47 protein-coding genes and 1 pseudogene (1 of these 48 running past the window's edge) are annotated in these 57,671 nt (G+C 62.2%); 29 read left to right on the top strand and 19 right to left on the bottom strand.

The window, feature by feature from the left end; translation table 11 throughout:
* From M5J06_RS10665 to M5J06_RS10600, 14 genes are all read left to right on the top strand, one after another.
* Positions 1–938 carry the 3' portion of an ABC transporter substrate-binding protein gene (locus M5J06_RS10665; protein ID WP_070597163.1) on the top strand. 352 nt of this gene lie to the left of the window's left edge, so only the last 938 of its 1,290 coding nucleotides appear in the window; the start codon falls outside the window, past its left edge; it ends in the stop codon at positions 936–938.
* 174 nt (positions 939–1,112) lie between these two features.
* Positions 1,113–2,090 carry a carbohydrate ABC transporter permease gene (locus M5J06_RS10660; RefSeq protein ID WP_250224631.1) on the top strand — a complete coding sequence of 326 codons (978 nt, stop codon included), beginning with the start codon at positions 1,113–1,115 and terminating at the stop codon, positions 2,088–2,090.
* A complete protein-coding gene (locus tag M5J06_RS10655; RefSeq protein WP_070531054.1) occupies positions 2,087–2,908 on the top strand; it encodes a carbohydrate ABC transporter permease in 822 nt (273 codons plus the stop codon). Before M5J06_RS10660 ends, M5J06_RS10655 begins: the two co-directional genes overlap by 4 nt.
* The gene (locus tag M5J06_RS10650; RefSeq protein ID WP_070564885.1) at positions 2,908–3,093 is read left to right on the top strand and encodes a hypothetical protein; all 186 of its coding nucleotides are present in this window, start codon (positions 2,908–2,910) and stop codon (positions 3,091–3,093) included. Before M5J06_RS10655 ends, M5J06_RS10650 begins: the two co-directional genes overlap by 1 nt.
* Positions 3,090–4,592, top strand: a complete 1,503-nt coding sequence (treS, locus tag M5J06_RS10645; protein ID WP_250224630.1) for a maltose alpha-D-glucosyltransferase — start codon at positions 3,090–3,092, stop codon at positions 4,590–4,592. Before M5J06_RS10650 ends, treS begins: the two co-directional genes overlap by 4 nt.
* 267 nt (positions 4,593–4,859) lie before the next feature.
* The gene (locus M5J06_RS10640) at positions 4,860–6,149 is read left to right on the top strand and encodes an inorganic phosphate transporter (protein WP_083303822.1); all 1,290 of its coding nucleotides are present in this window, start codon (positions 4,860–4,862) and stop codon (positions 6,147–6,149) included.
* Between the two features lie 11 nt (positions 6,150–6,160).
* Positions 6,161–6,463: a hypothetical protein gene (locus tag M5J06_RS10635; protein ID WP_070531060.1), complete on the top strand. Its 303-nt coding sequence runs from the start codon at positions 6,161–6,163 to the stop codon at positions 6,461–6,463.
* Positions 6,464–6,721: 258 nt separating this feature from the next.
* Complete coding sequence (locus tag M5J06_RS10630) at positions 6,722–6,973, top strand: hypothetical protein (protein ID WP_070531063.1); 252 nt, start codon at positions 6,722–6,724, stop codon at positions 6,971–6,973.
* 227 nt (positions 6,974–7,200) lie between these two features.
* Positions 7,201–8,814: an acyl-CoA carboxylase subunit beta gene (locus M5J06_RS10625; RefSeq protein ID WP_070685103.1), complete on the top strand. Its 1,614-nt coding sequence runs from the start codon at positions 7,201–7,203 to the stop codon at positions 8,812–8,814.
* Positions 8,815–8,874: 60 nt separating this feature from the next.
* Positions 8,875–10,206, top strand: a complete 1,332-nt coding sequence (locus M5J06_RS10620; RefSeq protein ID WP_250224629.1) for a carboxyl transferase domain-containing protein — start codon at positions 8,875–8,877, stop codon at positions 10,204–10,206.
* 10 nt (positions 10,207–10,216) lie between these two features.
* Positions 10,217–10,411: an acyl-CoA carboxylase subunit epsilon gene (locus M5J06_RS10615; protein WP_070528100.1), complete on the top strand. Its 195-nt coding sequence runs from the start codon at positions 10,217–10,219 to the stop codon at positions 10,409–10,411.
* A 4-nt stretch (positions 10,412–10,415) separates the two neighbouring features.
* A complete protein-coding gene (locus M5J06_RS10610) occupies positions 10,416–11,006 on the top strand; it encodes a Maf family protein (RefSeq protein WP_154736322.1) in 591 nt (196 codons plus the stop codon).
* A 261-nt stretch (positions 11,007–11,267) separates the two neighbouring features.
* The gene (locus tag M5J06_RS10605; protein ID WP_230310841.1) at positions 11,268–12,593 is read left to right on the top strand and encodes an MFS transporter; all 1,326 of its coding nucleotides are present in this window, start codon (positions 11,268–11,270) and stop codon (positions 12,591–12,593) included.
* Between the two features lie 130 nt (positions 12,594–12,723).
* Positions 12,724–13,140, top strand: coding sequence for a DUF3151 domain-containing protein (locus tag M5J06_RS10600; RefSeq protein WP_154736321.1), 417 nt, complete (start codon positions 12,724–12,726; stop codon positions 13,138–13,140).
* Positions 13,141–13,441: 301 nt separating this feature from the next.
* Here the strand turns inward: M5J06_RS10600 and M5J06_RS10595 are convergent, their stop codons facing one another.
* Together M5J06_RS10595 and M5J06_RS10590 are read right to left on the bottom strand one after the other, a co-directional pair.
* Entirely contained in the window at positions 13,442–14,593 is a 1,152-nt protein-coding gene (locus tag M5J06_RS10595; protein WP_250224628.1) for a DUF4282 domain-containing protein, read from the bottom strand.
* Positions 14,594–14,789: 196 nt separating this feature from the next.
* Positions 14,790–15,848: a Cj0069 family protein gene (locus M5J06_RS10590; RefSeq protein WP_250224627.1), complete on the bottom strand. Its 1,059-nt coding sequence runs from the start codon at positions 15,846–15,848 to the stop codon at positions 14,790–14,792.
* A gap of 289 nt (positions 15,849–16,137) precedes the next feature.
* Here M5J06_RS10590 and M5J06_RS10585 point away from each other — a divergent pair, with 289 nt between their 5' ends.
* The 3 genes from M5J06_RS10585 (at position 16,138) to M5J06_RS10575 (ending at position 19,722) form a co-directional block, all read left to right on the top strand.
* On the top strand, positions 16,138–16,998 hold the full coding sequence (locus M5J06_RS10585; protein WP_250224626.1) for a sulfurtransferase: 861 nt from the start codon (positions 16,138–16,140) through the stop codon (positions 16,996–16,998).
* 141 nt (positions 16,999–17,139) lie between these two features.
* Positions 17,140–18,912, top strand: a complete 1,773-nt coding sequence (locus tag M5J06_RS10580; RefSeq protein WP_070563904.1) for an ATP-binding protein — start codon at positions 17,140–17,142, stop codon at positions 18,910–18,912.
* A 252-nt stretch (positions 18,913–19,164) separates the two neighbouring features.
* On the top strand, positions 19,165–19,722 hold the full coding sequence (locus M5J06_RS10575; protein ID WP_193629277.1) for a GNAT family N-acetyltransferase: 558 nt from the start codon (positions 19,165–19,167) through the stop codon (positions 19,720–19,722).
* Positions 19,723–20,220: 498 nt separating this feature from the next.
* Here M5J06_RS10575 and M5J06_RS10570 read toward each other — a convergent pair whose 3' ends face one another.
* The 4 genes from M5J06_RS10570 to prpD all read right to left on the bottom strand — a co-directional run bounded on the left by M5J06_RS10570 (position 20,221) and on the right by prpD (position 27,504).
* On the bottom strand, positions 20,221–23,652 hold the full coding sequence (locus tag M5J06_RS10570; RefSeq protein ID WP_250224625.1) for a pyruvate carboxylase: 3,432 nt from the start codon (positions 23,650–23,652) through the stop codon (positions 20,221–20,223).
* Between the two features lie 210 nt (positions 23,653–23,862).
* Positions 23,863–25,011, bottom strand: coding sequence for a bifunctional 2-methylcitrate synthase/citrate synthase (locus tag M5J06_RS10565; RefSeq protein ID WP_070446391.1), 1,149 nt, complete (start codon positions 25,009–25,011; stop codon positions 23,863–23,865).
* Between the two features lie 48 nt (positions 25,012–25,059).
* Positions 25,060–25,992, bottom strand: coding sequence for a methylisocitrate lyase (gene prpB, locus M5J06_RS10560; RefSeq protein ID WP_250224624.1), 933 nt, complete (start codon positions 25,990–25,992; stop codon positions 25,060–25,062).
* Positions 25,993–27,504, bottom strand: a complete 1,512-nt coding sequence (prpD, locus tag M5J06_RS10555) for a 2-methylcitrate dehydratase PrpD (protein WP_250224623.1) — start codon at positions 27,502–27,504, stop codon at positions 25,993–25,995.
* A gap of 166 nt (positions 27,505–27,670) precedes the next feature.
* Here prpD and M5J06_RS10550 point away from each other — a divergent pair, with 166 nt between their 5' ends.
* Complete coding sequence (locus M5J06_RS10550; RefSeq protein ID WP_070530634.1) at positions 27,671–28,978, top strand: short-chain fatty acyl-CoA regulator family protein; 1,308 nt, start codon at positions 27,671–27,673, stop codon at positions 28,976–28,978.
* Between the two features lie 133 nt (positions 28,979–29,111).
* Positions 29,112–29,189, top strand: coding sequence for an Ltp family lipoprotein (locus M5J06_RS10545; RefSeq protein WP_250224659.1), 78 nt, complete (start codon positions 29,112–29,114; stop codon positions 29,187–29,189).
* Between the two features lie 35 nt (positions 29,190–29,224).
* Here M5J06_RS10545 and M5J06_RS10540 read toward each other — a convergent pair whose 3' ends face one another.
* The 3 genes from M5J06_RS10540 to upp all read right to left on the bottom strand — a co-directional run bounded on the left by M5J06_RS10540 (position 29,225) and on the right by upp (position 32,645).
* Positions 29,225–30,649, bottom strand: coding sequence for an NAD(P)H-quinone dehydrogenase (locus M5J06_RS10540; RefSeq protein ID WP_070530636.1), 1,425 nt, complete (start codon positions 30,647–30,649; stop codon positions 29,225–29,227).
* Between the two features lie 72 nt (positions 30,650–30,721).
* A complete protein-coding gene (locus tag M5J06_RS10535; protein WP_070563889.1) occupies positions 30,722–31,903 on the bottom strand; it encodes a M20 family metallopeptidase in 1,182 nt (393 codons plus the stop codon).
* Between the two features lie 106 nt (positions 31,904–32,009).
* On the bottom strand, positions 32,010–32,645 hold the full coding sequence (gene upp, locus M5J06_RS10530; RefSeq protein ID WP_070530640.1) for a uracil phosphoribosyltransferase: 636 nt from the start codon (positions 32,643–32,645) through the stop codon (positions 32,010–32,012).
* Positions 32,646–32,706: 61 nt separating this feature from the next.
* On the opposite strand from upp, the gene M5J06_RS10525 reads away from it, so the two are divergent.
* Genes M5J06_RS10525 through M5J06_RS10515 form a run of 3 tightly spaced genes read left to right on the top strand, consistent with a single transcriptional unit; the run spans position 32,707 to position 35,104 of the window.
* Positions 32,707–32,991, top strand: coding sequence for a hypothetical protein (locus tag M5J06_RS10525; protein ID WP_070685112.1), 285 nt, complete (start codon positions 32,707–32,709; stop codon positions 32,989–32,991).
* Positions 32,991–33,854: a C40 family peptidase gene (locus M5J06_RS10520; RefSeq protein WP_250224622.1), complete on the top strand. Its 864-nt coding sequence runs from the start codon at positions 32,991–32,993 to the stop codon at positions 33,852–33,854. Before M5J06_RS10525 ends, M5J06_RS10520 begins: the two co-directional genes overlap by 1 nt.
* Before the next feature lie 11 nt (positions 33,855–33,865).
* On the top strand, positions 33,866–35,104 hold the full coding sequence (locus M5J06_RS10515; protein ID WP_070530645.1) for a SatS C-terminal domain-containing protein: 1,239 nt from the start codon (positions 33,866–33,868) through the stop codon (positions 35,102–35,104).
* A gap of 3 nt (positions 35,105–35,107) precedes the next feature.
* On the opposite strand, the gene M5J06_RS10510 is transcribed toward M5J06_RS10515, so the two are convergent.
* A complete protein-coding gene (locus M5J06_RS10510; RefSeq protein WP_250224621.1) occupies positions 35,108–35,992 on the bottom strand; it encodes an amidohydrolase family protein in 885 nt (294 codons plus the stop codon).
* A gap of 39 nt (positions 35,993–36,031) precedes the next feature.
* Here M5J06_RS10510 and M5J06_RS10505 point away from each other — a divergent pair, with 39 nt between their 5' ends.
* The gene (locus M5J06_RS10505; RefSeq protein WP_070563877.1) at positions 36,032–37,252 is read left to right on the top strand and encodes a D-alanyl-D-alanine carboxypeptidase family protein; all 1,221 of its coding nucleotides are present in this window, start codon (positions 36,032–36,034) and stop codon (positions 37,250–37,252) included.
* Here M5J06_RS10505 and M5J06_RS10500 read toward each other — a convergent pair.
* The 6 genes from M5J06_RS10500 to M5J06_RS10475 all read right to left on the bottom strand — a co-directional run bounded on the left by M5J06_RS10500 (position 37,227) and on the right by M5J06_RS10475 (position 42,608).
* On the bottom strand, positions 37,227–37,958 hold the full coding sequence (locus M5J06_RS10500; RefSeq protein ID WP_070563874.1) for an RDD family protein: 732 nt from the start codon (positions 37,956–37,958) through the stop codon (positions 37,227–37,229). The genes M5J06_RS10505 and M5J06_RS10500 overlap by 26 nt on opposite strands.
* A 4-nt stretch (positions 37,959–37,962) precedes the next feature.
* Entirely contained in the window at positions 37,963–39,045 is a 1,083-nt protein-coding gene (locus M5J06_RS10495; protein WP_250224620.1) for a YhjD/YihY/BrkB family envelope integrity protein, read from the bottom strand.
* Between the two features lie 62 nt (positions 39,046–39,107).
* Positions 39,108–40,142: a tryptophan--tRNA ligase gene (gene trpS, locus M5J06_RS10490; RefSeq protein WP_250224619.1), complete on the bottom strand. Its 1,035-nt coding sequence runs from the start codon at positions 40,140–40,142 to the stop codon at positions 39,108–39,110.
* Between the two features lie 48 nt (positions 40,143–40,190).
* The gene (locus M5J06_RS10485) at positions 40,191–40,382 is read right to left on the bottom strand and encodes a hypothetical protein (RefSeq protein ID WP_049157254.1); all 192 of its coding nucleotides are present in this window, start codon (positions 40,380–40,382) and stop codon (positions 40,191–40,193) included.
* A 65-nt stretch (positions 40,383–40,447) separates the two neighbouring features.
* On the bottom strand, positions 40,448–41,347 hold the full coding sequence (locus M5J06_RS10480) for an exodeoxyribonuclease III (protein WP_250224618.1): 900 nt from the start codon (positions 41,345–41,347) through the stop codon (positions 40,448–40,450).
* 10 nt (positions 41,348–41,357) lie between these two features.
* Positions 41,358–42,608 (bottom strand): MFS transporter, encoded by a 1,251-nt coding sequence (locus tag M5J06_RS10475; RefSeq protein ID WP_250224617.1) that lies wholly within the window; start codon positions 42,606–42,608, stop codon positions 41,358–41,360.
* 162 nt (positions 42,609–42,770) lie between these two features.
* Here M5J06_RS10475 and M5J06_RS10470 point away from each other — a divergent pair, with 162 nt between their 5' ends.
* The 5 genes from M5J06_RS10470 to M5J06_RS10450 all read left to right on the top strand — a co-directional run bounded on the left by M5J06_RS10470 (position 42,771) and on the right by M5J06_RS10450 (position 51,499).
* A complete protein-coding gene (locus tag M5J06_RS10470) occupies positions 42,771–44,954 on the top strand; it encodes an NADP-dependent isocitrate dehydrogenase (RefSeq protein WP_250224616.1) in 2,184 nt (727 codons plus the stop codon).
* A 180-nt stretch (positions 44,955–45,134) separates the two neighbouring features.
* Entirely contained in the window at positions 45,135–46,613 is a 1,479-nt protein-coding gene (locus M5J06_RS10465; protein WP_070521413.1) for an RNA/DNA-binding domain-containing protein, read from the top strand.
* 312 nt (positions 46,614–46,925) lie between these two features.
* Positions 46,926–48,284, top strand: coding sequence for a PepSY-associated TM helix domain-containing protein (locus tag M5J06_RS10460; protein WP_250224615.1), 1,359 nt, complete (start codon positions 46,926–46,928; stop codon positions 48,282–48,284).
* 52 nt (positions 48,285–48,336) lie between these two features.
* Positions 48,337–50,388, top strand: coding sequence for a M3 family metallopeptidase (locus M5J06_RS10455; protein WP_250224614.1), 2,052 nt, complete (start codon positions 48,337–48,339; stop codon positions 50,386–50,388).
* 82 nt (positions 50,389–50,470) lie between these two features.
* Positions 50,471–51,499, top strand: a complete 1,029-nt coding sequence (locus M5J06_RS10450; protein WP_250224613.1) for an HNH endonuclease signature motif containing protein — start codon at positions 50,471–50,473, stop codon at positions 51,497–51,499.
* Between the two features lie 206 nt (positions 51,500–51,705).
* Here M5J06_RS10450 and ppc read toward each other — a convergent pair.
* From ppc to pdxS, 3 genes and pseudogenes are all read right to left on the bottom strand, one after another.
* Positions 51,706–54,448: pseudogene (ppc, locus tag M5J06_RS10445) on the bottom strand (phosphoenolpyruvate carboxylase).
* A 91-nt stretch (positions 54,449–54,539) separates the two neighbouring features.
* Complete coding sequence (pdxT, locus tag M5J06_RS10440; protein WP_250224658.1) at positions 54,540–55,232, bottom strand: pyridoxal 5'-phosphate synthase glutaminase subunit PdxT; 693 nt, start codon at positions 55,230–55,232, stop codon at positions 54,540–54,542.
* 14 nt (positions 55,233–55,246) lie between these two features.
* Positions 55,247–56,149 carry a pyridoxal 5'-phosphate synthase lyase subunit PdxS gene (pdxS, locus tag M5J06_RS10435; protein ID WP_250224612.1) on the bottom strand — a complete coding sequence of 301 codons (903 nt, stop codon included), beginning with the start codon at positions 56,147–56,149 and terminating at the stop codon, positions 55,247–55,249.
* 81 nt (positions 56,150–56,230) lie between these two features.
* Here pdxS and pdxR point away from each other — a divergent pair, with 81 nt between their 5' ends.
* Positions 56,231–57,532, top strand: a complete 1,302-nt coding sequence (gene pdxR / locus M5J06_RS10430; RefSeq protein ID WP_250224611.1) for a MocR-like pyridoxine biosynthesis transcription factor PdxR — start codon at positions 56,231–56,233, stop codon at positions 57,530–57,532.
* Positions 57,533–57,671 lie beyond the last annotated feature (139 nt).

Below are 57,671 nucleotides of genomic sequence, written 5' to 3'. Positions count from 1 at the left end.
ACGTGGTCTGGACCGCGGACTTTGCTGCAAACCAGTGGCTGGCACCGCTGACCGGTGACCTGGAGGTTGACACCTCTGGCCTGCTGGAGCCCACCGTGGAATCCGCGACCTACAACGACACCCTCTACGCGCTGCCGCAGAACACCAACGGCCAGCTGCTCTTCCGCAACACCGAGTTGGCGGACAAGGCTCCGGAGAAGTTCGAGGACATCGCGTCTGCCTGCGAGGCCATCAAGGACGATAGCTCCTGCCTGACCACCCAGCTCAAGCAGTACGAGGGCCTCACCGTCAACACCGCCGGCTTCATCGAGGGCTGGGGCGGCTCCATCTTGGATGACGAGGGCAACGTGACCGTTGACTCGGACAAGTCCAAGGAAGGCCTGCAGGCGCTTGTCGACGCCTACGAAGACGGCACCATCTCCAAGGACTCCACCGCCACGACGGAGGAGGAGACCAACTTGGCCTTCACCGAGGGCAAGACCGCATTCGCCATCAACTGGCCGTACATGTACACCAACGCTGAGGAAAAGGGCGTCAAGTTCGAGGTCCAGCCGCTGGTGGGCAAGGACGGCGTCGGTGTCTCCACGCTCGGCGGCTACAACAACGGCATCAACATCAACTCCGAGCACAAGGCTACGGCCCTGGACTTCATGAAGTTCATCATCAACGAGGAGAACCAGAAGTCCTTCGCTGAGGCTTCCTTCCCGCCGGTACTGGCTTCCATCTACGACGATGAGTCCCTGGTGGAGGAGTTCCCGTACCTTCCGGCTCTGAAGGAATCCCTGGAGAACGCCGCACCGCGTCCGGTTTCCCCGTTCTACACCGCCATCTCCAAGGCCGTGCAGGATAACGCTTACGCGGCATTGACCGCGGGCAAGTCCGTCGATGACGCAACGAAGGACATGAAGGCCGCCATCGAGGCAGCCGCGCAGGGTTAATCTTCCCAGCGTGAATGGGGCGCGAGTAAGTCCACGAGACTTGCCCGCGCCTCTTTCTTTGATCTGGCTTTGATCTGGGTGCTCGTGCACAGAGGATGTCTCAGCCACCCGCTATGATTTTCCCCAACCCCCGATAAACCCCTCCCCCCTATTAATCAGAAAGGCAGGCACCGCATGGCTGGAGCACCGGCTACCGCGCAGCCCCGCAGACAGTATCTGCGCGTCGCTGCGCTCATCGCACCGGCGCTGATAGCGCTGGCCGTGGTCATCGGCTATCCCATCGTGCGCGCTGTGATGTTGTCCTTCCAGGGCAACAAGCGGCTTAACCCGACCACGGGTGTATTCGAGGAAGGCTCATTCGCAGGCCTCGAAAACTACCTGTACTGGCTCACCAATAAATGCATGTCTGCCACCGGCCAAGCCACCACATGCCCAGACGGCGTCATCGCCACCGATTTCTGGCCAGCGCTCAAGATCACACTCTTCTTCACCGTGGTCACGGTGGCACTGGAGACGATCTTGGGCATGTTCATGGCGCTGGTGATGAACGGCGAATACCGCGGGCGCGGCCTCGTGCGCGCGGCTGTGCTGGTGCCTTGGGCCATTCCCACCGCGGTGACTGCGAAGCTGTGGCAGTTCATGTTCGCGCCGGACGGCATCATCAACGCGCTCATCGGCTCGAACATCGCGTGGACCACGGACCCGTTTTATGCCCGCCTCGCGGTCGTCATCGCCGATGTGTGGAAGACCGCCCCGTTCATGGCGCTGCTCATCCTGGCCGGCCTGCAGATGATCCCGCGCGATGTCTATGACGCGGCCCGCGTGGACGGCGCCTCGCGCATCCAAACCTTCTTCACCATTACCCTGCCGCTGGTACGCCCAGCGCTCATGGTGGCCATCCTCTTCCGCACGCTGGACGCGCTGCGCATGTACGACCTGCCGGTCATCATGATCTCCGCTTCCTCCAACTCCCCGACGGCCACCATTTCCCAGTTGGTGGTGGAGGACATGCGCCAGGGCCACTTCAACTCTGCCTCCGCGCTATCCACCCTCATCTTCCTGCTCATCTTCACCGTCGCGTTCATCCTCGTGCGTTTCCTCGGCGCTGATGTGTCCGGTACTGCTCGCCAGAAGAAGGAGAAGAAGTCATGAAAAAGATCGGACACTACCTTGGCATCCTCTTCATCATGTTCTGGGGGCTCGCTCCCTTCTACTGGATGGTCGTCACCGCCCTGCGGCACAAGTCCCATACTTTCGACACCACCCCGTGGCCCACGCACGTAACCCTGGATAACTTCCGGGACGCGCTAGCCACGGACAAGGGCAATGACTTCCTCAATGCGCTGGGGAACTCTTTGATCATTTCCTTGGTCACGACCGCGGTGGCGGTCCTTATCGGTGTGTTTACCGCCTATGCCTTGGCACGCTACGACTTCCCGGGCAAAGGTATTGTCACCGGCATCATTCTGGCTGCCTCGATGTTCCCGGCCATCGCGTTGGTGACCCCGCTGTTCCAGCTCTTTGGCAACCTCGAATGGATCGGCACCTACCGCGCGATGATCATCCCGAACATCTCCTTCGCGCTACCGCTGACGGTCTATACGCTGCTGAGCTTCTTCCGCCAGCTTCCCTGGGAGTTGGAGGAGGCCGCCCGCGTGGACGGTGCTTCCCGCGGCCAGGCCTTCCGCCTCGTGCTCCTGCCCTTGGCCGCGCCGGCGCTGTTTACCACGGCTATCATCGCCTTCATCACGACGTGGAACGAATTCATGTTGGCCAAGCAGCTATCCACCACCGCTACTGAGCCGGTGACCGTGGCCATCGCGCGCTTCTCGGGCCCCTCGGCCTTCGAGTACCCCTACGCCGCCACCATGGCCGCGGGCGCGCTGGTGACGATTCCGCTGATCATCATGGTGCTCATCTTCCAGCACCGCATCGTTGCCGGCCTCACCGCCGGCGGTGTTAAGGCCTAATGCGCCGCGCTCTGCTGTGGGACACCGCGCTGGGATTCGTTGGTTTCTTTGCGTTCCTGGCGCTGGTGCAGGCAGTCCTCAATCTTTTTCACCCCTCCCCCGCTATCTGGCCGGGGCTCCTCGCGGGCGCGCTGTGCCTGGCGGAGTTTCTGCTGTGGCGGGCTAAACGGAAGGATCTCCGATGACCTGGCACGATAACGCCATTTTCTACCAGGCCCTCGTGGGCTCGTACAAGGACACCCGCGGCGAAGGCGTCGGCACGCTGCGCGGCGTTATTGAGAAGTTGGATTACCTCAAGTGGCTCGGCGTGGACTGCCTCTGGCTCTCCCCGTTTTATGCCTCCCCGCTGCGCGATGATGGCTATGACATTGCCGATTACTACTCCATCCACCCTGATTACGGCACGATGGAGGACTTCGAGGAGCTCGTCACCGAGCTCCACGCGCGCGGCATGCGGCTGATGACGGACCTGGCTTTCAACCACACCTCCACTGATCACCCATGGTTCCAGGCCTCGCGCACCGATCCGGAAGGGCCGTACGGCGACTACTACGTGTGGGGCGATGATCCCCTGCGCTACCCAGAGATCCGCATCATCTTCACCGATACGGAAACCTCGAATTGGGCGTGGGATCCGGAGCGCAAGCAGTACTACTTCCACCGCTTCTACTCGCACCAGCCGGACTTGAACTATGACAACCCGAAGGTCCACGAGGAAGTGTTCAAGATCCTCTCCTTCTGGCTGGATAAGGGCGTGGACGGCTTCCGCCTCGATGCCATTGCATACCTCTACGAGCGCGATGGGCTGGGCGGCGAGTCCCTGCCGGAAACAGTCGAGTTTGTGGAGAAGGTCCGCGCCTTCATCGACGAAAACTACCCTGAGGCCATCATGATCGCGGAGGCCAACCAGCCGCCGCAAGACACCATGGAGTTCTACGGCACGGGCAATCGCTTCCACATGGTGTTCAACTTCCCCGTCATGCCGCGGCTCTACCAGGCCCTCGCCCTGGGTGACGCCACACCGGTCTACGAGATCATGGCGAAGCTTCCGGAGCTGCCCCAGGGCTGCCAGTGGGGCACCTTCCTGCGCAATCACGACGAGCTGACGCTCGAGATGGTTGGCGAAGACCAGCGCGCCATCATGTACGAGCACTTTCTGCCGGATGATCAGATGCGCGCTCACGTGGGTATCGCGCGGCGGCTCGCCCCGCTGTTGGGCAACGACTACCGCAAGATTGAGCTCTTCTATTCCCTCCTCATGACGCTGCCGGGCGCGCCTTTCTTGTATTACGGCGATGAGATTGGCTTGAACGACGCCCCCGAGCTGCCCGACCGCGATGCTGTCCGCACCCCTATGCAGTGGGAGCCGGGCGAGGGCGCAGGTTTCAGTACATCCGCTCAGACGCGCCGCCCCATCGTTGGCGGGATTGGTATTTCGGTGGAAGAGCAGCTTGCCGACGACTCCTCGATCCTCCACCGCGTTCGCAGCCTCATCCAGCAACGCAAGGCGCATCCGGAACTCGGCACCGCGCCTTTCGAGGCGGTGGAGACCGGCCACGCGGGCGTTCTGGGATTCCAGCGCGGTGAATTATTGTGCTTGCACAACTTCACCGAAAAAGCCGTGGACTTAGGACCAGTCGAACTGGGACCCTTCGGTTATGCCTGGCTTCCGGTGGAGGCTTAGCGGCCTTTTAGCGAAACGGTAAACAGAACATGAACAGTCGATGTATTGTGCTGTAATTTTTGAGGTTTTTTAGCGTTTTATGACCAATTAAAGATACATAATGCCTATTTGCCGAGGTCACCGGCCTTTAGCGCACAATTGGCACCATTACCTTTCGGGACTATCGTCAACCGCGGTTAGCTCGCAGTCGTCGCGCCACCCCTTTGGCCCCGACACGCTGACCCCTCTTTGTAGATTATTGCCCTAGTCCTGAAAGGGATCACGCTCGTGTCAGCGACTCTTATCATCTTGGCCATCGTGGTCATCACGGCACTGGCCTTCGACTTCACTAACGGTTTCCACGACACAGCCAACGCTATGGCAACGTCAATTGCTACCGGCGCACTGAAGCCGTTCACCGCGGTCGCCATTTCCGCCCTCCTCAACCTCATCGGCGCATTCCTCTCCGTCAACGTGGCCGCCACCGTGGCCAAGGGAATCGTCAACCTTGACCAGTACGATGTCTCCGTCCCCGCCGACGGCGACGCTTTGCTCATGGTCGTCTTCACCGGCCTCATCGGCGGCATCACCTGGAACCTATTTACCTGGCTCCTTGGCATGCCGTCTTCATCCTCCCACGCCCTCTTTGGTGGCCTCATCGGCGCTGCCTTCGCAGCCCTGGGCACCGGCGGCGTGGCATGGTCCTCCATCGCCGGCAAGATCATCATCCCGGCTATTGCCTCCCCGCTCATCGCCGCTCTGGTTTCCGCCTGCGGTACCGCCCTGGTGTACTGGGTGACCAACACCATCCCGAGCAAGGTCAAAAACGAGCACTTCCGCCACGGCCAGATCGTAACCGCCTGCCTCGTATCCCTGGCCCACGGCACCGGTGACGCACAGAAGACGATGGGCGTTATCTTCCTTGCCCTCGTTGCCGCTGGCGAGGCCAACTCCGATTCCCGCATCCCAACCTGGGTCATCGTGGCCTGTGCCGTCGCGATTGCCGCCGGCACCATGTCGGGCGGCTGGCGCGTCATCCGCACCCTGGGCAAGGGGCTCGTGGAGATTGAATCCCCGCAGGGCATGGCCGCTGAGGCCACCTCCGCCGCCATCATCCTGACCTCCGCCACCGGCGGTATGGCACTGTCCACCACCCACGTGTCCACCGGTTCCATCCTGGGTACCGGCCTGGGCCGCAAGGGCGCGAAGGTTCGCTGGGGCGTCGCCATGCGCATGGTGGCCGCGTGGCTCATCACCCTTCCGTGCGCCGCCTTCGTCGGCTTCGTTACGTGGTGGATTGCCAACGGCGTGGGCGCAGCCACCAACACCATGGTGGGTGCCATCGTTGACCTAATCATCCTGCTGGGAATGGTCGCCCTCATCCTCCTGCGCGCTCGCCGCAACCCGGTTGACGCTAATAACGTCAACGACGACTGGGACGAGGACTCCGAGTCCGTCGACTCCTCGATGTCTCACCGCGAAAAGGTCGCCGCCGGCGTTTCGACCGGCAACGCCCCTGGCGCCGCAAACGCCGTCAATGATGTGGTCAAGTCCCACACCGCTCACAAGGACAACTAAGGATTCCAATCATGACCGCAATGGAAATCGTCACCGCCCTCATTCGCGTGGCCGCACTCGCGCTCGCCTTCGGCGCCGGCATCCCACTCCTCTTCGCTTTGGGCATGCGCTGCATGACGGGCGACCCCATCCGCAACGCCGAAGGCGTTGTCGTTGATGACACCGAAGCTTCACCCCAGATGAAGATGCTTGGCTGGACGGTATACGCCGTTCTCGCCCTCCTCATCCTTGTCGCTATCACATGGATTGCAAAGGACTCCATCGCCCACTACTTCGGCTGGGAGCCATTTGCCGGAATCGCTAGCGGGCACTAAGCCTTCCCCCCTCCCACCGACAACACCAACAGCCCCGTCGCCCTACACGGCGGGGCTGTCCTTTTTGCCCTTATTCATTTTCCTCCGCCGCAGGAAGCACATGTGTGCCCCTGGTCACACATCAGCCAAGGTAAACAACAAGTTAACTTAACTTGAAATCTATGTAGCGTTTTGGACGTTTACACGATATAGTTGGTGAATACCAACGGTACGGTACCCCGTACCTTTACTACGAGAGACAAAAAGGGGCGAGCACGAATGAATACCATTTCCGGCTTTATTTCCGCCATTACTAACACATTCAAGACCGCCACCGGTACCGGTCTTGACACCATTACCGCTGCGCCCATCGCAGCGCAGGTGGCAGAAGATCTTGTCAAGCACGATCTCATTCCGGCAACCCATACCGACATCGAGGAAAGCTTCGCCGCCCTCACGGGCGACTTCCCCCGGGAAGGCGACCTTGCCGAGGTAGAGCTATTCCTCGACAGCTTCGGATGGCTTGCATAAAATCCTTCACCAAACCCCGCCCCCACCGGGCGGGGTTTTCTCATGCGGCCACCCTTCAAACGGTACATTTCGCGCCCACTACACTGTCAGCCATGCACCCAACACGCCGTTTCCGAGGATTCCCTCATCTTTTTCACCGCCCCTCACCTGCCCGAACGTAAATTGTGAGCGGAATCACCCGTGCGCTGCTATACATTCCTATACAAAACTTCTCTACACTGCCAAACATGACTATTTCCTCACATTTGTCGGAGCTTGACTCCCTGAGCGCCGACACCACCGCAGGCAAGATCGCTGAACTGAAGAGGCGTCGCGAAGCAGCGGCGCAGCCCATGGGAGAGAAAGCCCACGAAAAGGTCCACGCCCAAGGCCGCCTCACCGCACGTGAGCGCTTGGACTATCTCCTCGACGAGGGCTCCTTCGTCGAGACCGATATGCTCGCCGTGCACCGCACCACGGACTTCGGCATGGGCAAGAAGCGCCCGCTGACCGATGGCATCGTCACCGGCTGGGGCACCATCGACGGCCGCGAGGTTTGCATTTTCTCCCAGGACGGAACCGTCTTTGGTGGCGCACTCGGTGAGGTCTACGGCGAGAAGATGATCAAGATCATGGAGCTTTCCATCACCACCGGCCGCCCGCTCATCGGCCTATACGAGGGTGCTGGCGCCCGCATCCAGGACGGCGCCGTGTCCCTGGATTGGATTGCTAAGACCTTTTACCAGAACGTCAAGGCCTCCGGCGTCGTCCCGCAGATCTCCGTCATCATGGGCGCGTGCGCCGGCGGCAACGCCTACTCCCCTGCCCTGACTGATTTCGTGGTGATGGTGGACAAGAAGTCCAAGATGTTCGTCACCGGACCAGACGTCATCAAGACCGTCACCGGCGAAGAAGTCAGCCAAGAAGAACTCGGCGGCGCGGGCGTCCACATGCACAAGGCGGGAACCTCGCACTACACCGCCGCCAGCGACGAAGAAGCCCTGGATTGGGTTCACGATTTGCTGACCTACCTTCCCTCCAATAACCGCCAGCTGACCCCGGTTGAGCCCTACGAAGACCTGGGCGAAGAAACCGCCGACGACCTCATGCTGGATGAGATCATCCCGGATTCCCCGAACCAACCCTATGACGTCAAGGAGGTCATTGAGGCCCTCACCGATGACGGTGACTTCCTAGAGATTCAGGCCGACCGCGCCGATAACGTGGTCACCGCCTTCGGACGCATCGAAGGCCGCACTGTTGGTTTCGTTGCCAACCAGCCCCAGGTCTTTGCCGGCTGCCTCGACATCGATTCTTCCGAGAAGGCCGCCCGCTTCGTGCGCACCTGCGATGCCTTCAACATCCCTATCATCATGCTTGTCGACGTCCCCGGCTTCCTCCCCGGCGCCGACCAAGAGCACGACGGCATCCTGCGCCGCGGCGCTAAGCTGCTCTACGCCTATGCCGAAGCCACCGTTCCCAAGATCACCGTCACCCTGCGCAAGGCTTACGGCGGCGCCTATTGCGTGATGGGCTCCAAGGGGCTGGGCGCGGACATCAACCTGGCATGGCCCACCGCCCAGATCGCGGTCATGGGTGCAGCAGGTGCCGTCGGTTTTATCTATCGCAAGGAGATTAAGGCCGCCCATGAGAAGGGCCTCGACGTGACGGAACTGACCAAATCCTTCGAGCGCGAATACGAAGATCACATGCTCAACCCGTATAAGGCAGCAGAGCGCGGGCTTATCGACGCCGTCATTCTCCCCTCCGAAACCCGCAGTGCAATCGCTAAAAACCTGCGCTTCTTCACAGACAAGAATGTCGCGCGCCCATCGCGCAAGCACGGAAACATCCCGCTCTAGGCCGTGCTCGGATCGAGCACAGATTAGTGCAGCAGAAGCACTGTATTACACTAGTGTTCCATGACTGACTTGAAGACGACCGCTGGCAAGATCGAGGACCTGAGCGCCAAGCTCACCGAGTCCCGGGCGCCGCAGGGAGAAGTCCCGGCAGCCCGCAGCGCCATCGAGGCGCTCTTTGACGCCGGCTCCTTCGTGGAGACCGACGCCCTTGCTCGCCACCGCTCCACCGAGTTCGGCCGCGAGCACATCCGCCCCTACACCGATGGTGTCGTCACCGGCTTCGGCACCGTGGATGGCCGCAAGGTCTGCGCCTATGCGCAGGACGCCTCATTGTTCGACGGCACCATGGGCGAGGTCTATGGCGAAAAGGTCACCAAGCTCTACGACCTGGCCATTAAGACCGGCGTGCCCATCGTCGCGCTCGTTGCCAGCGATAAGCCCCGCGCCCAGGAGGGCATCGTCTCCTCCGCCATGCAGGCCCGCATCCTCGCCCGCGCCACCACCGCCTCCGGCCTCATCCCGCAGATCACGGCGGTTTACGCGGAGTCCAAGGAGGCCTCGCTCGTGGCCGCGTTGTCCGATGTGGTCATCGCTCCCGACGGCGACGTGCAGGCGGACGGGGAGCACGAGGTGAGCGTCGCCAAGCGCGTGCTCTCCTATCTGCCCTCCAATAACCGTGCCGCAGCTCCCCGCACCGAGGCCACCATCGTTGCGGGATCGGTGGAAGACAACATCAGCGAGGCCGACCACGCGCTCGATACCCTCGTCGGCGATGACGGCACCGTGGATCTCGCCGACGTAGTCACCGCTACCTGTGAGGATGTTTTCGAGCTCGGCGCCCGGGTGCGCGGTGTCTTCACCGGCTTCGGCCGCGTGGAGGGACGCACGGTGGGCATCATCGCCAACCGCGACTCCCTCGATGCGGAAGCAGCCGCCAAGGCCGCGCGTTTCATCCGCCTGTGTGATGCCTTCAACACCCCCATCGTCGAGTTCGTCGACTCCCCGGCACTGGATGTGGAGAAGGCAGCACTGGCCAAGCTCGTGCATGCTTATGCTGCGGCGAGCGTGGGCAAGATCAGCGTGATCGTGCGCCGCGCGCACGGCACCGGCTACATCGCTTTCGGTTCCAAGGAGCTCGGCGCGGACCTGTCCTATGCGTGGCCGACGGCCGAGATCGCCGTGGCCGATGCCCCTGAACTGGCCGCTGAGCTGGAGCTGAGCGAGGACGAGGCCGCCGCCTACCTCACCCCGTACCAAGCCGCTGAGCGTGGGCTCGTCGATTCCGTTATCACCCCGGCAGCCACACGCGGCTCTCTCATTGAGGGCCTGCGCCTGCTGGATCGCAAGATTATTCCGACCCTGCCGAAGAAACACGGCAATATCGTTTTGTAGAGGTTTCCCTATGACCGCTTCCCTGTTTACCGTTCTCAACGGCAACCCCACCGACGCTGAGGTGGCGGCCCTGACCACGGTGCTCAGCCAGCTCGACTCTGAAGCGCGCGCCAAGGCCGCCGATACCCGCTCCGAGCGCGACCTGTGGGGCCAGCCGGGTGACGTGTTTAACCCGTCCGCCTTCCGCAACGTCCGCTACTACTAAGCACATGCGCCTGGTTCTGGCTTCTCAGTCCCCGTCCCGCCTGTCCATCCTGCGGGGTGCGGGCGTGGAACCCGTCATCGCCCCGGCCCACGTGGATGAGCGGGCCATCGAGGAGCGCCTGGCGGGTGCTGAGCCCGCCGAGATCGTCTGCGCCCTCGCTACGGCCAAGGCGGAAGCCATCGCCCCGGACTATCCCGAGGACGTCGTGGTGGGCGGGGATTCCATGCTGCTTCTCGACGGTTCCCTCCAAGGCAAACCCCATACCCCCGAGGCCACCGTAGAGCGCTGGCACGCGCAGGCCGGTCGCGCCGCGGAGCTCATCACCGGCCACTGCATACTGCGCGGCGACGAGCGCTTCGTGGAGGCCTCGCGCACGACGGTGCACTTTGCGGAAGCTACTGCCGCCGATATCGAGGCCTATGCCCGCACGGGCGAGCCGCTGGAATGCGCCGGCGCCTTTACTCTGGAGGCCCTCGGCGGCTGGTTCATCGACCGCATTGAGGGCGATCCCTCTTCCGTCATCGGGCTCTCCCTGCCGGTGCTGCGCCGCGCTCTGTATTCCTTTGGACTCAACGTTTCCGACTTCTGGGCTTAATCAAACCTATTGACTGGGTTTTTAATCACCGATATTATGTGACTCACATTTCACTGCATGCGAGAGAAGGCGGTATCAGATCCCGCAATCTTCGGATTTTAATCGCTTCAGGAATTCACACAGAGCTTAAGTAAGGAACTTGGAGCACACCATGTCCTCATTGCTGCATCAGTAGTTTCTATTTGACACACCGCTACTTTCGACGGGTCAATATATCGCCGCCGAGAGAATTACCCACCTCGAAAATCCGACACTGGGCTCATGCTGCGCGCATCAGTTCCCAGTCGCGGTTGTCAAAAATTGAGAGAAGCGATGCAGGATCACAATACTTCTGATGGAAATTTTTGGACTACTGTACGCAAGAGTCACCCCGATTACTTACGGTGGTTCTTCGCTGACACAACAAGCGCTTTGGGGTCATCCCTCATCGCCATCCCCGTTTTACTTGCAAGCTTCCACCTCACTGGAAGCTTAAGCCAAGCAGGTCTCATCGGAGCAGCAAGCTCAGCTGGCTCCATGATCATGACCATCCCCGCCGGCATGATCATCGATCGATTCGACAAGAAGAATCTGCTTTTCCTTTACGGCCTAAGCCAGATTGCTATCTGGTCTTCCTTTTCCCTCCTCCTCTGCCTGGGTAAATTCACCTTCATCTCCTTATTCTTCTTCAGCATTTTTGCTGGGATGATTACAGGCACCTTCGGAGGGTTAACCAATGCCATTCTGAGATTCATCATCCCAGAGAATCTACTTGTCCAAGCACAGGGCCGTAACCAAACTCGAGACAACATTATCTGGATGGTCGGATTACCCTTGGGAGGCCTCCTTTACGGACTCGCCCCGGTTATTCCTTTTATTACGCAAGCCCTGTCAGGGCTTGGTCCCGTATATGCTTCAAGGAGCATCAATGCGAACCTAGGAGAAACAATCAGTGACCAGAAGTATTCATTTACAGAGTTCTGGTCCGATGCAAAATATTCTTTGGCATGGATTTGGAAATATCCGGTGCTCCGGGCAATTTTCAGCATCGATTTATGCTCGAATTTTGCCAATTTTTTCCTGATCGCGTCCATAGACCTATGGTTGGCCTATCTTAAAGTTGATGGCTGGATAATCGGCTTAACTTCCACCATGTTCACCCTAGGCATGATTGTTGGAGGATTCTTTCAGGACCACCTCATCAAGCGATTACCCGGAAGAAACATAATACGAGCAACCATGCTCTGGGAATTAATGTGGTACATATTTCTTTTCGCCTTCTCCCATTATTGGCCACTGATTGCGGTCGCAGCATTTTTCATCGTCATTCCCTCGATCGCATGTAACTCATACTCTGGTGGCCTACTTGCGCTATCTGCGCCTCCTGAGAAAATAGGTAAGTGCTCGGCAGGGGCGCGCCTGATGATGGGACTACTTCCAATTATCGCCTCCACCAGCGCAGGCGTTCTTCTTTCTGCATTTGGTTTTCAAGCAAGCATGGCACTATGTGTTCTGTGCTCGGTTATCTCTTGTTTGATAGTGGCAGCTTCAGTCCTACGCGTGCTACCTAAAGCATCCGAGTTCACTTCCCTCCCAATTCTCGAATAATCCTTATGCCCCATGCCAACGGCTCAAAGTCTTCGCAGCCCCAGTCAGAGCTCAGCCTTAGCCTCGAGTGGTCGTACCCAAGCTCGTCCCCTCTGGTGACCTCGCTGCCACATGGCTAGAGTGGGACGGCATGGAAATGAAAGATATGCTCGCTCCCCCGCCCATCAAGCTGCCGGCCGATCCGGGTGCTGACAGCACCTCCGATCTCACCGCAGGAATTGTCGCCCACCCGGATTCCCCGCTGCTGTGGGCACTGCTGGCGGAGCAGGAACTAGACAAGCACAAGGGCGCTGAGCCCACCGCTTTCATCACCGCCTACGCCTATGCGCGCACCGGCTACCACCGCAGCCTCGACCGCCTGCGCGGTAATGGATGGAAGGGCTGGGGCCCTGTCCCCTTCTCCCATGAGCCTAACCAGGGCGTGCTGCGCGCGATTGCCGCACTGGGCCATGCCGCGAAGGCCATCGGTGAGGACACGGAGTATGACCGCATCCGTCAGATGCTTTCCGACGCCGACCCCGAGTCCGTCGCCACGCTGCTGGACTAAGCAGCCAGTAGCGCCGTTGCGCGCTATCCCGCCTACCCCGGTCCGCCACATGGTTCTGGTCACCTGGTTCTACTCAAAAGGTTTAGCTGGGGGCAGGTGAACCATCCAGGTGCCCAAAGAAGGTTTGTTTGGGGGCACATAAACCTTCTGACCCGAACCATATGACTGGAACCATCCGTGGCAGCTAGCGGACCTCCCCGACGGGCACGGCGCTTTACGTACAAAATCCCGCCGGCCTCAAATAATGAGGCCGGCGGGATTAGTCTGCCTGCCCTAAAGCAGCGCAGGGATTGGTATGCGATTAAGCCTTGTCGCCGTCTGCCTTAGCAACAAGATCACCGGTGTTCTGCGCGGTGCGGATGTTTGCCACGAAGAACTCCAAGATCAAGCGGAACTGGATGACATAGAAAAAGAACGCGATTCCGCCAAAAATGACAGCGCCCAGGAACGCCAAGATTCCGCTGACAAAGCTGTCAGCAAAAGCCACGAAAGAGAAGAGGATCAATCCTGCCCAGGAGAGTCCTGCCAAAATGACGAGCAGAATGTAGATGAAGGAGGAGAACTTCAGGGTGACAAAGCTGCTGAAGGAGAAGTCAAACAGCGCCTTGAAGAAGCCTGTGCTCTTAGAAGAACCGCCGTTCTGTGAGGCCTGCTGCGGGTACTGATTGTTCTGCGGAGAGGCAGCAAAGGGCGAGTTCTGCTGGCCGAATCCCTGCTGCTCCTGTGCCCCGAAGCCCTGCTGGCCCTGGGAGCCGAAACCTTGCTGCTCCTGCGCACCGAAGCCCTGGTTCTGCTGCTGGTAGCTACCAAAGCCGGACGTGGAGTTGGAATGAGAAGCCTGGGCGCCGAAGCCATCACCAGGCTGCTGCCCAAAACCCTGGCTCTGGTTGGATTCTGCCTGCGCAGTGCCGCCAAAGCCGCTGTTGCCGTAACCGTGGTTGCCGTAGCCCTGATTCGAGTTCGTCGACTCAGCGGAGTGCTCGGCACCAGCACTGCTATCGGAGTTGTAGGAAGCGTAAGAGGCGCCAAAAGAGGCATGGTTAGCGCGGGTGTCATGGCTTTCAGACTTGCGGTCAGCTGACTCCGTGTTGGCAGAACCAGAGGCGGACTCAGACGCAGCAAAGCTGGAGCCAAGAGTGCTGTCCTTGGCCTCACCTTCAGACTCCGGCTGCGAATTCTGGGAAGACGCACTTCCGAACGAGGAGGTCTCAGCGGAGCTCTCGGAGTAATCGCCGTAGCCAGCCTGGCCGCCCCAGCCGAAGTTGGAGTTCTGTCCCTGGCTGTTCCACCCAGAAGCAGAATTATCGCTGCCGGACTGAGAGCTACCGTAGCCGCCAAAGCTACCGAAGCTGTTGTTCCCAGCGTTGTCGCTGTGGGAACCGTGAGCGTTGTAGTCGCCAGCGTTGTTATCGTTCTTGTCGCCGTTCTCACCAAACTGGTTGGGGTTCGTCATAGTTTTTAGACCTTTCGGAGAATCATTGATTTTCGCAGTGCGCTACAGCACGATACTGTCATAAATTTTTTACCCCACCGAACGTACCTGAGATCTTGCTCACCGGCAGCGCGAGTTAGGCAAATACACCCCAGAAAACGACAGTTTCCCCGCCACGGCAGGGGAAACTCAACAGGATTAGTGCGAAATAAATCGCTTAAGCGTGCTTGGCCTCCACGCGCTTGATGGCCTCAGCAGCCACCTTCTCCTGGATGCCCATGTCCAGCTCAGAGGTGAAGCCCACGCAGGAGCAGTTGATCTCACCAAGGACGTAGGTGTCTTCGCCGTTTTCGCCGTCAGCCAGCATGAAGTCCGCGGTCCAGATCAGCGGGATGTTGTCACCGCCGAGCTTCTCTGCGATGACCGGGCGAACGTCAGCGAACATATCGACGAGCTCCTGCCACTCCTCCGGCTTTTGGTAGGTGTACTTGGCGCCGGAGAACAGGGTGGCGGAGAAGGCGTCGCCGCCCTCGGCCGGCTTCTTGTGCACCACGAAGACCGGGTCCGGGCCCACGAGAAGAATACGAATCTCGCCCTCGACGATGCGCGGCATGAAGCGCATGTCCACGAGCATGCCGTTGTCACCCACGATGTACTGATCGCAGAAGTCCATGAACTCGCCCAGCTCGCGCTCCTCGGTGTGGTTGTCCACAGCCTCGGTGCACTTGATCTTGGTGTCGAGCGGCAGAGCCGTGCCCGGCTCGACGGACTCGGCCAGCTTCTCGTCGGCAAGGCGCACGCGCCAGATACCGGAGCCGGTGGATCCGCGGTTCTGCTTAAGCACGCGCTCGCCGTAGGACAGGGAGGTCGGGAAGGTGTTGTGGAAAGACTCGACGTCGTAGTAGGCGGCGGTATCGGACGGGACCAGGTCGGTGTCGTTGAGCTTGACCAGGGCATCCTTGGCGCCGTAGGCCATCATCTCGTACGGGGTGGACATGCCGACCAGGCCAGCGTCGGACAGCTTGGAGAGCAGGTCAAAGTAGCCCTTTTCACCGCCCGGGATGTTGCCCGGGTTCACGCGGGAGATGTAGGCATCAAAATTCTCGGATACATACTCGAAGAGCTTCTCGGACCACTCAGGGCGGTAGAACACGACCTCTGCATGCCAGCCTGCATTCTTGATGCAGTCGACGATTGGCATGGTGTCCTTACGATGTCCGTTGATCTGCTTGTCTGATCCGCCCTCAACCTCGAAGACGACGATTGCCTTGTGCACAGTAATTCCCTTTCGCTAGGGGGTTGATGAGTGTCACTACTTAAAATAACCCAGGTTTGGCCCGCGCGCTCCCCTACAGAATCGGCCCAACAGAAGGTTAAAAAGCGAGCTTAGCGCACTTTTCAGCCCCTGACCTGCACACTTGTTATAACCAGTAAGTGCGAAGCAGCACCACCCTCTCAAGAAATGTATCCAACACCACAAAAGGCTCTCCCCCGTGACCACTAGTTGGCCAAGCACGCTAGAGTTGAAGCGAACGTTCCCCCTTAACGAGAAAGGCAGGTGGACCGTGGCCGAATTCGACCCGAATCCCCCTTTCCAGGAATACGCGCACCCCGAGCGTCTCGTGTCCGCACCGTGGCTATCCGCGCGACTGGGCATTAACGGCCTCCACGTGATCGAGGTCGATGAGGATTCACTCCTCTACGATATCGGCCACATCCCCACCGCTATCCGTATCAACGTCCAGACGGAATTGCTCGATAGCACAACAAGGGACATCATCAGCGCCGAAGACTTCACAGCCCTCCTTCGCTCGAAGGGCATCGAGCGCGATGACACCGTCATCCTGTACGGAGACAAGTCCAACTGGTGGGCCGCATTCGCCCTGTGGATCTTTGAGCTGTACGGCCACGAGGACGTGCGGCTTCTCGACGGTGGCCGGGACGCCTGGATGTCCGAGGAACGCGATACGTCTTTCATGGTCCCCGAACCATCCGCATCCTCTTACCCGGAGGTTTCCCGCGAAGAATCCTCTCGCATCTTCGTCGACGAGCTGCGCGGCTCCACCGCCACCGTTGTCGACACCCGCAGCCCAGACGAGTTCTGCGGCGAAGCCGCCTTCAAGAACGGAACCGGCGAGTCTGCCTACGGCACCACCTTGACACACGGCCATATCCCCGGGGCCATCAACTTGGAATGGGATCGCGCGATCTACCCCAACGGTTGCTTCCGCGCGCTCAGCGAGCTCAAGGTCAACTACGGCGAGCTCGAGCCCGCGACCGAGACCATCCTTTACTCCCACGTTGGCGCCCAGGCAGCCCACACGTGGTTTGTCCTTAAATACCTGCTTGGCTTCGATAACCCGCGCGTCTACGACGGTTCCTGGGCCGAATGGGGCAACATGGTGCGTATGCCGGTTGAGCGCTAACAACACGCCGAAATGAACCCGCATCTTTACCGGTGCGGGTTTATTTTTTGACACGAAACCAAGACGTGACGGTATCCTCATGTTTTGGTGTGCAAGAATAGTACGCAGTCCTATCAGAAAAATTGGAGGAGGGTTCCTGCCGTGGCAGTTGAAACCAAGAACATCACCAAGGTCCTCGTGGCCAACCGCGGTGAGATTGCGGTCCGCGTCATCCGTGCGGCTCGCGATGCCGGCATCGCATCCGTAGCGGTTTATGCCGAGCCCGATGCTGACGCCCCATTCGTCACGCTTGCCGACGAAGCCTTTGCACTCGGCGGCCAAAACTCCGCTGAGTCCTACCTCGATATCAGCAAGATTCTCGACGCCGCCTCCAAATCCGGCGCCGACGCCATCCACCCCGGCTATGGCTTCCTCTCCGAGAACGCCGACTTTGCCCAGGCCGTCATCGACGCCGGCCTGATCTGGATCGGCCCCTCGCCGCAGTCGATTGCGGACTTGGGTGACAAGGTCACCGCCCGCCACATCGCCGAGCGTGCCGACGCGCCCATGGCACCGGGTACCAAGGATCCCGTCGCCAGCGCCGAAGAGGTCGAGGCCTTCGCCGACGAGCACGGCCTGCCCGTTGCCATCAAGGCTGCCTTCGGCGGCGGTGGCCGCGGCATGAAGGTCGCTCACACCCGCGAGGAGATCAAGGACCTCTACGAGTCCGCCACCCGCGAGGCCACCGCAGCCTTCGGCCGCGGCGAGTGCTTCGTCGAGCGCTACCTGGATAAGGCCCGCCACGTCGAGGCGCAGGTCCTGGCTGACCAGCACGGCAACGTCGTCGTCATGGGCACCCGCGACTGCTCCCTACAGCGCCGCTTCCAGAAGCTCGTCGAAGAGGCCCCTGCCCCCTTCCTCACCGATGAGCAGCGCGCCTCCATCCATGAATCCGCAAAGCGCATCTGCCGCGAGGCCGGATACTACGGCGCCGGTACGGTGGAGTACCTTGTGGGTGCGGATGGACTCATCTCCTTCCTCGAGGTCAACACGCGCCTCCAGGTGGAGCACCCCGTTACCGAAGAGACCACCGGCTACGACCTCGTTCGCGAGCAGTTCCGCATCGCCGAGGGCCGCGAGCTTTCCATCTCCGAGGATCCGACCCCGCACGGCCACGCCTTCGAGTTCCGCATCAACGGCGAGGACGCCGCTGCGGGCTTCATGCCGGCTCCTGGAACCATCGTCTCCTACTCCGAGCCTTCCGGCCCGGGCGTGCGTATGGATTCCGGCGTGCGCGAAGGTTCCGTCATCGGCGGCCAGTTCGATTCCATGCTGGCCAAGCTCATCGTCTGGGGCCCGGACCGCGAGACCGCCCTCGCGCGCGCACGCCGCGCGCTGTCCGAGTACCGCATCGAAGGCCTGCCCACGGTTATCCCCTTCCACCAGGCAATCCTCACCGATCCTGCCTTCACCGCCGAGGACGGCAACTTCACGGTCTACACCAAGTGGATCGAGGAAGAGTGGGTCAACGAGCTGCCCGAATACACCGACACCGCCGAAGCACCTGAGGATGAGGACCAGGAAGCATCCCAGAAGTTCGTCGTCGAGGTTGGCGGCCGCCGCATCGAGGTGGCCCTGCCGGGCAACTTGCTCTTGGGTGGCGGCACCAAGCGCAAGAAGTCGAAGAAGCGCCGTGGTAAAGGCGCAGCAGCCAACGTGTCCGGTGACGCCGTGACCGCACCGATGCAGGGCAGCGTCATCAAGGTCGCCGTCGAAGAAGGCCAGGAAGTAGAAGAGGGTGAGGTCGTCGTCGTCCTCGAGGCCATGAAGATGGAAAACCCCGTCAAGGCCCACAAGTCCGGCACCGTGACCGACCTCAAGGTGTCCACCGGCACGCAGATCAACAAGGGCGAGCCGATTCTGGAGATCAAGTAATTTGCCGATGCTTCCTTACGGCCAGGGAGCACTGCAATAACCTTGCTTCAGTCAGCAACGTTACATACTCTTTGTACGTGATACCCCGGTGGAGCTCTGCTCCGGGTCACTGACTCGCTGAGTACAACTTACCGGGGTGCTGACTTGTCGCTCTGAGGGGATGCAACAGTGGCGCATCAGGATAGCGCCACCAACTCCACTCGAACCACTCAGTGAGTAGCTAGATTCAGAGATCAAGTAGCCTCGAAAGGCATGAGCGTTAACGATTCTGAGTTCGGCGTACGGTTGGCCAAGGAGCACGACCGTACCTACCTCTCCCGCCTCCTTTTCCTCGCCGATGTCCTCGGTGACGAGGACGCCCATATCGGGGATTTTCACACGCCTGACGTGGGATTGTACATCGACGAATGGTCCCCGCACGTCGACGGCGGCGTCATCGCAGTCTCCAGCCACCGCGTTCCCGTCGGTGGTGCGTGGCTGCGCTACTACACCACTGAAGCGAAGGGTGCCGCCTACACCGGCAACCCCGAGGCCGATCCTTTTGATGAGTCCCAGTGGGCCACCGACCTAGATCCGGAGGAAATCCCCGAGCTCTTCATTGCTGTGGAGTCCCGCTACAGGGGCCTCGGCGCTGGACGACGCCTCCTGCGCAACACCTGCGACCTCGCCGAGGCGCAGCAGGCTCCCGCCGTATCGCTGTGGATTGAGCCAGAGAATACCGGCGCCCGCAAGCTGTATGAATCCGAAGGCTTCGTCGACATCGACGTGCCCGGCCGCCCGGATGCTCACGTGATGCTCAAGCGCTTCTAGTACGCAAACCGACAAAAGGTGTCGACTATACTCGACACTTCCTCGGTTTCTTGTAAAAGTGTCGACTATACTCGACGCCTTCGGCGGCGCGCCGACGACAGCGCCAAGAGCGACGTTGCTCACCCACCCATGACCCAAGTCGGGTGACAACGACCGTTTCCGTAGAACGCTGCACGTATCTTCGCGAAACGGATTACCTTCTTCGCACCCCTCGCAACGCACAGCATCTGCATGCCTCCATCGAGATGCTGGAGGCATCTGACAAAGGGCGCCTGGCAAAAGGCATCAGTCAAAAGGCGTTTTCACGGCTAAAAACGCCTTTTACTCAGTGCAGATGGCGTTTTTAGACCCAAAGATGCCTTCTGCCAGATGCCTTTTGTGAGACGCCCTCCTGACTTAGGACAATGCAGTGCGGAAAAATCCCACCCCACCGCCAAAACCGCCAGGGAGCAGCGCCAAGAATGACGCTGCTCACCCATCCATGACCTAAGTCGACTTTTAGCTGATAACGGCGATGAGGTCGCCGCCCTCCACCTTGGTGGCGGCGCCAATGGCGACGCGCTCAATGGTGCCATCCTTGGTGGCGGAAATGGAGGCTTCCATCTTCATGGCCTCGATGACGGCGATTTGGTCGCCGGCCTTGACCTCGTCGCCAGGCTTGGCGGTCGGGTTGACCACGCCAGCGAACGGTGCGGCCACGTGGCCCTCGTTGGACGGGTCAGCCTTCTCCACGGTGGCGACGGTGGACTCGACGTTGTTGTCGCGCACCTTGAGCGGGCGGATCTGGCCGTTGACGTTGAGCACGACGTTGCGGATGCCCTTCTCGTCCGGCTCACCCATTGCGTCAAGACGCAAGGTGATGGGCTTGAGGTCCGCGCGGTCGTTGGAGCCCTCCGGGAAGTGGTGAACAATGTAGTCCTTACCTTCTTCCAGACCGTAGAAGAAGACCGTGTCCGTCAGCGCCTCGGTGTTGCCGTAGGTGCGGCGGAACTCGTTGAACTCCTCGAACTGCTTCGGGAAGAGCAGGCGGTTGAGGGAAGCGCGGCGCTCGGTGGAATCATCCGAAGCCAGGTGCTTCTTCTCATCCTCCGGCACGGGCTTGACGGTGACGTCGCCAGGCGCGCGGCCCTCCAGGACCTTATCGCGCAGCGGCGGCCAGCCACCCGGAGGCGTACCGAGCTCACCGCGCAGGAAGGCGATGACGGAATCCGGGATATCGTACTTGGTCGGGTCGGCCTCAAAGTCAGCCGGGTCTACGCCAGCGCCCACAAGGTGCAGGGCGAGGTCACCGACCACCTTGGAGGACGGAGTCACCTTGGTCGGACGGCCGAGCATCTCATTCACCGCAGCGTAGGTGTCCTCGATGATCTCGAAGCGATCCTCCAAGCCCAGAGCGGTAGCCTGCGCGCGAAGGTTGGACAGCTGGCCACCTGGAATCTCGTGGCGGTAGACGCGGCCGGTCGGTCCGGGAATACCCTTCTCGAAGGGCTGGTAGAGCTGGCGGACGGCCTCCCAGTACGGCTCAAGGTCGGAGACGGCCTTGAGGGAGATGCCGGTATCACGAGAGGAGTTCGAGAATGCCGCGATGATGGCGGACAGCGAAGGCTGGGAGGTGGTGCCCGCCAGCGGTGCGGAAGCACCGTCGACGATGTCGGCACCAGAAAGCGCTGCCGCGTAGTAGGTAGCCAACTGGCCACCGGCGGTGTCGTGCGTGTGCACGTGAACCGGCAGGTCGAACTCCTTGCGCAGAGCCATAACCAGCTTGGATGCGGACTCCGGGCGCAGCAGGCCCGCCATGTCCTTGATAGCCAGGACGTGAGCGCCGGTGTTCACGATCTCCTCGGCCAGCTTGAGGTAGTAGTCCAGCGTGTAGAGCTTCTCATCCGGGGAGCACATGTCGCCGGAGTAGGCCATGGCGACCTCAGCCACGGTGGTGTTGGTCTCCAGGACGGCGTCGATTGCCGGGCGCATCTGGGTGACGTCGTTCAGCGCGTCGAAGATGCGGAAGACGTCCACACCAGACTTGGCAGCCTCCTGCACGAAACCGGTGCACACATCGTTGGAGTACGGAGAGTAGCCCACGGTGTTGCGGCCGCGCAGCAGCATCTGGATGTTCTGGTTCGGCATTGCCTCACGCAGCAAATCCAGGCGCACCCACGGGTCCTCCTTGAGGAAGCGCATGGCGACGTCGTAGGTCGCACCGCCCCATGCCTCCACCGAGTACAGCTCCGGGGTCATGCGGGCGACGGCCTCAGCAGCCGTAACCAGCGCGGTACCGCGCACGCGGGTAGCCAGCAGGGACTGGTGGGCGTCACGGAAGGTGGTATCAGTGACGGCCAGAGCGTCCTGCTTGCGGATCTTCTCCGCCCACTTCTTCGGGCCCAGCTCCAACAGTTCATCGCGGGAACCGCGGGGCAGCTCAGAGTTAAAGTCCAGATCCGGCAGCTTGTCGAAGGGGCGCAGGGTGGTCGGGCGCTCGCCGTTCGGCTTGTTGACGGTCACATCAGCGATGTAATCAATGATGCGTCCAGACTCATCCACGGCCGGCGGGGCCTTGAGCAGGTCCGGGTGCTCCGGAATGAAGCTGGTGTCCACGCGGGTGTTGACGAAGTCCGGCTCGCGCAGCAGTGCGCGCAGGAAGCCGATGTTGGTGGCCACGCCGGCCACCGTGAACTCGTTGAGCGCGCGCTGTGCACGTGCCACGGCCTGCTCAAAGTTGACTCCACGGCAGGTCATCTTCACCAGCAGGGAGTCGAAGTTCGGGGAGACCTCAGCGCCGACGGCCGTTGCGCCGTCGAGACGCACGCCTGCGCCGCCCGGCGAGCGGTACTGGGTCAGCGTGCCGGTATCCGGGCGGAAGCCGTTGGAGGGATCCTCGGTGGTGATGCGGCACTGGAGCGCCGCGCCGGTGATGTGGATATCCTCCTGCTTCAGGCCCAACTCCTCGAGGGAGAAGCCCGCCGCAATCTGCATCTGGGACTTCACGATGTCCACGCCCGTAACCTCCTCGGTCACGGTGTGCTCCACCTGCACGCGGGGGTTCATCTCGATGAAGACGTGGTTGCCCTTCTCATCGACGAGGAACTCGACGGTGCCCGCACCTTCGTAGTTGATGTGCTCGCAGAATTTCACGGCGTCTGCACAGATGCGGTCACGCAGCTCCGGGTCCAGCGTGGGTGCCGGGGCGATCTCGACGACCTTCTGGTGACGGCGCTGCACGGAGCAGTCACGCTCAAACAGGTGCAAGACGTTGCCGTGGGAGTCAGCCAGAATCTGCACCTCGATGTGCTGCGGGCGAATCACCGCGGTCTCGAGGTAAACGTTGCCATCGCCGAAGGCTGCCTCAGCCTCGCGGGAGGCCTCAGCACACTTGGTCTTCAGCTCCGCCTCGTTCTCGATGAAGCGCATACCGCGGCCGCCACCGCCGGCCACTGCCTTCACGAAGACGGGGAAGTTAAAGTCCTTGGCATATTCCGCCAGCTTGTCGACGTCCGTCGAAGGCTTCGAGTCCTTCAGAGTCGGCAGCCCCGCCTCCTGGGCAGCGGCTACCGCGGCGGCCTTATCACCGGTCAGGTCCAAGGTCTCCGGGGTGGGACCGATGAACTTAATGCCGTTGTCACGGCAAGCACGCGCCAAATCGGCACGCTCCGACAGGAAGCCGTAACCAGGGTAAATGGCATCCGCGCCGGACTTCTTGGCGGCGCGAATGACCTCATCGATGTCGAGGTAAGCCTTGACCGGCTGGCCCTCGTTACCAATGCGCACTGCCTCATTGGCAAAGGCGCGGTGGAAGGAGTTGCGGTCTTCCTTTGGATAAATTGCAACGGTCTTGGAGCCGACCTCAAAGGCAGCGCGGAAGGCGCGCACGGCAATCTCACCGCGGTTGGCCACCAAGATCTTAGAGAAGGACTTGTGGGCGGTATCAGACACTGGGAGTGATCCTTTCAGATAAGCACAATACGAACTTAAGGATAGTGTCCGAGGCGACAACGCGGGCGGAAATCGGTATACCAAACAACAGAAATTCACGCGCTGCAGGGGACTCGGACAAAGAATTAAAACCAGCGCACGAAGAGAATGGTTCGTGCGCTGGTTTTATGTTCTCCGTTAGCTAATGCTGCATTAGCTAACTTTGCTTTTCTAGATCTGCTTCGGCGGAACGGAGCGCTGCTCCTTGCCGTTGTAGGCAGACAGCGGGCGGATCAGGGAGTTGTTCTCGTTCTGCTCCACGATGTGTGCGGTCCAGCCGGTGATGCGGGCCATCACGAAGATCGGGGTGAAGAACTCAATGTCGAAGCCCAGGATGTGGTACGCGGGGCCAGCCGGGAAGTCCAGGTTCGGCTGAATCTTGATGGAGGTGTTCTCGTACATGGTCTTCGCCATCTTCTCGTACATCTCCACCCACTGCTCCTGGCCGTGGTCCTTGGCCAGCTCGCGGAAAGCGGCCTCCATGGTCGGAACACGGGAGTCACCGTTCTTGTACACGCGGTGACCGAAGCCCATGACGAGCTCCTTGTTCTTGAGCTTGTTGAGCGTCCACTCCTCCGCCTTGGCCGGGTCACCGACCTCCAGGAAATTCTTCATCACAGCCTCGTTAGCACCACCGTGCAGCGGGCCCTTCAGCGCGCCGATGGCGGCGGTGACAGCGGAGTAGGTATCCGACATCGTGGAGGTCACCACGCGAGCGGCGAAGGTGGAGGCGTTGAAGGAGTGCTCGGCGTAGAGGATGAGGGACTTATCAAAGGCCTCAATATCGGAGCGAGACAGGGCCGGCGAGCCTTCCTCCTCACCGAAGACCATCCACAGGAAGTTCTCCGCAAAGCCCTTCTTGCGGGAAGGCTCGAGGTAGCCCTCGCCGCGGCGACGGCGGATGTCGAGTGCGACGATGGTCGGCAGCTTCGCCATGAGCTCCAGCGCGGTGCGGCGGATGTGCTCGGAGTCCTTGGTGTACTCCTCCGGGTCCTGAGAACCAATGAAGGAGACTGCGGTGCGCAGCACGTCCATCGGGTGGCAGGACTTCGGCATGGAGGTGATCAGGTCAATGAGGTGGCGGTCCAGGTGGCGCAGCGCCTTCTCGCGGGCGGAGAAACGGACCAGCTCATCCTGAGTGGGCAGCTCGCCGTTCCACAGCAGGTAAGCAACCTCTTCGAAGGAGCAGTAGCGCGCCAGCTCCTGGACTGGGTAGCCGCGGTAGGTCAGGGAGTTGGTTTCCGGGACAACCTTAGACACGGCGGTCTCGTCGACGACAACGCCGTACAGACCCTTGCGAATCTCTGGGGTTTCAGACATGATGTTTTTCTCCTTTAGGGGTGTGGTGTGAGTTCTGGGACGTGGGGTTTAGTCAAAGGTGGGCTTGTAGCTGTCCTTGGAGTAGGTGAATACGCTCTGGTCGAAGGCGTTGTACTCGTCGTAGCGCACCAGCTCATACAGGCGGGAGCGGTGCTGCATGCGGTCGAGCCATTCCTGGGATTGCAGGCCGGTTTCCTGCATGTCACGGAGGAATTCTTCGGTCGCGCCCATAGCCACGCGCAGGGTGGATACCGGCCAGATAACGGCGTTATAGCCCAAGTCCTCAATGCGCTTGGCAGACAGCAGCTCGGTCTTGCCGAACTCCGTCATGTTGGCCAGCAGCGGGGTGTCCACGGCGGCGCGGAACTTTTCGAAGTCTGCCGGCGAATACAGGGCCTCGGTAAAGATGAGGTCCGCGCCGGCGTCGGCGTAGGCCTTGGCGCGCTCGATGGCTTCATCGATGCCGTGGATGCCGGCGGCATCGGTGCGGGCGCAAATGATGAAGTTCTCATCGCGGCGCTCGTTGACCGCGGCGGTGATGCGGCGAACCATAAGATCCGTCGGCACCACTTCCTTGCCATCGAGGTGGCCGCAGCGCTTCGGGTTGACCTGGTCTTCCAGGTGGCAACCAGCCAGGCCGGCGTCCTCCAGCGCGGCAACCGTGCGGGCGGCGGACATGGGTTCGCCGAAGCCCGTGTCGGCGTCGACAAGCACGGGCAAGTCCGTGGCGCGGGCGATGTGTCCGGCGCGCTGCGCCACCTCAGTGAGGGTGGTGAGACCAATGTCCGGCAGGCCCAGATCATTAGCCAGCACCGCGCCGGAGACGTAGACGCCGCCGAAGCCGCCGATGTCCTGGATGAGCCGCGCGGTCAACGGGTTGAAGGCGCCCGGCAGCGTGGTGATTCCCGGTGCGTTCAGCGCCTCGCGGAAGCTCTTGCGCTTGTCTGCATTGCTGATAGTAGAGCCAAATAGGCCAGCCATTTAGAACAGTCCCTTCGGGGTCTCGGGTGCGGTGGCGATAGCCTCGTCGGTGAGGCGAACGTTGAGCTCGCTCAGGTCGGTGAGGTTTTCCAGGTTCTGGGCGGCAGCGAGGAAGCGCTCCTGCTCCTCCTCCGAAACCTTGCCGGCGGCGAGCTTCTTGAACTTGTTGATGTACTCCTCGCGGCCGAAGGGGCGGGCGCCGAGCGGGTGGGCGTCGGCCACCGCGCGCTCGTCCTCGATCACGGTGCCATCCTTGAAGGTGATGACGGCCTTGCCGCCGAAGGCCTTCTCGCTGAGGTCGTTGGAGTGGTAGCGGCGGGTCCACTCCGGGTCCTCAACGGTGGAAATCTTGTGCCACAGGTCGATGGTGTCCTGGCGGTGCTTGCGCTCGTCAGAGTAGGAGGTCTCGTAGTCCCACTCGCCGTCCTGCAGGGCCACGGCGAAGATGTACATGATGGAGTGATCCAGAGTCTCGCGGGAGGAGTTCGGGTCCATCTTCTGCGGGTCGTTGGCGCCGGTGCCGATGACGTAGTGAGTGTGGTGCGAGGTGTGCAGGACGATGGACTCGATGTCCTCCACCTTCAGGCCCTTCTCAGCCAAGGTCTTCTTGAGGGCAAAGGCCATATCAATCGGGGCCTGTGCCTGGTACTCCGCGGAGTGCTCTTTGGTGTAGGTGTCCAGGATGGCGCGCTTTTCCTCGCCCTCAGCCGGGAGGGGGACGGTGTAGGTTCGCTCCGGGGAGTGGAGCATCCAGGCAATGAAGCCGTCCTCGCCTTCCCAAATCGGGGCCGGGGCACCCTCGCCGCGCATGGAGCGGTCTACTGCTTCGATGCCCATCTTGCCGGCAAACGCCGGTGCATAGGCCTTCCAGGAGGAGATGAGGCCCTTGCGGGACTGGCGGGTGGCGGTGGTGGTGTGTAGCGCCTGGCCGATGGCCTGGTAGATGGTGTCGACGTCGAGGCCGAGCATGGTGCCGATACCCGCGGCGACGGAGGGGCCGAGGTGCGCCACGTGGTCGATCTTCCACTCGTGAAGGCAGATGCCCTTGACCAGGTTGACCTGGACTTCGTAGCCGGTGGCGATACCGCGGATGAGCTCCTTGCCGGTCAGCCCCTTGTGCTGTGCCACGGCCAGGATTGGCGGGATGTTATCGCCCGGGTGGGAGTATTCGGCGGCGAGGAAGGTGTCGTGGTAGTCCAGCTCGCGCACGGCAGTGCCGTTGGCCAGGGCTGCCCACTCGGCGGAGTAGGTGCCGTCAACGCCGAAGATGGTGGCGCCGCCTTCTTGAGCCGGGTGGGCCTGCGCGATGACGCGGGCGGAGGTCACCGGGCGGCGGGTGGCTGAGGCCACGGCCACGGAGGCGTTATCGATGATGCGGTTGATGATCATCTCGGTGGTCTCGGCCGGAACCTCAACGGGATCTGCTGCGACCTTGGCAATCTTGTACGCCAGGTGCTCTTCGATGGGGAAGTTCTCGGCGGACTTGTGGGTACGTACTTCGTGGTTAATCAACGGGGTTTTCCTCCTAGACAACAACGGCTGCGATAGCCATCACACTATCCCCCGCCCGTGTGGCCTGCCACATGTGTAAACTGTGTTTATCTGTTGCAGGGTTTTGCGTTGTTTGCAAACCTTGTGTAATTACCAGTTGGGGCGGCTTTTTGGGAGGACGTACACAATGAGCAAGCACTACGCGGGGGCAAGAATCCACGCACTACGCAAAGAACGCAAACTCACCCAAGCGGCCATGGCACAACAACTGGGGATGTCCACCAGCTATCTCAACCAGCTGGAAAATGACCAGCGCCCCCTCACCGTCACCGTCCTCATGCAGCTGACGCAACGCTTTGGCGTTGACGCCACCTACTTCGCGGGGGATCGCGACCTGCGCGCGCTCGCCGAGCTGCGTCAGCTCTTCCCCGAGGCCTCCGACACCACACTCACCGACTTAAGCGGGCGCTTCCCCGAGCTACTCCCCCGGCTTGTCGCCGCCGCCGCGCACACCCCCGCGGAAACCGGCCCTTTCGAAGCGGTCCGCGACTTCTTCTACGACGCCCACAACTACATTCACAGCCTGGACGTAGCTGCCGAGGAGCTGTCCGATTCCCTCGGTGACCGCGTCCTGCGCCGTGGGCGCTTGGCCTCAGTCCTCCAGGACGAGTTCGGTGTTACGACACGTTTCTCCTCGGCCTCCCCGCGCCGACGGACCTTCCACGACCGCGAGCTGCACCTGCGCGCAGGACTCACGGAAGCCCAGCTCGTCTTCGAGATGGCGCTCCAGTACTGTCTTCTGGCCTATCCAGAGCACTGCGCGGAACTCGTGGCTGAACTCCCCAGCGCCGAAGCCCGCTCCATCGGCACCTACGGACTGGCCCAATACTTCGCGGCGGCCGTCACCATGCCCTATACGCAGCTCCTCACCACCGCGGAGGAGACGCGCTACGACATTGATGTGATCGCGGCATCCTTTGGCACTGGTTTCGAGACCACCGCGCAGCGCTTGTCGACGCTTCAGCGGCCCCACCACCAAGGTGTCCCTTTCTCCTTCATCCGAACCGACCGCGCGGGCAATATTTCCAAGCGCCAGTCCTCCACCGCTTTCCACTTTGCACGCAGCGGCGGCTCGTGCCCGTTGTGGGTGGTCCACCGTGCTTTTGAAACACCAAACCGCATCACGCGCCAGGTGGCCTCGATGCCCGATGACCACACCTACCTGTGGATCGCGCGCTTCGTCCAAGGCCAAGCTCAGGCCTGGGGTACACCGCGCAAGGAATTCGTCGTGGGGCTGGGCTGCGATATCGCGCAGGCGGATCGCGTGGTTTACGCCGATGCGCTCAACCTCTCCCCTTCCGAGGCAACCCCCATCGGCCCCGGTTGCGCCGCCTGCCCACGCCCGGCCTGTCCGCAGCGCGCCTTCCCACAGGCGGGGCGCTCCGTCAGCCTCGACCTCAATGCCACTCCGGTTTCGGCCTACGCGACCTCGTAGTTTCCACAGTCCGCCCAAGCTTTCGAACTTCCTGCGGCAATGTCCAGGCCGCTTGCCAAGATAAGACTCGTTCGGCACCACGCCGGGCTCTCGTCTCTCACCTACGCAGGAGGTTCTCTCATGTCCAACCCCTATGCAGCTCCCCAGCGACTACGGCGAGCAGTTCACCATGGAAGAAGCCCAGCATGCGGTGAGCACACTGGGCTTATAAAAGCGAGCCGAAGCTAAAGCGGAGCTGGAGCCTGCCTACTCGAGGTCGTCGTGGGCAACGAGGCGGCGGGCTGCCTCGGTGATGGTGCCGGACAGCGACGGGTAGACCGCGAAGGAATCCGCCAGCTGGTTCACGGTGAGCTGGTTGGTCACCGCCACGGCGATGGGCAGGATGAGCTCAGAAGCGGTCGGGGCGACGATGACGCCGCCGATAACACGGCCGGAAGTGGCGCGGCAGAAGAGCTTGACAAAACCGTGCTGCAGGGAACGCATCTTGGCGCGCGGGTTGGTGTTCAACGGCATCGTGATGGTACGCGCGGCGACCTCACCGGCCTCAATCTCCGCCTGGGTAAAGCCCACGGCAGCGATCTCCGGGCGGGTAAACACGGCGGTGGCGACCGTCTTCAAGCGCAGCGGAGACACGCCCTCACCCAGGGAGTGGTACATGGCGATACGCCCCTGCATCGCGGCAACGGAGGCCAGTGGGAAGAGGTCGGAGCAGTCACCCGCGGCGTAGATGCCGGCAACGTTGGTGCGGGAAACGCGGTCAACCTCGATGTGACCGGACTTCGTGGTAGCCACGCCAACGTGCTCGAGGCCCAGGTTCTTCGTATTCGGGATGGAACCGATGGACATGATGACGTGGGAGCCGTGGATCTCGCGACCATCCTGGGTCTTGACCACCACGTTGCCGTCCTCGGTGCGGGAGACCGTTTCGACGCGGCAGTTCTTTTCCAGCTCCACGCCGCGCTCAGCCAGGACGGTCTCGAGGACGTCGGCAGCATCGGCGTCATCATGCGGCAGAATGCGGTCGCGAGAAGCCACCATGGTCACGCGCACACCCATCTCCGCGAAGGCGGAAACGAACTCGGCACCGGTCACGCCGGAGCCGACGACGATGAGGTGCTCCGGCTCCTCCTTGAGGTCATAAACCTGCTGCCAGGTCAGGATGCGCTCGCCGTCCGGCTGAGCGCCCGGCAAGATGCGCGGGGTGGCACCGGTGGCAACGAGGACCAGGTCCGCGTCGAGGGTCTCGGTGGTGCCATCAGTGTGGGTGACATCAACCTTGTGCGCGGCACCCTTCACGCCGTGCTGGTCCTCGGAGAATGCGGCGCGGCCATCGATGACCTTGACGCCGATCTTCTCCAGGCCCGCGCGCACGTCGCGGGACTGGTTGCCGGCCAGCGCCTGCACGCGGCCGTTAAGCGCCTCCAGGCTCAGCTTCAGCGAGCCGAGCTGGTGGTTCAGGCCCATATCATCCGCGCGGCGGAAGTCGGTGCGAATGTTGGCGCCGGCAATAAAGGACTTCGACGGGACGCAGTCCAAAAGAACGGAGGAGCCACCGGGGCCCTGTTCCTCAACCAACGTAATGTGCGCGCCGTACTTGGCGCCGGCAGTCGCAGCCTCGTAGCCTGCGGGGCCGCCGCCGATAATTACGATGCGGGGGGCTTCCTGTGACACTGTCGCTCCTTTTTTAAAAATCTGCCTATAAGAACTCTGGGAAATCCTTGTCACAGTGTAGTAGTTAGAAAACTAATCCTCCACGTTGGCAAACTGTTCCGCCACGGAGCCGAAGAGTTTGACGCCCACGCCGATAGCCCTCTCATCGGGGGCCAAATCACCCATATGCAGATCGTGCTGCTCGCCTTCGCCGGACCAACAACCCAGGCGGGCCATGGAACCGGGGACCTTCTCCAAGTACCAGGAGAAGTCCTCGCCGCCCGAGGACTGCGGCGCTTGGACCACGGCTTGCGGGTCGATGGCCTGGGCAGCGCTGGCGAGGAGGGCGGTGGAGACGTCGTCGTTCAGCACCGGCGGAACCCCACGGTGATAGACCAGCTCATGTTCCACGCCCAGGGGCGCCAGGACCTGCTCCACAAGCTCAGAGAACAGCGTTTGCATCTCGCGCCAGATCCCGATATCCGCCGTGCGCATGGTGCCAGACACCGAGCCGGTCTCGGGAATCGCGTTCGGTGCATAGCCGGAATTCACCTGACCAAAGACCAAGACGGTGCCGGTGCGTGGATCGACGCGGCGCGAGAGCAAACCCGGCAGGTCCGTCAGCAGCTTGCCCAGCGCATAAACGACGTCCGCCGACAAGTGCGGGCGTGACGTGTGCCCGCCCGGACCGGAGACGTTGATTTCCACGACGTCAGTCGCGGAGGTAATCGCCCCGGCGCGGACGCCGATGCGCCCGACGCGCAGCTTCGGCTCGACGTGGACCGCAAAGATGGAATTCACGCCCTCGAGCGCACCCCACTCGATGACATCGGTGGCGCCGCCTACCCAGACCTCTTCGGCGGGTTGGAAGATGACGCGGACACCGAAGTCCAGCGGGTGCTCGCGGTTGAGATCCGCCAAGGCACAGGCCGTGGCCAGCGCAATGGTGGTGTGCATGTCATGCCCGCAGGCATGCATGACGCCGGGGACCTCGGAGGTGTACTCGAGGCCCGTGACCTCCGTGACCGGGAGCGCGTCGATGTCGGCGCGGAAGGCCAGGCGCCCGAGTTCCGTGTCGGGGCCGATGTCCACCATGAGGCCGGTTTCGGGGAAAAGCTGCGGCTCCAGACCATACTCACGCAGGGTGCGAGACAGGAAGCGAGTGGTTTCTACTTCCTTATTGGAGGTCTCCGGGTGGCGGTGAATATGGCGGCGCCACGCGATGACCTCCGCGCGGTGGTTGCTGAACCACTCACTGACGTAGTCCGAGATCACTGCTTCCTCCTCCGTGGTGTCCTATTGGGAAGAGTCTACAACTAGACCATGCGGTTCAGTTAGCCGGGCAGGTCACACGCCGGATATACTGAGCGGTCTACCTTCGCTACAGGTCGATATTGCGGGGACCGTAGAGGCGGTCGCCGGCGTCGCCAAGCCCCGGCACGATGTAGGCGTCCTCGTTGAGGGCCGGATCAATCGCCGCGGTAACCAAGCGAACCGGCAGCCCGGAGTTGGCCAGCGCATCGACGCCCGGCTGCGCGGACACCATGCAGATCGCGGTGATATCGGTGGCGCCGCGGTCCGCGAGGAGCTTCAGGGAATGCAGGAGGGAACCGCCCGTGGCGAGCATCGGATCGACGACAAAGACGCTACGCCCGCTGAGATCCTCCGGCAGGGCCTCCAGGTAAGGCACCGGCTCATGGGTTTCTTCATCGCGCGCCATGCCGATGAAGCCAACTTGGGCATCAGGGATCATCGACAGCGCCGGGTCAATCATGCCCAGCCCAGCACGGATGATGGGCACGATAATTGGCGGGTCCTGCAGGCGGGTGCCCTCCGCCGTGGCGACGGGAGTAACGCAATCAAAGTGCTCGACGGGCAGGTCGCGCGCTGCCTCATAGACGAGCATGGTGCCAAGATCCCGCAGGGCTGCACGGAAGGCGGCATTATCGCTGCGAGCATCGCGCATAAGTGTCAGCCGGGAGGCGGCGAGGGGGTGGTCTACTACGTGGATATCCATGCCCTTCACTGTATAAGAATCGGCCGGGAACCGATCAGCGGGCGGCACAGTCTAATAAGCCATGACTAGCTTCCATACGTTTAATATCGACACCGAACACACCCGCAGGCTGGCGCACGAGCTTGCCGCCATCTCCCAGGCCTCCTCCACTCCCCCTCCTGAGCTACCGGTCGATACCGTTCTGGGCGGTTTCACTGGAACCTTTAACACCGCCATGGAGAACCTTTCCGCCCGCCTTGCCCAGGTCAGGGCGGATGCCGGTGCCGTGGCGGACTCCAGCTTCCGCATGGCCCGCGAAGCGGAAGACGCCGATGGTGCTCTCGCGAACGCGTGCGGGGGTCTGTGATGTTGGAGTCAGCACTCGCCCACATTGCCCGGATTCAGCCGGCGCAGCTTCCCGACGTCTCCCTGCCCACTGTGCCCGATCTCACTGCTGCAGGGCCGCTAGCGGAAATTGCGCATGGAGATCCACGGGCGTTGTTAGACACTGTGCGCCAAGCCACCGAGGATCTCTCCACCGCCCGCTCAGCTCTGGATGCTGCCCGCAGGCTCATCGCGGCGACAGTCAGGGACCTCATCGGTCTGGGCTTCGAGCTTCTCCAGCGCGGACTACCTATCGCTCTCGGGCTGCTTATCCCGAATCCTGCAACACAGGCTGCGGCGCGTTCAGCATTGCAAGCCCTGGCCATGGAATACGTTGGCAAAGCGATGCTTCGCGTCAAGCAGCTGGCTGGGGATCTCCTGCAAGCAGCAGCTCCCCTCATCCCCATTGGCCAGCGTGCTGTTCGCCCCTCGGTGCGCGGCCCGCAGGAGGAAGGCGTGGTGCGCCACGCACTCACCGCGTCCTCCACCGCAAGCGTAGGAAGCACACAAGGGCAGGCAGCGGCACAGGCCGCTTTGTCCCAGGTGGGGACTCCTTATGGGTGGGGCGGTACCGGCAATGGCAGCTTTGATTGCTCTGGGTTGACGCAATGGGCTTGGCGCCAAGCGGGGGTGGAGCTGCCGCGCACCGCAGAAAGCCAGACCGTGGGCCGTCAGGTAAGCGCAGACGAACTGCAGCCCGGTGACCTCATCGTGTGGGATGGGCACGTGGCCATGTACTCCGGCGGCGGACAGATGGTGGAGGCGGGCAGCCCTGTGCAAACCAATCCGCTGCGCACTAACAACATGGGGATGGCTTTCAAAGGGTTCTGGAGGCCTACAGGGTAGACTGTTTGCCCATGAACACCCGCGCGATTGTACCCATCCAACTCTCCCTTTCTGAGGGTGATTTTTATACCCTTTGGGCGCCGAAGTGGCGCCAAAATGGTTCCGAGTGGCAGGCCTTCCTCGGTGATGACGAGTCCGTCTTGCTCTTTAACACCGAAGCCGAGATGCTGTGCTTCCTCGAATCCGGCTCGAAGCACGACCTGCTCGATCACCCAAAGTGGGAGGCCTTCAATTCCCAGGCAGCGGACCGCGTCGTTCCGGAGAAGAAGCATGTATACGACCTCATCGGCATGCCAAAGCACTTGGCTGGCCGCCCCAGCCACGAGAACGTGTCCACCGTCGCACGCTGCCTAGAAATTGCACACGCGCTGGCAGAGGTCGGGGCCGCGGAGCACACCGTTATTTTCTTCGCTTCGCATTCCATCTTGCGCAACCCCGCCCGCGGAGCCGATCACTATGCCGGTGACCAGGGCATGGGCGAATGGTCCGGCGTAGGCCGCGTTATTCATAGCAACTGGCGTGAGGTCATCGAGGACCTCGACAAGGTAGTCAAGGTCATCCCTTCCTCCGATTTCAGCCAGGAGGCAACCGCGGATGCCGCTACCCGCATCTCTGCCGCCAGCGAAGCCGCGGAAGAAGCACGCAAGAAGGCCGAAGAGGAGCGCGAGGCGGCAGCGAAATCCGCCGATCCCTACGACAATTCCCCGTGGGCAGCCGCAGGCATCGACCCGATTAAGATCACCGCCAACCAGCGAACGGTCTACACCCTGCGCACCTACCTCAACGGCAAGCCGGTGTTCTTGGGCAAGTGGGGCGAGATCTTTACCTTCCCCAGCTCCAAGGTGCTCGTGCGCTGGATCATGGAGAACGACGACCATGACCTAGCAAAGGTTTCCACTTGGGAGGAGGTCGTTGCCGCGGCGAACGCGGGCGAACTCGAGGTCACTGTCCACCCGGATAACCAGTACACCTTCAATGGCATCGTGCGCGACATTGAAAAGGGTCCGGAGGCCGTCGATACGGATCAGATGAGCCGCTGCTACGAAGTCTGCGCCGACGCCGCCGACTGGGCCGGGGATGACTCCATCAACTCTTATATGCTGCAGAACCCGCGCTTCCAGGACTACCTGGGCTACATGCTCGGCTCCACCGAGCACGCGGGCTACGTCCCCTCCAAGCCCTACACCGAGCACGCGGAGTCCTGGAAGGGCCTGGAAGAAATGCTGACGAAGCGTTTCTCCCGCTTCTAGCTTCTACTCGGAAGACTCACTGTCTTCTTCCGCATCGGAATCGCTCATATCTGAAGCGTCTTCCGCGAATTCCGGATCCGCCAGTTCCTCATAGGCGGGCAGGATCTCCTGCTCGATGAGGCGCTGGCGGTCTTCTTCGCTAGCAAAGGAATTCTCAATGGCCTTGATGGTGAGGTCAAAGAACTCCTCGAGGCCATAGCCGAAGGTCTCGCTCAGGGCGAGGAAGACATCGCTGAGCTTCTCGCCCGCCACCGTGCAGGTAAAGCCGAGCTGCTGCAGCAGCGGCAGAGGGTGATCGACCAGCTCCTCTGCGGGCAATTCCTCTAGCGGCGCGAAGGTCAGCGCGATGCGGCGATCCCGCACCCACGCAGAGGCCTTGCCCGGGCGAACGCCGTCAAGGTCGGCACCGAAATCATCGATGAGATCCGTTGCGTGGACCAAACGCGTCGCACCGGCGTGCACGGCTGCCACGGCATCCTCGTACGAAGCCACGTCCCGCTCCCAGGGAATGAAATTTTCACGCAGCTTCTCCGCTGCGGACAGCTCAGTCAGCGCTGCACCGGCAACAGCCTCGCCGGCATCCACATTGTCGGCCGCGCCCTCCACGATGATCCGCGCATCAATACCGGGAACATCAAGACCCTCTTGCGCCGCAGCCAGCGCCTCGGCGGCGCCGAAGGGGAAAGCACTGGGGCGCAGGCGGAGCTCGGCGTAGACCACGTGGTCGTCGGCAAGCGCCTGCACAGCAGCGTGCGTGGCCGCGCGGAGCTCGTCCGGGGTGGATGCAACCGTGGGCAGCGGCGCCAACAGCGTCACTTTGGGCAGACGAGCGAAAATCTCGGCGCCGGAATCTTTGTTTTCGGGGCTAATCAGAGGTGCGTCATGCATGAGGTTCATCCTAGGACGGGGTCTAGGATTAAGCACGCTATGAAACATGTCCCCGCGCTCCTCACCGTCATCGCTCTGGCCGCCACGCCGCCGGCGTTTGCAGAAGAGGAAGAGTCATCATCGCCCACGCGCACCACTGCGCCGGATACTGACTTGTGCCCGCATTCCCTCGTGCCTGAGGAGCCGACGACCACCTCGGAGCGGTTGGCTCCCGGCCAGGCAGCGCCCACTCCCCTGCCCGCGGTTGAGGGCGCTGCGTGCGGTGTCACCGCGCCGTCGGGTTTTCGGGTCAATAAGGACGTCGTGGCCTCGGCGTGGATGGTCAGTGACGTGGACACGGGCGAGATCATCGCCATGAAGGACCCCAACGGGCGCTACCGCCCGGCCTCCATCATCAAAGCACTGTTAGCGCTCGTGGTCATCGAGGAGCTTCCCTTGGACCAACGCATCACCGCCACGCTTGACGACGCCTCCGTCGAAGGCTCCGCCGTCGGCCTCGGCCCGGATGGGGTCTATACCGTGGAGCAGCTTCTCCAGGGTTTGCTCATGGCTTCCGGCAACGATGCCGCACACGCTCTCGCGCAGGCCATAGGCGGGGATGAGGAGGCGCTGGAGAAGGTCAACGCGAAGGCGAAGGAGATTGGCACGCGCTCGACGGTGGCGGCCAGCTACTCCGGGCTGGACGCGGCGGGTATGTCGACGTCCGCGGCGGATATCTCGCTGATTTACCGCGCGGCTTTTGCCAACGACACCTTCGCGCGCATCGTCGATACTGAGCACGTGGAGTTTCCCGGCTGGGGTGACATGCCCGGTTATGAGCTGTGGAACGATAACGGGCTCTTCCTCAATGATCCGGATGGTATCGGCGGCAAGACCGGCTATACCGAGGACGCGCACCACACTTTCGTCGGTGCGATCAACCGCGATGGGCGCCGCCTCCAGGCGGTTCTCCTCGATACGACCGTTGAGCATGGTTTCCGCGCGTGGGAGCAGGCGCAGATGCTTCTCGACGAAGCCTCCGACGTCCAGCCCGGCGACGGCGTGGGGCAGCTCGATGATTTCGCGGCTGGGAGGCATGAGCCTTCGGAGTCGCAGGAGCCCAGCACAGCGCCCACCACGCCTTCTGCCACCGCCACCGCTGAGGCCCCGGCGACGGCGTCGTCCTTCGCGGACTCGCAGGGCTGGATCGGGTGGCTGGTGGCGGGCCTCGTCACCCTCCTCGTGGTGGCGGTGGCTACTTTTTCACTACTTCGGCGTTAGCCATGATGTCGTGCTGGCCGCGAAGCGCGTTCTTCGGGCCAATCGTGGTCACCACGTAGAGGGCTCCGAAGAAGGCAATGAGCGGGCCGACAAGCGGCACGAGGGAGGCCACGCGCCACCAGTTGCGCTTAATGCTCTGCTGCCAGGTGAGCTTCTCGCGGGTGGTGACATCGCGCACCGTGTATCCAGCTATCAGCTTCGCCGGCGTTGCTCCTACGAGGACCTCGAAGCAGATGTAATAGGCCACCGTGATGATGCCCGAGATGCTGGTGAGCCAGACCTCATTGAAAGCGGAGTTGTACACCCCGAGACTTACGAGGAGGGACACACCGATCGCCGCAATGACGTAGTCGATGACGGCCAAAAGCACGCGGGTGCCGGGGGTTGCACGCGGGGCGTCGTGCGCGGGCGCGGGAGCGTGGTGGCTTTCGTCCCAGCGGCCGGTATTCGCGTAGTCCTCCAGTTGCGCCCAAGTAAGCCGGGCGCCTGATTCTACCTTTTGGTCATAGCTTGCCCGGGTAGAAGGCTCGCAGAGGATGCGGGCGGCAACGGCGAGCTCCTCGCGCTCCGCATCCTCGGGGAGGTAGCCGAGGCCTTCGAGGCGGGCGTCGGCAGCCGCCAGCTGCACGCCGAGTTCGCGTGAGGTCGCGCGCGAATCCAGGGTGAAGTGTTCATACAGGTTCGGAGCGAAAGATACTGGAAGCATCGGCCTACTTTCGGCGCAGCAAGGCCCATGCGCCTGCGGCCGCCGCGCCGAGTGCGGCACCGGCACCCAAGGCCACGCCCGGGTTCGGGCCCCGGCGGATCTCATTGCGGACGCGGATAACCGCCTGATCCGGAACCGGCGGGACCATCAGCTCAAGGGATTCCTCGGTGGTGGCCGTCCACGCGGAAACGTAGAGCACGACGCGCCAGACCAGGTACATGACCACCATGAGGACAATCACAGGGCCGAACACGGCACCGGCTGGGTTGCCCGCCGCGGAGGACATGATGACGGTGGACAGCTGCTTGATGGCTTCAAAAAGCACCGCGCCAATGGCCGCGCCCATCAAGCCCGACTTGGTGGGCACCTTCGTGCGCGGCAGGAAGGCCACCATCCACCAAAAGACCAGGAAGTTGGCAATAAGACCAATCACGATGCCAGCGATAACAAGCACCGCTCCCATGCCAGGGAAGGACTCGATGCCGACCCACTCGAAGATCTTCTGGGTCAGCCCAGACGAACCCGCTGCCGTCACGCCGAAGGCGATGATCATGGCCACGAGCAGGCCGATGAGGCCCAGCAGGTCGCTGAGCTTCTTGGTGACAAAATTGCCCGGTGCGTCGGTGGGATCCTGGTTCCACATGGCAGAAATGCCGATGCGCAGGTTGTTCATCCAGCCCAGCCCGGACCACAGGGTGGTCAGGCCACCGATGCCGTACATTGCGCCGCGCTGCTCAATCGCGGTGTGGAGAAGCTCCGTGATTGAGTTCCCCAGATCGCCCGATACGGCGTTGGTGATCTGCTCCTCCAGTTGCTGCATGAGGTCGGGGCGGTTCGCCAGCACGGTAGCGGCGGCGGCCACGGTGAGCATGAAGATGGGAAAGAGAGCGAGAACCGAGAAATACGTAATTCCGGCCGCGAACTGGTTGCCGCCTTGGCTACCGTAGCGGTCCAGCATCTTCATAATGTGGTTGATGAAGCCGGACTTCTCACGGACTTTGTCTACCGCGCCCGGTTCATCGGCGTGAGCACGCTCAATGCCGTAGTCATCGGTCTTCTTCTCATCAGGTCGAGTCGTTGGCGCCACTGGCGTTCCCCTTAAAAGTTAATTACAGAAACCTCTACACAGTCTTCATCATGCTAGCCAACTCAGCCGCGACGCGCGGGGAGGAACCCCACCGCCTCGTAGACCTTGTCCACGAGGGGGGTGGCGATCTCCGTAGCGCGCTCGGCGCCCTGGGCCAAGATGCGCTCGAGCTCGCCGCGGTCTTCCATGAGCTCGTCGTAGCGAGCCTTGAGCGGAGTGGTGAAGGCCTCGAGCGCCTCGGCCGTATCGACCTTGAGGTGGCCATAGCCCTGACCGGCATACTTGTCTACGAGTTCCGGGATGCTCTCCCCCGTCAGTGCGGACTGGATGGCCAGCAGGTTGGACACGCCCGGCTGCTTCTCACGGTCAAAGGCCACCACGCCGAGGTCATCGGTCACGGCGGACTTGATGCGCTTGGCGGAGGTCTTGGGAGCATCGAGCAGGTTCACGATGCCCTTCGGGTTGGCCCCCGACTTCGACATCTTGGACGTCGGCTCTTGCAGGTCATAAATCTTGGCCGAGCCTTCCGGAATGAAGGCCTCCGGTACGCGGAAGACCTCGCCGTACTTGTTGTTGAAACGCTCGGCCAGATTGCGGGTGAGCTCGAGATGCTGGCGCTGGTCCTCCCCCACCGGCACATAGTGCGGGGAATACAGGAGGATATCCGCGGCCATCAGGACGGGGTAGGTAAACAGGCCCACGGACGTGCGGTCCTGGCCCTGCTTGAGGGACTTGTCCTTGAACTGGGTCATGCGGGAGGCCTCACCGAAGCCGGTCAGGCACTGCAAAACCCACGTCAGCTCCGCGTGCGCGGGGACGTGGGATTGTACGAAGAGGGTCGATTTCGCCGGATCGATGCCCAATGCGATGAGCTGCGCGGCGCCCGCCACGGTGCGGTGGCGCAGCTCCTCCGGGTTCTGCTCCACCGTGATGGCGTGCAGGTCCGGGATGAAGTAAAAGGCCTCGTGCGAGTCTTGCAGGTCAATCCACTGCTTGAGCGCTCCGAGGTAGTTACCCAGGTGATAAGAGTCCGCCGTGGGCTGGATGCCAGAGAGGACTCGGGAAGCGGAGTTCGATGCAGAAGTGGAGTCAGTCATGGTTGACCACTCTACTCTGCCGCCTCCGCTGGGGCGGCGCTGCGTCGGTTAAATCTTGCGGGAGGTCGGGCTAATAACGTCCATCATGACGGCGAAACCGGCCACCATGAACGCGCCGCCAACGCCCTGGAGGACGATCGGGCCAAGGAAGGCAAAGGACGGTCCGACGATGGTCCACCACCAGATACCCAGGGCAAGCAGAATAGCGCCGAGGACAAAGTAGATGATTGCGCGGGTCATGAGCATCTCCTGCGAAATAGAAAAGGACGTTAAGACGGGATTATCGTACCACTACTTGGAGTGGGCTACTTGTACTCGACCAGAAGCGGAGAGTGATCAGACCAGCGCTCCTCCACCGTCGGCGCCTTCTCCACCCAAATGCGCTGCGCGCGCTCCAGCATGGCCTTCGTGGCCGCCTGGTAGTCGATGCGCCACCCGGCATCGTTGTTAAAAGCCTGGCCGCGGTAGGTCCACCAGGTGTAGGGGCCATCCGCCTCTGGGTGCAGGCGCCTAGCGACGTCAAACCACTGCGGATCCGCAGCCGCCTCCCACGCGGTCTTGGTCTCATAGTCCACCACGCCGAGCCAGTCCCCGAGCCCCTTCTTGTCCTGCGGCTGCTCATCCGGGAAAGATCCGAAGACGCGGTCCATGAAGGCACGCTCCTCTGGCAGGTGGCCGGACTTCTTCTCATTGGCCTTATTGTTCTTTAGGTCTTGGGCGCGGTGGCAGATGTTCCAGTCACCGCCAATGACGGCCTCCGGGTAGGACGCAGCCATTTCATCCAAAACTTCAGAGAACTCATCCAAGAACAAGTACTTCTCATCTTGCTTCGGGGAATCGGTATCACCGGAAGGCAAATACAGGGAAGCCACCCGCACGCCTTCCACGGTGGCGGCGATGAAGCGGCCGGATTCGGCGAAGGAGCCGAAGCCTACGGAGACGTCGCCAAGCGCGTGCTTCGATAGGATGCCCACGCCCGCGCGGCCCTTGGCGGCGGATTCGGCCTGTACCAGGTTCCATCCGGCCTCCAAAGCCGGGGCCAGGGCCTTCTGGGTCTGCTCGGGGTTGGCGCGTACCTCCTGCATGAGGACGACGTCGGCCGGCGTGGTTTCCAGCCACGCGTTCATGCCTGGGTTGTTCTCGTTGCGCTGTTTGCAAGCCGCGCGGATGCCGTTGACGTTGACGGAGGCGATGGTGAAACTCATGCCGGACAGTCTAACTCTGCTCAATAATCTTCACGGAAGGGGCTAGACGGCGCTTGTCCCACATGGTGACACCCCAGGTGAGGCAGCCTGCCACCGCCAGGCCCGCCCCGGCCAGCGCGGTGGAGTTATAGGAGTAGCCCGCGCCCACGACTGCGCCGCCGATGGCCGCGCCCGCTGCATTAGCGATGTTGAGGGCGGACTGGTTCAGCGCCGCCGCCAAGGTCTGCGCATCCCCCGCCACGTTGACCAAGCGCAGCTGCAACGACGGCACAAGGATGGAGCCGAAGAAGGCCAAGACACCAAAGACAATCGTGCCCGCCCACGCGCTGTGCGCCACGAAGTAGAAGGTCACCGACACACTAACCATGCAGATAAGGGCAAAAATGATGCCGAATTCCAGGTTACGGTCCGCCAACCAGCCACCGGCGACGTTGCCTGTGGTCATGCCGATGCCATAGGCCATGAGCACAATCCACGTGTGGCTCGGGTCCATGCCGGCGACGTCCGTCATGGTCCACGTGATGTAGGTATAAACGGCGAACATGCCGCCGAAGCCAACGGTGCCGAGGAAGACTGTGAGCAGAACCTGGCTGTTTTTCAACGCGCCAAGCTCAGTAAACATATCTGTTTGTGGCATGCGCGTCATGTGCGGGAAGAGGAAAAAGAGCAGGACCATCGTGAGCCCCGCAATGGCCACGACCAAAAAGTACGCCGCATGCCAGCCCAATCCTTGGCCTAGGGCCTGGGCCGCGGGCACTCCGATCACGGTGGCGATGGACAGGCCCATGCCCACCATCGACATGGCAAAACCTTGGCGGCCCGGCGGCGCCATCGATACCGCCGCCAGGTTAGCTACGGAGAAGTACGCGCCGTGCGGCAGGCCAGCGATGAAGCGCGCCACCAGCAGAACTCCGTAGTTCGGGGCCACGGCCGTGAGCAGGTTGCCCACGAGCAAGAATCCAATAAGCAGGATAATGAGGCGGCGGCGTGGGAGCTTGCCCGTGAGTGCTGCGATGACCGGAGCGCCCACGACGACGCCGAGCGCGTAGACGGAGATGACTACCGACGCCGTGTCTTCCGTAATCCCGAAATCATCCGCGATGAGCGGCAGCAGGCCCATCGAGGTGAACTCCGTGGTGCCGATGGCGAAGGCACCCAGCGCCATGGCGATCATGACGATGGTGCGGCGGGCTGAGGAGATTTCCGTTTGGCGCGGGACGGGACGGCGTTGGATGCGGGGAGCGGAGTGCGGGAAATTCACGTGCGCGTACCTTAGTCCCTTTCCCGCGCGCAGACGAGAAGGCCCTAGCAATCACACAGCCCCGCCCCGCTGGTGGCGCGAGTCACAGGGGGACCGGCACCGCGAGAAAATAAGACAGGTATCCTGTGAGGTTGAACAGTTTTCAACTTCTTTAGGAGAACCATGGCAAAGATTATCTGGACCCGTACCGACGAGGCGCCGCTGCTGGCGACCTACTCCTTCAAGCCGGTCGTGGAGGCCTTCGCTTCCACCGCGGGCATCGAGGTAGAAACCCGCGACATTTCCCTGGCCGGCCGCATCCTGGCCCAGTTCCCGGAGCGCCTTGGTGACAAGAAGGTTTCCGACGCCCTGGCTGAGCTTGGCCAGCTGGCTAAGACCCCGGAAGCCAACATCATTAAGCTGCCGAACATCTCCGCTTCCCTGGTGCAGCTGAAGAAGGCTATTGCTGAGCTGCAGGCAGCCGGTTTTGATCTCCCGGAGTACGAAGAGGCTCAGGAGAAGTACGACGCCGTCAAGGGCTCCGCCGTCAACCCGGTTCTGCGTGAGGGCAACTCTGACCGCCGCGCTCCGATTGCGGTCAAGAACTTCGCTAAGAAGAACCCGCACAAGATGGGCGCTTGGTCCGCTGATTCCAAGACCAACGTGGCCACCATGGACGCTAACGACTTCCGCCACAACGAGAAGTCCGTCATCATGCCGGAGGAGGACACCCTCTCCATCGTCCTGAAGACCGCCGAAGGCGAGCAGACCCTGCTGGAGAAGCTGCCGGTCCTCAAGGGCGAGGTCATCGACGGCACCTTCATGTCCGCCAAGGCACTCGATGAGTTCCTCAAGGCGCAGGTTGCCCGCGCCAAGGAAGAGGGCGTTCTCTTCTCCGCTCACCTCAAGGCCACCATGATGAAGGTCTCTGACCCCATCATCTTCGGCCACGTGGTGCGCGCTTTCTTCGCTGACGTCTTTGAGAAGTACGGCGAGGAGCTCGAGGCCGCTGGCCTCAATGGCGAGAACGGCCTGGGCGCTATCTACGAGGGGCTGGACAAGCTCGAGAACGGTGCTGAGATCAAGGCTGCCTTCGACGCCGCGCTTGCCGACGGTCCTGACCTCGCCATGGTCAACTCCCACAAGGGCATTACCAACCTGCACGTTCCGTCTGACGTCATTATTGACGCCTCCATGCCGGCCATGATCCGCACCTCCGGCCACATGTGGAACAAGAACGACGAGGAGCAGGACACCCTCGCCGTCATCCCGGATTCCTCTTACGCCGGTGTCTACCAGGCCGTGATCGAGGACTGCAAGGCCAACGGCGCCTACGACCCGACCACCATGGGTACCGTCCCGAACGTCGGCCTCATGGCACAGAAGGCTGAGGAGTACGGCTCCCACAACAAGACCTTCAAGGTGCCGGCTGCGGGCACCGTTGAGGTTCGCAACTCCAAGGGTGAGGCTCTCATCTCCCACGACGTGGAAGCTGGCGATATCTGGCGCGCCTGCCAGACCAAGGACGCCCCGATCCAGGACTGGGTCAAGCTGGCTGTCAACCGTGCCCGCCTGTCCGGCATGAAGGCCATCTTCTGGCTCGACCCGGAGCGCGGCCACGACGCCAACCTCATCGAGCTGGTCAAGAAGTACCTGCAGGATCACGACACCGAGGGCCTGGACATCTCCATCGAGGATCCGGTCACCGCAACCAAGATTTCCGTGGAGCGCATCCGCAAGGGCGAGGACACCATCTCCGTGACCGGTAACGTCCTGCGTGACTACAACACCGACCTCTTCCCCATCCTCGAGCTGGGCACCTCCGCGAAGATGCTGTCCGTGGTTCCGCTCATGGCTGGCGGCGGCCTGTTCGAGACCGGTGCCGGCGGCTCCGCTCCGAAGCACGTCCAGCAGGTTCAGGAGGAGAACCACCTGCGCTGGGACTCCCTCGGTGAGTTCCTGGCCCTGGCTGAGTCCTTCCGCCACGAGCACAACACCAACGGCAACGCCAAGGCTGGTGTGCTGGCCGCTGCGTTGGACAAGGCCACCGAGACCCTGCTGGATGAGGGCAAGTCCCCGTCCCGCAAGGTGGGCGAGAACGACAACCGCGGCTCCCACTTCTTCCTGACCCTCAACTGGGCCAAGGAGCTGGCTGCGCAGACTGACGACGCCGAGCTGGCCGAGGCCTTCAAGCCGGTTGCTGAGGCCCTCGAGGCCAAGGCTGGCGAGATTGAGCAGGCGCTTCTCGACGTCCAGGGCTCCCCCGTCGACCTCGGCGGCTACTACGCCCCGAACGAGGAGAAGCTCAACCAGACCATGCGCCCGGTTGCTGCCTTCAACGAAATCATTGACGGCCTGAAGAAGTAATTCTGCGCTAGGCGCTTAACAAAAGACCGCTTCGTCTCCTCCCCGGAGTTCGAGGCGGTCTTTTCTTGCTTCATTAACCACAAACAGGCCTAAAACAGCACTCCGCGACGCTATTTTTACCCGTTGAGCTTCGAAGACTTTTTCTTGACTGTTTCTTGCTTCTCGCGCATACTTTTACTCATGACTCCCATCAATACTGCGCCTGAGGAACAACTTGTAGCCCGCGTGAAACGGTTTACAACGCTTCCGGCTGAGCTACCGTGGCTCGAGTTCAAGGTAAACAAGCTATCCTCCGGCGCGGAGATTGCGAAATATGCTTGCGCCTTGGGAAATTCGGCGCGCCTGCATGATGAGCCTGCGGGATATCTCGTGTGGGGTGTCAACGACGACCGAACCATCGTCGGGACGACCTTTAATTGGCAGCTCACCAAAGGGAAGGGAAACGAGGATCTCCTTCCTTGGCTCAACCGCGTCATTAGCCCAGCCCCTGAACTGACCTTCGACGAGATCACGGTTGATGGACATCTCGTTGTGCTTCTGCGCATCCCCGCCGCATTGTCCGCCCCGTATTCCTTCGAAGGGAAGCGGTATTTCCGCAAGGGCAGCTACATGAAAAACCTCATGGACTTTCCCAATGAGGAACGTCAGCTCTGGCAAAAACTCAACCAGTTCGAATTTGAGAACACAGTAGTGGCCGAGGGCCTTGAGCCCGAATCGATTACCGACCTGCTTGATCCTGAGGCTTTCTTCCTTAATAGACCGGAACTCCCACATACGACAGGCGCCGCCCTCATCGACACGTTGAGGAGCGCCAAAGCCATCTCCTACTCACACGAGCAAGGCTGGCATATTCCGGCTTGGTCCGCGCTCATGTATGCGCGCTCTCTTCAGGACTTTCCGGAGCTGCGCGGGCGCGCTCCCCGCGTCCTACATTTCAACGGTCCTTCACGCACGGAGGTGGAACGAGAATGGGAATTCACCGAAGGCTATGCGTCTTCCTTCACCCACATAGTCACGCTCTTCAACACCATTCGTCCAGGTGGCGAACATATTGATTCCAGTGGTAAGCGCGTAGTGACTCCGTTGTTGCCAACGGTAGCCTTCCGCGAGGTGCTAGCAAATGCGCTCATGCACCAGGATCTTGAACAGCGTGGCCGGTTCTTAACCGTGGAGATTTTCAGCGATCGGGTCGAAGTAACCAACCCAGGCACCCCGCTTATCGACCCCCAACGGTTCATTGACTCGGCGTCCACCACACGCAATACCCATCTCGGTGAAGCTTTACGTCTGGCGCATTTTGTCGAGCAACGCGGAAGTGGCTGGGATAAAATCGTCTCTTCACTCGAAGCCGAGCACTTCCCACCTGCTCTCATTCGCGCCAACGGAAGTACCACCGTCTCCCTCAGCGCCTACCGCCCCTTTGCGCTGATGACTATGGAAGAAAAGACCCAAGCCGTCTATCAACACGCTTGCCTTCGCTTCCTCGAGAACCTCCCCGTTAACAATTCCTCAATCCGTCAGCGCTTCGGGCTGAAGAATTCACAAGCCGCTCAGGCCACACGCCTGCTTGCCGCCACCGTCGAGGAAGGACTCATCCATGCCTACGATCCCAACGCCGGTCCGCGTTCGTTGCGCTATGTTCCGTTCTGGAGCGAATAGGGATCGCTTTCTTGCTTCATTAACCACAAACAGGCCTAAAACAGCACTCCGCGACGCTATTTTTACCCGTTGAGCTGCGAAGACTTTTTCTTGACTGTTTCTTGCTTCTCGCGCCTTATCTCGCGAATTTCTCGCCCTTTTCATGCCGAGGACCCCAGTTAGTTAAAAAGTTTTTCAATACCTGGGAACCGAGAAACCCTCGCCTCCGACTACTAGTGCAGTTGATATCAGCACCTGTCCATCGCCCCTCCTGAACGCCCCTCGAACGTTCAACAGGGGCCCTAATCGATAGACCCCGAAAGAGCACTACTTATGAGTCGGACGGCTCTGCGATCCTTCATTCAACGCATCCACTTTTATGGCGGCATGTTCGTCGGCCCCTTCATCCTCATCGCGGCATTGACCGGCTGTCTTTATGCCGTGGCGCCCTCCCTGGAGAAAGTGGTCTACCACGACGTATTGACGGTGCCTACCGTGGAGAATCCGCTGAGCTTGGAGCAACAAATCCAGGCCGCACAGCACGAGCACCCTGACATGCCGGTCACTCAGGTCTGGCCCGCCACGACACCGACGGATTCCACGCGCGTGCTGGTCTCCGATGAAAGCATCGACGAGAGCCTGCAGCGCACCGTCTTCATCGACCCCGCCACCGCCGAGGTCATCGGCGACTACCCCACCTATTCCGGCTTAGGCGAGATGCCGCTGCGCCGCTGGATTTCCTCCCTGCACGAAAGCTTCCACCTGGGCAAGGTCGGTGAGCTCTACTCGGAGCTAGCCGCTTCCTGGCTGTGGGTCATGGCCTGTGGAGGCCTCTACATGTGGTGGATTCGCCGCCGCCCGAAGAACAAAGCAACCGCGAACACCGCGCAGCAGCAGCCCAAGCGCTCTGCCCGCTGGAAGGCCACCCGCCTGCATTCCACCGTCGGGGCTTGGATATTCATCGGCCTGCTGGGGCTGTCTGCCACCGGCATCACTTGGTCTGGTCTAGCCGGCGACAACGTCGATTCCCTCGTCGAGCGCATGCACTGGAAAGCCACTCCCATCAACACCGCCCTGCACGGCACCACCGCTGAAACACACGAGCACACCGGGCATGAAGGCCATGAAGGGCATGGGGCGTCGGCAAGCGCGAGCGTGGCTGCCGACGCCGAGCGCGTCCTCGCCACCGGCCGCGCCGAGGGACTGACCGGACCGCTGCGCCTGTACCCGCCGGAGGACGCCCACTCCGCCTGGCAGGTCAGCGAACGGTGGGTGGAATGGCGCACCACCTCCGATGCGCTCTCGGTGGATGGCGCCACCGGAGAGGTCATCGACCGGCAGCCTTTCTCCAGCCTGCCGCTGTTTAGCAAACTCAGCAGCTGGGGCACGTACCTGCACATGGGGATCATGTTCGGCCTTCCACTGCAGATCGCGCTGCTCGCACTGGGCCTCGCCACCGCCGCGCTGGTGGTGCTGGGCTACTACATGTGGTGGAAACGCCGCCCGCGCTTCCTCCCGACTGCCCACTTCTCCTGGGCCGCCACAGGGTTGGGCGCGCTATTCGCCGCCACCGTCGGAGTCTTCCTGCCGCTCTTAGGAATCACCTTGGCAGCTTTCCTGGTTCTCGATGTCATTCTGGTGAACCGTGCCACAACCCAGCGCAAGGAACGCACGCCAGTCCCGGTCGGATAATTTAGTGAAAGCAATCACATAGGGCGGAGCTTATTAGGTACGGTAGTTTCTTATGACTAACCCACTGCTGACTCCCTCCACGCTGCCCTACCAGCTCCCGCCGTTTGCGGAGATCAAGGTCGAGCACTACCGCCCCGCCTTCGACGAGGCACTCGCGCTTCACGACGCCGAGATCGCCTCCATCACCGACAACCCCGCTGCCCCCACATGGGAAAACACCGTGGAGGCGCTCGAGCGCTCCGGCCAGGACCTCGACCGCGTTATGGCGGTCTTCGGCAACCTTTCCGGCACGGACGTCACCGAGGAGATGGAGGAGATCGCCGCCGACATCTACCCGCGCCTGTCCGCGCACTATGACGCGATCTACCAGAACGAGGTGCTCTACGCGCGCATCAAGGAGGCCACGCCTCCTGCCGACGACGCCGAAGGCCAGCGCCTCCACGACCACCTCCTGCGTACCTTTGCCCGCAAGGGTGCCGACCTCGACGCAGCCGGCAAGGCCCGCCTGTCCGAGATCAACCAGCGCCTCTCCGCGCTCTCTGAAGAATTCGGCCGAAACCTCATGGCGTCTACCCGCGAGCGCGCGGTCTCCTTCACCGAGGAGGAACTCGAGGGTCTGCCCGCCGAGCGCATCGCCTCCGCCAAGGCCGACGCCGAGGCGTTAGGCCGCGAGGGCTATGTCATCCCGCTGGAGCTGCCGACCGTGCAGTCCGAGCTGAGCCGCCTGGCGCGGGAGGATGCGAGGGGGAGGCTGTATGGGGCGTCGGCAAGCAGAGGCTCCGAGAACAACATCCCGGGTCTCATCGAGGCCGTCCAGCTGCGCGCCGAGCGCGCCGAGCTGCTGGGCTTTGCCACGCATGCCGACTACGTCATCGCCGAAGAAACCGCCGCGACTGCCGACGCCGCCCGCACCATGCTCTTCGACCTCGCCCCCGCCGCCGCGGCCAACGCCGAAGGCGAGCAGAAGCTCCTCGCAGAGGAAGCAACGCTCAACGGTCAGGGTTTTAGCGCGGCGGACTGGCCTTATTGGGAATCCAAGGTCCGCGCCCGCGACTTCTCCCTCGATGAGGAGGAGCTGCGCAAGTACTTCCCACTGGACCAGGTCCTGGAGAAGGGCGTCTTCGCCGCCGCCGAGCGGCTTTACGGCATCACCGTTATCCCGCGCGATGACCTCGAGGGCTACGCGGAGGGGGTTCGCGTCTGGGAGGTGCGGGACGGAAACGTCCCGCACGTAGATATCGACTCGCACGGAGATAAGGAGATCGGTCTTCTTCTTACCGACTACTTTGGGCGCCCCACCAAGCGCGGAGGCGCATGGATGAGCGAGTTCGTGGGCCAATCCCGGCTGCTGGAGCGCAAGCCGGTCATCGTCAACGTCATGGGCATCACCAAGCCCGCCGACGGCTCCCAGCCGCTGCTGAGCATGGACGAGGTCCGCACCGTCTTCCACGAATTCGGCCACGCCCTGCACGGCCTGCTTTCCGACGTCCGCTACCCCACCTTCGCCGGCACCAACGTGCCGCGCGACTGGGTGGAGTTCCCCTCGCAGATCAACGAGAACTGGGCGCTCGATGAGAGACTGGTCAAGGAATACGCCCGCCACGTGGAGACCGGCGAACCTATTCCGGACGAGCTTCTCGCTGCCATCTCCGCCGCCTCCGAATTCGGCCAGGGATTCGCTACCTCGGAGTATCTGGGAGCATCGATCATCGACCTCGCGTGGCATTCCCTGAGTGCTGCCGAGGCCGCCAAGTTGGAGGCTACCCCGGAGGCCGTCGCCGAGTTTGAGGCCGAGTCCCTGCGCGCGGCCGGGCTGGACAACGAGCTCATCGCGCCGCGCTATCGCTCGACGTACTTCAACCACATCTTTGCCGGTGGCTACTCCGCGGGCTACTACTCCTATCTCTGGGCCGAGGCGCTCGACGCCGATGGTTTCGAGTGGTTCAAGGAGCAGACCGACCTCCGCGAGGCCGGCCAGAAGTTCCGCGATGTCATCCTGTCGAAGGGCGCATCCCGCGACTTCACGGAGGCTTACCGCGAATTCCGCGGCCGCGACAAGGACGTCGCGCCGCTGCTCAAGCGCCGCGGCCTCGCCGGGGCCTAGTGCCGACTAGTTATCCACAGATTTCGTCGGATGGCTAGTTCGGGGCTTGGCGGCGGGATGGAGCGCTTTTAGGCTGCGGGGTATGAGATTGCAGACCTTCTTCGCCGCCCTCGGCCGCGCCATTGACTTGGTGGCCGAGTGCGCGGGTCTGTCTGAATCTGACCTAGTCGCCCTCGGCGCCGCGCCTGCCGACGCCACCGTGTTCCTCTCCCTCCACCACACCTACTTCGGGCACACATCCTCGACGAAGAAACAGCGCACAGCGGTCGAAGCCGCGCGCCGGCGGGGACACGGGCTGGTGACCTTGCAGCTTATCGAGCACTTCGTGGCCAAAGTTCGGGACCACAACAAAGCATGGGATTTGCGCGTGGAGCTGTGCCAGACCAGCGCGGAGCTGGTGGAAAAGGTAGCGCGCAAGCGCCTGCGTCAAATGCGCAAACCCCGCACGTATGCCGAGCGCGCCAAGCTCACCCAGCATGGCAACGGCCTTGCCACGCTCACCGTGACGGCGGACTCGCTCCAGCTGACTGGCGTATTCGAGGGCATCGACCAGGAACGCCCCGGCGAGAGCTTCCTGGAGAATCTGGAGGGCGGCGTCGTCAAGACTGAGGTTGCCACCATGGCGGTCCTGCAGCTCGATGACTACGCCGAGCTGCTCAAGGGCAATACGGAGAAGGATGGCGAAGAGTTCATCGTCCGCACCACCAGTGGCGCGACGATGACCGGCTCGCAGCTGGTGGAGCGCGCTTTGCTGGACAAGGGGGTTATCGTGGCGGTCAGCCGCGAACACGGTCCGCTCGATGTCTTCCGCTTTCAGCGCTTCGCCACCGCCAAGCAGCGTCTTGCCTTGGCCGCGGAGAATCCCTGCTGCGCCTGGGAGGGCTGCAAGGTTCCTTTTGAGAAGTGCCAGATCCACCACATCAAGGCCTGGGCCCGCGGCGGGCCCACCAACATCCTCAACCTGGTGCCGCTGTGCCCGTACCACAACGGAGTCAACGACGACGACCCCGATGCCCCGCCCTCACGCGGCCGCATGGATCGCATCGGCGGGCGGGTGGCATGGATCCCGCCATACGACGCCGCGCCGGTCTTCACCAGCGCCTTCAACTAGCCACCACGCCCACCTTGGCAGCGCCCAGCTTGGCAGCACTCATCTTGGCAGCGTAAAGCCGGGCAAGGTGCATGATTGAACCGAACCCCGCAGGAAATCACCTCCTCGCGGGGCATTCGGCGTGCCGACTTACCTCATGGAACTGATCATCCGCTCAAGCCTGTCCTGCAGGAATTTTGGCCGTGCCGGTTGGCCGGGCGGGCGGTTTAGCCGGCGTTGCGCAGCGCGGTGGCTAGTCCGTTCATCGTGACCTGGATGGTCTTGGATACCAGGAACTGGTCATCGCCGCGGCGGTAGCGGCGCAGCAACTCCAACTGGACGGCGTTGAGCGGAAGCAGGTAAGGATAGCGCCGCTTGAGTGAACGTGCTTGGCGCTGATTCTCGCTCACCAGATCCGCGTTTCCGGTGACCTTGAGGTAGACCTCGCGGGTGCGCTCAAATTCCTCGGATATCAGGCCAAAGATACGGTCTGCGGTGTCCTTGTCGTCGACCAAGTTGGCGTACAGACGCGCCAGCTGCATCTCCGCCTTGGCCATGACCTGCGCCATGTTGGCAAACACAGAACGGAAGAAGGGCCACGTGCGATACAGCTCGCGCAGCTCCTCCCAGCGCTTTTCTTCTCCAGCTCCGGTATCTGCTCCAGCCTTCTCGGTCACTGCTACATCCGCTGTGGCATTTACCGCTCTTGCTGTACCTCCGGAGGCTGTCGATCCTCCGGAGGGTTGCTGAACCCACGCCGTCACCGCGCTGCCCACGCCGAACCAGCCCGGAATGTTGGTACGAGACTGTGACCACGACAGCACCCAGGGAATCGCACGCAAATCCGTAATCGCGGTGGTCTGCTTGCGCGAGGTCGGGCGCGACCCCAGGTTAAGCTCGCCAATCTCGTGCAGCGGGGTGGACTGGGTGAAGTAGGTGATGAACCCGGGGTCGTCGACAAGCTGGCGGTAGGCCACGCCACTCAACGCTGCCAGCTCGCGCATGATCTCGTAGGCGCGCTCCGGATCCGCAATCGGCTCGGTATCCAACAACGATGCCTCCAGCGCTCCGGAAACAAACGCCTCCAAGTGGCGGCGCGCGGTCTCCGGCGCACCGTACTTCGCAGAAATCACCTCTCCTTGCTCGGTGATACGCACCGAACCCGACACCGCGCCCTTCGGCTGCGCCAGAATCGCATCATACGTCGGGCCACCACCCCGGCCCACCGCCCCACCGCGGCCATGCGCCAGCCGCAACTCCACGCCGTGGCGCGCGCAGAGCTCAACGAGGGCCAGTTCGGCGTCGTATAGCGCCCAGTTCGCCTGCAAATACCCGCCGTCCTTGTTGGAATCCGAGTACCCCAACATGACTTCTTGGATATCCCCGCGCGAGCGCAGATGCTCGCGGTACACGGGCACCTGCCACAGCTTCTCCAGGATGCCGGCGCCGGCCTTCAAATCCTCGATGGTCTCAAACAGCGGCACCACGTCCACCTGGCCCAGCCCCACCTCCTTGAGCAGGACCATCGGCTCCAGAATGTCGGAGACGGTTCCGGTCATAGAAATAATGCAGTGCGACACCGACTCCGGCCCAAAGTCCCGCACAGCGCGCGGCCGCGCGGAAGATGCCCAGCTCCTTCGCGGTATCCTCGCTGAACCCCTTCTCAGCGTCGGGGAAAAGCAGCGGGCGGTTGGTCTGCAGTTCGCGCACGAGCAGCGCGACCTTCTCCTCCTCTCCCAGCGCGCGGTAGTCCGGGGTGATAGAGGCCGCGGCGAAAACCTCGGTGAGAACGTTCTCGAAGGACTCCGAATTCTGGCGCATGTCCAGCGTCGAAAGATGGAATCCAAACGTGGTTACCGCCGAGCGCAACCGAGCCAAGCGGTCATCGGCGATGATGTCATCGTTGAACTGGCGCAGCGAGCGGTCGATCACGTCCAGGTCACGTTTGAGTTCCTCCGGCGACGCATAGGCGCTTGGCGACGCCTCCCCCTCCAACCTCGCCAACACCTTCTTCCGGATGCCGAAGATTGCCCGGCGGTAGGGTTCGTCGACGCGGGATTTTTCGTCGTTGTGGGAGGCGTCGGCAAGCGCGCCCAGCTCCTTGGAGCTGGAGGAATAGCGGTCTGACAGGGAGAGCTCGCGCTCCAGCTCACCGAGCTCGTCGGCGTAGTACTGGAGCACCGTCGCCGCGGCCTTGCGGGTGGCATAGGTCAGGGTGTGCTCGTCGACGTACGGGTTGCCGTCATGGTCGCCGCCAATCCAGGAGCCGGGGCGGACGACGGGGGAATCAGGAAGCTGCTGGCCAAAGGTCTCACGCATGGCGTGGCGAATGGCGCGGTTGAGGGCAGGGACCTGGTCAAGCAGCGACAGTTTGTAGTAGCGCAGGCCGACGTCAATCTCGTCTTCGAGGGTGGGCCGAGCGATGCGAATCAGCGCCGTCTGCCAGAGCAGCGTCATGCGCAGGTACATTTCCTTCTCGATTGCCGCCATGTCGCCACCGCGGTGTGATTCCTTGAGGAGAGTCTTGATGCGGGTTTGCGTATCAAAGACGGTGCGGCGGCGGGTTTCGGTGGGGTGCGCGGTGAGAACGGGGGCGACGTGCGCGCCGCGGATGACGGAGGAGGCGTCGGTTGGCGTGACGCCTTCTTCCTTGAGCTTGGCGAATGTCTTGCGCAGGGAGACGGGCGCTTCAACGGACTCGTCATCCAGATCCTCTACGAGGTTGGCGATGAGCGCGAAATAGCTGAATGCACGGGCCACGAGGTTGACCTTAGTGATGTCGAGATCGCGGAAGATGGCGACGAGGTCTTCGGGCTTTGCATCGCCGTGCGCCACGTCGAAGGCCATGCGGCGGGTCGATTCGACGAGCTCGAAGACGTCCTCGCCTTCCTGCTGCGCGATGACCCGGCCGAGCACCCGGCCGAGGAAGCGGATATCTTCGCGGACTTGTTCTGGGGCGGGTGTGCTCACGGCGAGGAGCCTTTCTGGGCGTGATGTGTTCAGCTAGCACATCTCAATGTATCCCAGATCACTATTGAGCGATAGTTATTCGCAGAAAGAGCTAATGGGCAATGGACGCGAGCCACGCGGCGTGGAGGCGCGAGTCGCCGTTTTCTTCCGGATGGAAGCTCAACGCCGTGACACATCCTTGGCGCACGCCCACAATCACCTCGCGCTCCGCGGCAGGACGGGTTCGTGCCCCGGCACCACTTCCCTCGCCACCGGAAACAATGTCAGGTGCAGGGAGGGGCACGGTGGCGATGACCTCGACGCCCTCACCCGCGCGGGTAACGATGGGCGCGCGAATGAAGCTCGCCTCGATGGCTAGAGGCTCGCCGGACCTCTGGCCTTCCATCGCGACCGGCACGGTGCGCTCCTCAGAGAAGCGCTGGTTGCCGAAGGCGTTGCGGCGCACGGTGACGTCGATAAGCCCCAGCGTCTGCTGGCCCGGTGCGGGGTTTTCCAGCTCGCGGGCGCTGTAGATGAGCCCCGCGCAGGTGGCCAGGACCGGCAGCCCACCATCGACGGCGCGGCGCAGCGGCTCCGCGACGTCAAAAGAGCGCGCCAGCTTATCGATGGTGCTCGACTCGCCGCCCGGCAGAATGATTCCGTCCAGCCCGTCGAGATCCTGGGGCAGGCGCACCCGGCGCGTTGCAGCGCCGAGGCTCTCCAGCACAGCGATGTGCTCTTCCACTCCGCCTTGCAGCGCGAGCACGCCGACGAGCGGTCGCGTCGTGTCCGCCGACTTCTTCACTGCGGGCACAGGGTCTACCAACCGCGCTCGGCCAGGCGGTGCGGGGCGGGGATGTCGTTGACGTTGATGCCCACCATGGCCTCGCCCAGGCCGCGGCTAATCTTAGCCAGCTCGGCCGGTTGGTCGTAGAGGGTCGCTGCCTTCACGATGGCCTCCGCGCGCTTCGCAGGCTCGCCGGACTTGAAAATGCCGGAGCCGACAAAGACGCCTTCGGCGCCCATTTGGCGGACGAGGGCGGCGTCGGCAGGCGTAGCCACACCACCAGCAACGAACAGCACGACCGGAAGCTTGCCGGTCTCCGCCACCTCAGCAACCAGGTCGTACGGCGCCTGCAGCTCCTTGGCCGCAACGTAGAGCTCGTCGCGGTCGAGGTTCTGGAGGCGCGCGATTTCGCCCTTGATGGTGCGCAGGTGCTTGACGGCCTCGGAGACGTCGCCAGTGCCGGCCTCACCCTTGGAGCGGATCATGGCCGCGCCCTCGGTGATGCGGCGCAGGGCCTCGCCCAGGTTGGTACCACCGCAGACGAAGGGCACGTCGAAATCCCACTTGTTGATGTGGTTGACGTAATCGGCGGGGCTGAGTACCTCGGACTCGTCGATGAAGTCCACACCCAGCTCGCCGAGGATCTGCGCCTCCACGAAATGGCCGATGCGGGCCTTCGCCATCACCGGAATGTCCACAGCGTTGACGATGCCCTCGATGAGGTCCGGATCGGACATGCGGGCCACGCCGCCCTGGGCACGGATATCAGCCGGCACGCGCTCCAGCGCCATGACGGCGGACGCACCTGCGTCCTCAGCAATTCGTGCCTGCTCCGGGGTAACGACGTCCATGATGACGCCACCCTTGAGCATGTCAGCTAGTCCACGCTTGACGCGCGTCGTGGCGCGTCCCTGTTCATTCTTCTGTTCAGTCATAGCTCACATAGTGGCGCAGAAAATTGGTCCAAGACAAGAGCCATTTCCCGAGTGTTGAATTAGACCACTTATGATGGGGCCGTGTCTTTCCGCCTCGACCCATCTGATACGCGCACGCTGCCGGTGCAGATCGCCGAAGCCCTCCGCACCCAAGTCGCGGCGGGCATTCTGCTGCCCGGCGAGCAAGTTCCGTCGACGCGATCGCTAGCCCGCGATTTGGGCGTTTCCCGAGGCAGTGTGGTCACCGCCTATGAACAGCTCACCGCCGAGGGCTACCTCACCGCGGCGGTTGGATCGGGCACCGTCATCAACCCGCACCTGCCCCACGGGCGCGCCCCGCAGCCTCATCCTGCTCCACGGCCCACACCTTCCCCACCGCGCGTGGAGTTGACCCCCGGTTTGCCCGATACAGCCGGAATCATCACCCCCGAATGGAGGGCGGCGTGGCGCAAGGCCGCGGTGGATCCTTCCGGCGATCTCCCCCGCGAGGTGGCCGCGCACCTGCGCCACATGCGCGGGCTGACCGTCGACCCGGCTTATGTCGTCATCACCGCCGGCGCCCGCGACGGGCTGTCGGTGCTGCTGCGCGCGCTGGGCGGCCACTTGCGCGTGGGGGTGGAGTCCCCCGGCTACCCCAGCCTGCGCCGCATCCCCCAGGCCTTGGGCCACACGCTTGTCGACATCCCCACCGACGCCCACGGCGTCACCGTCCCCACCGTTGACCTCGACGTTCTCATCGTCACCCCCTCACACCAGCACCCCTATGGCGGTTCGCTGCCGGCTGCCCGGCGCGCGGAGCTCGTCGAGTGGGCGCGCGGCAACGACGTGCTCATCATCGAGGACGATTTCGATTCCGAGCTGCGCTACGTGGGCCAGCCCTTGCCCGCGCTGACCGCGCTCGCTCCGGAACACACGGTGTTGCTGGGCACATTTTCCTCGGTGATTTCGCCGTCGATTGCCTGCGGCTACCTCGTGGTGCCGCCGAGCTTGCGCGCGGGCGTGGACCGCGTGCGGGAGGTCTTCGGCCAGCCCGTCGGCGCTATCCCCCAGGCGGCGCTGGCGAACTACCTGGCCAGCGGGGCGCTGCGGCGGCATACCGGCCGAATGCGCCGTGCCTACAAGCGCCGCCGCGACCTCGTCCAAGCCGCGCTGGAAGACACCCCCGCTATCCTTCTGCCCATCCACGGCGGGCTCCATGCGGTGTTGTTGTGTGAGGAGGGCGTCGTCCAGCGCGCGGCCGATCTGGGCCTCACGCTGACCCCGCTCAGCGACTACTGGGGCGGCGCGCCCGCCGAGGAAGGCGTGGTCTTGGGCTTTGGGCATTTGAGCGACGTCGAACTCGCCGCCGCGCTGGAGCTGATCAAGCAGGCCTTAACTAGCTGACACGTAGCTGCCCTATTGTGATGTCTATGGAGTTTTTGGACACGGAGTCTAATGGCTTTTTGGACGGGGAGTCCAGATAGTTTTTGGTCACGGAGTCCAAAGACTTCCTTGTCGTGATGTCTCAAGACTTTTTGGACAG

It is taken from the genome of Corynebacterium intestinale (assembly GCF_023574125.1).
Taxonomy (GTDB): Bacteria; Actinomycetota; Actinomycetes; order Mycobacteriales; family Mycobacteriaceae; genus Corynebacterium; species Corynebacterium hesseae.
Note: the sequence above shows the minus strand (reverse complement) of the source record. Positions and strands in the feature narration are given on the sequence as shown.

Bases quoted from the DNA above. Each gene is read 5' to 3' on its own strand.
- M5J06_RS10660 (WP_250224631.1), top strand. From the start codon at position 1,113: ATGGCTGGAGCACCGGCTACCGCGCAGCCCCGCAGACAGTATCTGCGC.
- treS (WP_250224630.1), top strand. From the start codon at position 3,090: ATGACCTGGCACGATAACGCCATTTTCTACCAGGCCCTCGTGGGCTCG.
- M5J06_RS10635 (WP_070531060.1), top strand. From the start codon at position 6,161: ATGACCGCAATGGAAATCGTCACCGCCCTCATTCGCGTGGCCGCACTC.
- M5J06_RS10600 (WP_154736321.1), top strand. From the start codon at position 12,724: ATGGAAATGAAAGATATGCTCGCTCCCCCGCCCATCAAGCTGCCGGCC.
- M5J06_RS10510 (WP_250224621.1), bottom strand. From the start codon at position 35,992: ATGCATGACGCACCTCTGATTAGCCCCGAAAACAAAGATTCCGGCGCC.
- M5J06_RS10625 (WP_070685103.1), top strand. From the start codon at position 7,201: ATGACTATTTCCTCACATTTGTCGGAGCTTGACTCCCTGAGCGCCGAC.
- pdxS (WP_250224612.1), bottom strand. From the start codon at position 56,149: ATGACTGAACAGAAGAATGAACAGGGACGCGCCACGACGCGCGTCAAG.
- M5J06_RS10485 (WP_049157254.1), bottom strand. From the start codon at position 40,382: ATGACCCGCGCAATCATCTACTTTGTCCTCGGCGCTATTCTGCTTGCC.
- M5J06_RS10500 (WP_070563874.1), bottom strand. From the start codon at position 37,958: ATGCTTCCAGTATCTTTCGCTCCGAACCTGTATGAACACTTCACCCTG.
- M5J06_RS10610 (WP_154736322.1), top strand. From the start codon at position 10,416: ATGCGCCTGGTTCTGGCTTCTCAGTCCCCGTCCCGCCTGTCCATCCTG.
- M5J06_RS10455 (WP_250224614.1), top strand. From the start codon at position 48,337: ATGACTAACCCACTGCTGACTCCCTCCACGCTGCCCTACCAGCTCCCG.
- M5J06_RS10565 (WP_070446391.1), bottom strand. From the start codon at position 25,011: ATGTCTGAAACCCCAGAGATTCGCAAGGGTCTGTACGGCGTTGTCGTC.
- M5J06_RS10505 (WP_070563877.1), top strand. From the start codon at position 36,032: ATGAAACATGTCCCCGCGCTCCTCACCGTCATCGCTCTGGCCGCCACG.
- M5J06_RS10655 (WP_070531054.1), top strand. From the start codon at position 2,087: ATGAAAAAGATCGGACACTACCTTGGCATCCTCTTCATCATGTTCTGG.
- M5J06_RS10605 (WP_230310841.1), top strand. From the start codon at position 11,268: ATGCTGCGCGCATCAGTTCCCAGTCGCGGTTGTCAAAAATTGAGAGAA.
- M5J06_RS10450 (WP_250224613.1), top strand. From the start codon at position 50,471: ATGAGATTGCAGACCTTCTTCGCCGCCCTCGGCCGCGCCATTGACTTG.
- M5J06_RS10470 (WP_250224616.1), top strand. From the start codon at position 42,771: ATGGCAAAGATTATCTGGACCCGTACCGACGAGGCGCCGCTGCTGGCG.
- M5J06_RS10595 (WP_250224628.1), bottom strand. From the start codon at position 14,593: ATGACGAACCCCAACCAGTTTGGTGAGAACGGCGACAAGAACGATAAC.
- M5J06_RS10550 (WP_070530634.1), top strand. From the start codon at position 27,671: ATGAGCAAGCACTACGCGGGGGCAAGAATCCACGCACTACGCAAAGAA.
- M5J06_RS10575 (WP_193629277.1), top strand. From the start codon at position 19,165: ATGAGCGTTAACGATTCTGAGTTCGGCGTACGGTTGGCCAAGGAGCAC.
- prpB (WP_250224624.1), bottom strand. From the start codon at position 25,992: ATGGCTGGCCTATTTGGCTCTACTATCAGCAATGCAGACAAGCGCAAG.
- upp (WP_070530640.1), bottom strand. From the start codon at position 32,645: ATGGATATCCACGTAGTAGACCACCCCCTCGCCGCCTCCCGGCTGACA.
- M5J06_RS10615 (WP_070528100.1), top strand. From the start codon at position 10,217: ATGACCGCTTCCCTGTTTACCGTTCTCAACGGCAACCCCACCGACGCT.
- M5J06_RS10620 (WP_250224629.1), top strand. From the start codon at position 8,875: ATGACTGACTTGAAGACGACCGCTGGCAAGATCGAGGACCTGAGCGCC.
- M5J06_RS10480 (WP_250224618.1), bottom strand. From the start codon at position 41,347: ATGAGTTTCACCATCGCCTCCGTCAACGTCAACGGCATCCGCGCGGCT.
- M5J06_RS10520 (WP_250224622.1), top strand. From the start codon at position 32,991: ATGTTGGAGTCAGCACTCGCCCACATTGCCCGGATTCAGCCGGCGCAG.
- trpS (WP_250224619.1), bottom strand. From the start codon at position 40,142: ATGACTGACTCCACTTCTGCATCGAACTCCGCTTCCCGAGTCCTCTCT.
- M5J06_RS10525 (WP_070685112.1), top strand. From the start codon at position 32,707: ATGACTAGCTTCCATACGTTTAATATCGACACCGAACACACCCGCAGG.
- M5J06_RS10465 (WP_070521413.1), top strand. From the start codon at position 45,135: ATGACTCCCATCAATACTGCGCCTGAGGAACAACTTGTAGCCCGCGTG.
- M5J06_RS10460 (WP_250224615.1), top strand. From the start codon at position 46,926: ATGAGTCGGACGGCTCTGCGATCCTTCATTCAACGCATCCACTTTTAT.
- M5J06_RS10515 (WP_070530645.1), top strand. From the start codon at position 33,866: ATGAACACCCGCGCGATTGTACCCATCCAACTCTCCCTTTCTGAGGGT.
- M5J06_RS10545 (WP_250224659.1), top strand. From the start codon at position 29,112: ATGCAGCTCCCCAGCGACTACGGCGAGCAGTTCACCATGGAAGAAGCC.
- M5J06_RS10630 (WP_070531063.1), top strand. From the start codon at position 6,722: ATGAATACCATTTCCGGCTTTATTTCCGCCATTACTAACACATTCAAG.
- M5J06_RS10650 (WP_070564885.1), top strand. From the start codon at position 2,908: ATGCGCCGCGCTCTGCTGTGGGACACCGCGCTGGGATTCGTTGGTTTC.